Annotated in this window: 37 protein-coding genes, 1 pseudogene and 1 riboswitch (1 of these 39 cut by a window edge); of the genes and pseudogenes, 5 read left to right on the plus strand and 33 right to left on the minus strand. The window is 72.0% G+C overall.

The window, feature by feature from the left end; all coding sequences use genetic code 11:
- The 9 genes from H0H10_RS34165 to rpsB form a co-directional block, all read right to left on the minus strand.
- A protein-coding gene (locus tag H0H10_RS34165; RefSeq protein ID WP_188185072.1) for an ABC transporter ATP-binding protein crosses the window boundary here: on the minus strand, positions 1 to 214 show its 5' portion. Its footprint begins 806 nt before the window's first position; the window shows 214 of its 1020 coding nt (coding positions 1-214); its start codon is at positions 212 to 214; the stop codon falls past the left edge of the window.
- Positions 215 to 216: 2 nt separating this feature from the next.
- Complete coding sequence (locus H0H10_RS34170; RefSeq protein WP_188185073.1) at positions 217 to 1893, minus strand: ABC transporter permease; 1677 nt, start codon at positions 1891 to 1893, stop codon at positions 217 to 219.
- A complete protein-coding gene (locus H0H10_RS34175; RefSeq protein ID WP_188185074.1) occupies positions 1869 to 2951 on the minus strand; it encodes a thiamine ABC transporter substrate-binding protein in 1083 nt (360 codons plus the stop codon). Before H0H10_RS34175 ends, H0H10_RS34170 begins: the two co-directional genes overlap by 25 nt.
- 78 nt (positions 2952 to 3029) lie before the next feature.
- Positions 3030 to 3135: riboswitch (TPP riboswitch) on the minus strand.
- Between the two features lie 42 nt (positions 3136 to 3177).
- Positions 3178 to 4290, minus strand: a complete 1113-nt coding sequence (gene rlmN, locus H0H10_RS34180) for a dual-specificity RNA methyltransferase RlmN (protein WP_309141955.1) — start codon at positions 4288 to 4290, stop codon at positions 3178 to 3180.
- A gap of 171 nt (positions 4291 to 4461) precedes the next feature.
- On the minus strand, positions 4462 to 5601 hold the full coding sequence (locus H0H10_RS34185; protein ID WP_188185076.1) for a phosphatidate cytidylyltransferase: 1140 nt from the start codon (positions 5599 to 5601) through the stop codon (positions 4462 to 4464).
- Positions 5601 to 6158, minus strand: coding sequence for a ribosome recycling factor (frr, locus tag H0H10_RS34190; protein WP_014675285.1), 558 nt, complete (start codon positions 6156 to 6158; stop codon positions 5601 to 5603). The genes H0H10_RS34185 and frr overlap by 1 nt, the downstream gene beginning before the upstream one ends.
- A 201-nt stretch (positions 6159 to 6359) precedes the next feature.
- Positions 6360 to 7118 (minus strand): UMP kinase, encoded by a 759-nt coding sequence (gene pyrH, locus H0H10_RS34195; RefSeq protein ID WP_188185077.1) that lies wholly within the window; start codon positions 7116 to 7118, stop codon positions 6360 to 6362.
- A gap of 205 nt (positions 7119 to 7323) precedes the next feature.
- Entirely contained in the window at positions 7324 to 8160 is an 837-nt protein-coding gene (gene tsf / locus H0H10_RS34200) for a translation elongation factor Ts (protein ID WP_188185078.1), read from the minus strand.
- 176 nt (positions 8161 to 8336) lie between these two features.
- Positions 8337 to 9194, minus strand: a complete 858-nt coding sequence (gene rpsB, locus H0H10_RS34205) for a 30S ribosomal protein S2 (protein ID WP_188185079.1) — start codon at positions 9192 to 9194, stop codon at positions 8337 to 8339.
- Between the two features lie 280 nt (positions 9195 to 9474).
- Here rpsB and H0H10_RS34210 point away from each other — a divergent pair, with 280 nt between their 5' ends.
- Positions 9475 to 10116 carry a murein hydrolase activator EnvC family protein gene (locus tag H0H10_RS34210; RefSeq protein ID WP_188185080.1) on the plus strand — a complete coding sequence of 214 codons (642 nt, stop codon included), beginning with the start codon at positions 9475 to 9477 and terminating at the stop codon, positions 10114 to 10116.
- A gap of 495 nt (positions 10117 to 10611) precedes the next feature.
- On the opposite strand, the gene H0H10_RS34215 is transcribed toward H0H10_RS34210, so the two are convergent.
- From H0H10_RS34215 to H0H10_RS34295, 17 genes and pseudogenes are all read right to left on the minus strand, one after another.
- Complete coding sequence (locus H0H10_RS34215; protein ID WP_188185105.1) at positions 10612 to 11169, minus strand: TetR/AcrR family transcriptional regulator; 558 nt, start codon at positions 11167 to 11169, stop codon at positions 10612 to 10614.
- Positions 11170 to 11254: 85 nt separating this feature from the next.
- Positions 11255 to 12097 carry an RNA polymerase sigma factor WhiG gene (whiG, locus tag H0H10_RS34220; protein WP_188185081.1) on the minus strand — a complete coding sequence of 281 codons (843 nt, stop codon included), beginning with the start codon at positions 12095 to 12097 and terminating at the stop codon, positions 11255 to 11257.
- Between the two features lie 276 nt (positions 12098 to 12373).
- Positions 12374 to 13516: a DNA-processing protein DprA gene (gene dprA / locus H0H10_RS34225; protein WP_309141956.1), complete on the minus strand. Its 1143-nt coding sequence runs from the start codon at positions 13514 to 13516 to the stop codon at positions 12374 to 12376.
- A 383-nt stretch (positions 13517 to 13899) separates the two neighbouring features.
- The gene (locus H0H10_RS34230) at positions 13900 to 15525 is read right to left on the minus strand and encodes a YifB family Mg chelatase-like AAA ATPase (protein WP_188185083.1); all 1626 of its coding nucleotides are present in this window, start codon (positions 15523 to 15525) and stop codon (positions 13900 to 13902) included.
- Positions 15525 to 15887, minus strand: coding sequence for a YraN family protein (locus tag H0H10_RS34235; RefSeq protein WP_188185084.1), 363 nt, complete (start codon positions 15885 to 15887; stop codon positions 15525 to 15527). The genes H0H10_RS34230 and H0H10_RS34235 overlap by 1 nt, the downstream gene beginning before the upstream one ends.
- A 128-nt stretch (positions 15888 to 16015) precedes the next feature.
- Positions 16016 to 16324 (minus strand): DUF2469 domain-containing protein, encoded by a 309-nt coding sequence (locus H0H10_RS34240; RefSeq protein WP_003965949.1) that lies wholly within the window; start codon positions 16322 to 16324, stop codon positions 16016 to 16018.
- Positions 16325 to 16380: 56 nt separating this feature from the next.
- Positions 16381 to 16926 (minus strand): NUDIX hydrolase, encoded by a 546-nt coding sequence (locus tag H0H10_RS34245; RefSeq protein ID WP_188185085.1) that lies wholly within the window; start codon positions 16924 to 16926, stop codon positions 16381 to 16383.
- Entirely contained in the window at positions 16916 to 17692 is a 777-nt protein-coding gene (gene lepB / locus H0H10_RS34250; RefSeq protein WP_188185086.1) for a signal peptidase I, read from the minus strand. The genes H0H10_RS34245 and lepB (H0H10_RS34250) overlap by 11 nt, the downstream gene beginning before the upstream one ends.
- 134 nt (positions 17693 to 17826) lie before the next feature.
- A complete protein-coding gene (gene lepB, locus H0H10_RS34255) occupies positions 17827 to 18807 on the minus strand; it encodes a signal peptidase I (RefSeq protein ID WP_188185087.1) in 981 nt (326 codons plus the stop codon).
- A pseudogene (lepB, locus tag H0H10_RS34260) lies at positions 18689 to 19780 on the minus strand (signal peptidase I); the annotation flags it as partial. The pseudogene lepB (H0H10_RS34260) and the gene lepB (H0H10_RS34255), both read right to left, overlap by 119 nt.
- Complete coding sequence (gene lepB / locus H0H10_RS34265) at positions 19773 to 20513, minus strand: signal peptidase I (protein WP_188185088.1); 741 nt, start codon at positions 20511 to 20513, stop codon at positions 19773 to 19775. The gene lepB (H0H10_RS34265) and the pseudogene lepB (H0H10_RS34260), both read right to left, overlap by 8 nt.
- Before the next feature lie 45 nt (positions 20514 to 20558).
- Positions 20559 to 20909: a 50S ribosomal protein L19 gene (gene rplS, locus H0H10_RS34270; RefSeq protein WP_103781700.1), complete on the minus strand. Its 351-nt coding sequence runs from the start codon at positions 20907 to 20909 to the stop codon at positions 20559 to 20561.
- 134 nt (positions 20910 to 21043) lie between these two features.
- Positions 21044 to 21877, minus strand: a complete 834-nt coding sequence (gene trmD, locus H0H10_RS34275; RefSeq protein WP_188185089.1) for a tRNA (guanosine(37)-N1)-methyltransferase TrmD — start codon at positions 21875 to 21877, stop codon at positions 21044 to 21046.
- Positions 21874 to 22425: a ribosome maturation factor RimM gene (gene rimM / locus H0H10_RS34280; RefSeq protein ID WP_188185090.1), complete on the minus strand. Its 552-nt coding sequence runs from the start codon at positions 22423 to 22425 to the stop codon at positions 21874 to 21876. Before rimM ends, trmD begins: the two co-directional genes overlap by 4 nt.
- Positions 22426 to 22523: 98 nt before the next feature.
- A complete protein-coding gene (locus H0H10_RS34285) occupies positions 22524 to 22763 on the minus strand; it encodes an RNA-binding protein (RefSeq protein ID WP_003973401.1) in 240 nt (79 codons plus the stop codon).
- 2 nt (positions 22764 to 22765) lie between these two features.
- Complete coding sequence (rpsP, locus tag H0H10_RS34290) at positions 22766 to 23185, minus strand: 30S ribosomal protein S16 (protein ID WP_188185091.1); 420 nt, start codon at positions 23183 to 23185, stop codon at positions 22766 to 22768.
- A 326-nt stretch (positions 23186 to 23511) separates the two neighbouring features.
- On the minus strand, positions 23512 to 24108 hold the full coding sequence (locus H0H10_RS34295; RefSeq protein ID WP_188185092.1) for a hypothetical protein: 597 nt from the start codon (positions 24106 to 24108) through the stop codon (positions 23512 to 23514).
- 780 nt (positions 24109 to 24888) lie between these two features.
- Here H0H10_RS34295 and H0H10_RS34300 point away from each other — a divergent pair.
- Positions 24889 to 25737 carry an SAM-dependent methyltransferase gene (locus H0H10_RS34300; RefSeq protein WP_188185093.1) on the plus strand — a complete coding sequence of 283 codons (849 nt, stop codon included), beginning with the start codon at positions 24889 to 24891 and terminating at the stop codon, positions 25735 to 25737.
- Positions 25738 to 25866: 129 nt separating this feature from the next.
- Positions 25867 to 26478, plus strand: a complete 612-nt coding sequence (locus H0H10_RS34305; RefSeq protein ID WP_188185094.1) for a hypothetical protein — start codon at positions 25867 to 25869, stop codon at positions 26476 to 26478.
- Here H0H10_RS34305 and ftsH read toward each other — a convergent pair.
- The 6 genes from ftsH to nsdA all read right to left on the minus strand — a co-directional run bounded on the left by ftsH (position 26475) and on the right by nsdA (position 36189).
- The gene (gene ftsH, locus H0H10_RS34310; protein WP_188185095.1) at positions 26475 to 28421 is read right to left on the minus strand and encodes an ATP-dependent zinc metalloprotease FtsH; all 1947 of its coding nucleotides are present in this window, start codon (positions 28419 to 28421) and stop codon (positions 26475 to 26477) included. The genes H0H10_RS34305 and ftsH overlap by 4 nt on opposite strands.
- 102 nt (positions 28422 to 28523) lie before the next feature.
- Positions 28524 to 30074, minus strand: coding sequence for a signal recognition particle protein (gene ffh / locus H0H10_RS34315; RefSeq protein WP_188185096.1), 1551 nt, complete (start codon positions 30072 to 30074; stop codon positions 28524 to 28526).
- A 157-nt stretch (positions 30075 to 30231) separates the two neighbouring features.
- On the minus strand, positions 30232 to 32679 hold the full coding sequence (locus tag H0H10_RS34320; RefSeq protein ID WP_188185097.1) for a [protein-PII] uridylyltransferase: 2448 nt from the start codon (positions 32677 to 32679) through the stop codon (positions 30232 to 30234).
- 24 nt (positions 32680 to 32703) lie between these two features.
- Complete coding sequence (locus H0H10_RS34325; RefSeq protein WP_019328769.1) at positions 32704 to 33042, minus strand: P-II family nitrogen regulator; 339 nt, start codon at positions 33040 to 33042, stop codon at positions 32704 to 32706.
- Complete coding sequence (locus tag H0H10_RS34330) at positions 33039 to 34379, minus strand: ammonium transporter (RefSeq protein WP_188185098.1); 1341 nt, start codon at positions 34377 to 34379, stop codon at positions 33039 to 33041. Before H0H10_RS34330 ends, H0H10_RS34325 begins: the two co-directional genes overlap by 4 nt.
- A 316-nt stretch (positions 34380 to 34695) precedes the next feature.
- On the minus strand, positions 34696 to 36189 hold the full coding sequence (gene nsdA / locus H0H10_RS34335; protein WP_188185099.1) for a transcriptional repressor NsdA: 1494 nt from the start codon (positions 36187 to 36189) through the stop codon (positions 34696 to 34698).
- A gap of 445 nt (positions 36190 to 36634) precedes the next feature.
- On the opposite strand from nsdA, the gene H0H10_RS34340 reads away from it, so the two are divergent.
- Positions 36635 to 37300, plus strand: a complete 666-nt coding sequence (locus tag H0H10_RS34340) for a bifunctional DNA primase/polymerase (RefSeq protein ID WP_188185100.1) — start codon at positions 36635 to 36637, stop codon at positions 37298 to 37300.
- A 161-nt stretch (positions 37301 to 37461) separates the two neighbouring features.
- On the opposite strand, the gene ftsY is transcribed toward H0H10_RS34340, so the two are convergent.
- Positions 37462 to 38670 carry a signal recognition particle-docking protein FtsY gene (gene ftsY, locus H0H10_RS34345; RefSeq protein ID WP_188185101.1) on the minus strand — a complete coding sequence of 403 codons (1209 nt, stop codon included), beginning with the start codon at positions 38668 to 38670 and terminating at the stop codon, positions 37462 to 37464.
- Positions 38671 to 38844: 174 nt separating this feature from the next.
- On the opposite strand from ftsY, the gene H0H10_RS34350 reads away from it, so the two are divergent.
- A complete protein-coding gene (locus H0H10_RS34350) occupies positions 38845 to 40302 on the plus strand; it encodes a cytosine permease (RefSeq protein ID WP_188185102.1) in 1458 nt (485 codons plus the stop codon).
- The last annotated feature ends 231 nt before the right edge of the window (positions 40303 to 40533 follow it).

Below are 40533 nucleotides of genomic sequence, written 5' to 3' on the forward strand. Positions count from 1 at the left end.
GCGCGGGCACCCCGGCCTGGTCCCGCCCGTCGAGCGTCACCCGTCCGGCGTCCAGGGGCTGGAGCCCGGCGACGGCCCGCAGCAGGGTCGACTTGCCGCTGCCGCTGGGTCCGAGCACGCACACGACCTCGTGCTCGGCGACACCGAGGTCGACGGCGTCGAGCACGGCCCGTCCGCCGAAGCGTACGGTCGCCCCTTCGAGGCTCAGCAGCATCCCTAGAACTCCCCGGTCCGGTCGGTCCGCAGCCGCTCCAGCACCACCAGGGCCACGGCGCACACCACCATCAGAATCGTCGACAGGGCCATCGCCTGGCCGTAGTTCATGTCCCCCGGACGCCCCAGCAGCCGTGCCACGGCGACCGGCAGCGTCGGGTTGTCGGGCCGCGCGATGAACACGGTCGCCCCGAACTCCCCGAGCGACACCGCGAAGGCGAACCCGGCCGCGACCAGCAGCGCCCGCCGCACCATCGGCAGGTCCACCTCCCGCCACACCCGCCACGGCGACGCCCCCAGCACCGCCGCCGCCTCCCGCAGCCGTACGTCCACCGCCCGCAGCACCGGCAGCATCGTCCGTACGACGAAGGGGACGCCGACCAGCGCCTGGGCGAGCGGCACCAGGATCCAGGAGGACCTCAGGTCCAGCGGCGGTTCGTCGAGCGCGATCAGGAACCCGAAGCCGACCGTCACGGCGGACACCCCGAGCGGCAGCATCAGCAGCGCGTCGAAGCCGCGCACGAAGCGGCCCGCGTCCCGGCGGGTGAGCGCGGTGGCGGCCAGTCCGCCGATCACGACGGCGATGGCGGTGGCGGCGACGGCGTACTGGAGCGAGTTGCCGATCGCGTCGACCGGCGGGACGAGGAAGGCGCCGCCGTCCTCGCGGGTCAGCGCCCGGTAGTAGCCGAAGCCGGGCGCGCCGAGCGAACGCTGCACCAGGACGGCCAGCGGCAGCAGGACGAGCCCGGCGACGGTGACCAGGACCCCGCCCAGCAGCGCCCACTGCCCGGCCCCGCGCGGCCGGCGCACGGTGACCGACGCGTCCACCAGGCGCAGGGCCGTCTCCCGCCGCCGTACCGTCCAGGCGTGCACGGCCAGCACCGCGGCCACCGCGGCGAACTGGACCAGCGTCAGCACGGCGGCCGTGGACAGGTCGAAGACCTGGGAGGTCTGCCGGTAGATCTCCACTTCGAGGGTGGAGAAGGTGGGCCCGCCGAGGATCTGGACGACGCCGAAGGAGGTGAAGGTGAACAGGAAGACCATCAGGGCGGCGGCGGCCACGGCCGGCGCGAGCGCGGGCAGCGTGACCTGCCGCCAGGCGGTGAGGCGGGAGGCGCCGAGCATCCGCGCGGCCTCCTCCTGGCGCGGGTCGAGCTGCGACCAGAGGCCGCCGACGGTGCGCACGACGACCGCGTAGTTGAAGAAGACGTGCGCGAGCAGGATCGCCCACACGGTGGTGTCCAGGCGCACGCCCCACAGCTCGTCGAGCAGCCCGCCGCGCCCGACCAGCGCCAGGAACGCCGTACCGACGACGACCGTCGGCAGCACGAACGGCACGGTGACCACGGCCCGCAGGAACTGCTTGCCGGGGAAGTCGAGCCGGGCGAAGACGTACGCGGCCGGCAGCGCGATCAGCAGCGTGAGCGCGGTGGACGCCAGCGCCTGCCAGGTGGTGAACCACAGCACGTGGCGGACGTCGGGCTGTGCCAGCACGTCCCCGATCCGCCCGAACCGCCAGGCCCCGTCGACCTCCAGTCCGCGCGCGACGATCGCGGCGACGGGGTAGGCGAAGAACACCGCGAAGAACGCGACGGGCACGGCCATCAGGCCGAGCCGTGCCGCGTTCCCGCGTCGCCGGCCGGGGGCGGCCTCGGCTACTTCAGTACGAGCGAGGTCCACGACTTGACCCACTGGTCGCGGTTGTCGGCGATCTTCGCCGGGTCCATCGTCCGGGGGGCCTTCACCTCGGGCGCGTACGCGGTGAACTCGGCGGGCAGCTTCGCGTCCCCGGCCACCGGGTGGACGAACATGTTCAGCGGCATGTCCTCCTGGAACTGCCTGCTGATCAGGAAGTCGATCAGTGCCTTGCCGCCCTCGGGGTTCTTGGCGTTGCTCAGCAGCCCGGCGAACTCGATCTGCCGGAAGCAGGTCCCCGTCGCCACCCCGGTGGGCGCGGTGTCCGGCTTCGGGTCGGCGTAGATCACCTCGACGGGCGGGGAGGAGGCGTAGGAGACGACGAGCGGACGGTCGCCCTTGGCCTTCTTGCCGCCCGCGGAGCCGGAGAACTCCTCGTTGTACGCCTGCTCCCAGCCGTCGACGACCTTCACGCCGTTGTCCTTGAGCTTCTTCCAGTAGTCCTGCCAGCCGTCGTCCCCGTACTCGGCGGCGGTGCCGAGCAGGAAGCCGAGGCCGGGCGAGGAGGTGCCGGCGTTCTCGGTGACGAGCAGGTTCTTGTACTCGGGCTTGGTGAGGTCGTCGAAGGAGTCCGGCGGGGTCAGCTTGTGCTCGCTGAAGTACGCCTTGTCGTAGTTGACGCAGATGTCGCCGTAGTCGACGGGCGTGACCCGGTGCTTGTCGCCGTCGACCCGGTACCGCGCGTCGACCCGGTCCAGGCCCTTCGCCTCGTACGGCTGGAACAGCCCGTTGTCCAGCGCCCGGGACAGCAGCGTGTTGTCGACGCCGAAGAAGACGTCGCCCTGCGGGTTGTCCTTGGTGAGGACGGCCTTGTTGACGGCCTGGCCGGCGTCGCCGTCCTCCAGGACCCTGACCTTGTAGCCGGAGCTCTTCTCGAAGGCGGCGACGACGTCCTTGGACGCGGCCCACGAGTCGTGGCTGACGAGGGTCACGGTCTTGGAGTCGCCGGACCCCTTCCCCTCGTCGGACGACGATCCGCACGCGGACAGCGTGACCAGGCCGAGCCCGACGGCCAGGGCGGTGGCCTTCTTGGTGATGCTCACTGAATTCCTCCTGGGTGACCAGGAGAAGACGCGGCCCTGCCCGGAACCCTGTGGAGGGTCCCGGGCAGGGCGCAACAGCTCGAGTGGTGACCGATCTCCCTACCCAGAATGACCTGGGCCAGGTTCGGAGGGTCTGCGGCCGGTGCCGCACTCTCAGCGCTGTGGCGCTCCCCTGTCGGAATATGAAGATGTACTGGCGTATGAAGATGTACTGACGCCGGTCAGATTACCTCTCGCTCGCGGCGAGCTGACCACACGCCCCGTCGATCTCCTGGCCACGGGTGTCCCGGATCGTCACCGGCACACCGTGGGCCGCGATCGCCTCGACGAACGCCTTCTCGTCCTCGGGGCGCGAGGCGGTCCACTTGGAGCCGGGCGTCGGGTTGAGGGGGATCAGGTTGACGTGCACCGGCTTGCCCTTGAGCAGCCGCCCGAGGCGGTCGCCGCGCCACGCCTGGTCGTTGATGTCCCGGATCAGCGCGTACTCGATGGACAGCCGCCGGCCCGACTTCGCCGCGTACTCCAGTCCGGCGTCCAGCACCTCGCGCACCTTCCACCGCGTGTTGACGGGGACGAGGGTGTCGCGCAGCTCGTCGTCGGGCGCGTGCAGCGAGATGGCGAGGCGGCACTTGAAGCCCTCGTCGGCGAACCGGTGGATGGCGGGGACCAGGCCGACCGTGGAGACCGTGATGCCGCGCTGGGACAGCCCGAGGCCGTCGGGCTCGGGGTCGGTGAGCCGGCGGATGGCGCCGACGACCCGGTTGTAGTTGGCGAGGGGCTCGCCCATGCCCATGAAGACGATGTTGCTGAGCCGGGCCGGGCCGCCGGGGACCTCGCCGTCGCGCAGTGCGCGCATGCCGTCGACGATCTGGTGCACGATCTCGGCGGTGGACAGGTTACGGTCCAGACCGGCCTGCCCGGTGGCGCAGAACGGGCAGTTCATGCCGCAGCCCGCCTGGGAGCTGATGCACATGGTGACCCGGTCCGGGTACCGCATCAGCACCGACTCGACGAGCGTGCCGTCGAACAGCTTCCACAGGGTCTTGCGCGTGGTGCCCTGGTCGGTCGACAGATGCCGGACGACCGTCATCAGCTCGGGAAGCAGCGCCTCCTGGAGCGCCTGCCGGGAGCCGGCGGGGATGTCGGTCCACTGCTCGGGGTCGTGCGCGTACCGCGCGAAGTAGTGCTGCGAGAGCTGCTTGGCACGGAACGGCTTCTCGCCGACAGCGGCGACGGCCTCCTTGCGCTCGGCGGGCGTGAGGTCGGCAAGGTGCCGCGGCGGCTTCTTCGCTCCGCGCGGCGCGACGAAGGTGAGCTCACCGGGGACTGGACGGGCCACGGTCGGGCAACTCCTCATGACGACGGGCCTATGGCGTCCCCGCCTCGGCGGGGCGATCGGCAGGACCTTGCCGAAGCCAGGAGACCTCACTGGATCATCCCCGTCTCGGCGGGGATGCACGAAAGGGCCCGCAGCCATCGCCACGGGCCCTTCCAGAGTACCTGACGCCTGTCAACCCGACCCGACGAAGATCACCAGCAGCAGCCACACCACCGGCGCGGTCGGCAGCAGCGAGTCAAGCCGGTCCATGATGCCGCCGTGCCCCGGGAGCAGCGTTCCCATGTCCTTGATGCCCAGGTCCCGCTTGATCATGGACTCGCCGAGGTCGCCCAGCGTGGCGCTGGCCGCGACGGCGAGGCCCAGCAGCAGGCCCTGCCACCAGGAGCCGTCGTCGATCAGGAACTCCATGCACAGCGCGCCCGCGACCATGGCGAACGCCACCGCTCCGAGCAGGCCCTCGCGGGTCTTGCCGGGGCTGATGCGCGGGGCGAGCTTCTTCCGGCCGAAACGCCAGCCGACCGCGTACGCGCCGGTGTCGCTGACGACGGTCAGCACCAGGAACGTCAGGACGCGCCACGGGCCGTCCTGAGCCGTCAGCATCATCGCGACGAACGTCGCGAGGAACGGCACGTAGAACGCGGCGAACACGCCCGCCGTGACGTCCTTGAGATACCCCTCCGGCGGTTCCGTCATCCGCCATACGAGAACCGCCAGCGCGGTGAGCGCCATGGCGACCCACGCCCCCTCGGCCCCCCTGACGTAGCCGGCCACCACCATCGCCGCGCCGCCCAGCGCGAGCGGGACGAGGGGTGCCTTGATGCCCTTGCGCTCGTCGAGCCGCTTGGTCAGTTCCCACAGGCCCACCACGACGGCGACGGCGATCACGCCGACGAACACGGCCTTGACGACGAAGAGCGACGCGACGATGACCACGCCGAGTCCGAGGCCGACGCCTATCGCGGCCCCCAGGTCACGCCCCGCGCTCTTCTTCTGCGGCCGGGGCTCCGGCTGGGGGACGTCGGACATGGGCTCCGGATTCTGCGGCACCGCCGCATACGGCTGGGCCGACGGGTTCTCGTCGCGGAACGGCTCGTCTCGGAACAGGGGGCCGCTCAGCCGAGCGGCCCCACGGTCGTCATCCTGGTCTCCGCCGTGTTCGGGTACGTCGGGCACGATGGGCATGGGGCGAGTGTGCTGCGCGTTGTGCGCATCGTACGCGGGACCCGCCGGGGCGGCGCCCCGGGCAGGTCCCTGGTCGGACGGCCCCCAGTACCCGGCTTGTGGCGGCGCTCCCCAGGAAGAGTCGTTCATCAGACCTCGAGCAGCTCCGCTTCCTTGTGCTTCAGGAGCTCGTCCACCTGGGCGACGTACTTCGCGGTGGTGTCGTCGAGCTCCTTCTCCGCACGGCGGCCCTCGTCCTCGCCGACCTCGCCGTCCTTGATCAGCTTGTCGATGGCGTCCTTGGCCTTGCGGCGCACGGAGCGGATGGAGACCTTGGCGTCCTCACCCTTGCCCTTGGCGACCTTGATGTACTCGCGGCGGCGCTCCTCGGTCAGCTCGGGGAACACCACCCGGATGATGTTGCCGTCGTTGCTGGGGTTCACGCCCAGGTCGGAGTCGCGGATCGCCTGTTCGATGTTGCGCAGGGCGCTCTTGTCGAACGGCGTCACCACGGCCATGCGCGGCTCGGGCACGGAGAACGAGGCCAGCTGGTTGATCGGCGTCGGTGCGCCGTAGTAGTCGGCCACGATCTTGTTGAACATCGCCGGGTGCGCACGGCCGGTGCGGATCGCGGCGAAGTCCTCCTTGGCGACCACGACGGCCTTCTCCATCTTCTCCTCGGCCTCGAGGAGGGTCTCTTCGATCACCACTTGCTCCTGCGTGTCTTGAGTAGGCCCGGCTGCGATTCCCTGTCGGGGCGGCGGCCGGCTGCGTCGCGTCTTCTTCCTGCACGGTTCCCGACCGGTAGAACATTGTCCATCCCCCGGTCCGGCCCCGTCCCGTCCGTCCCTCTTACAGGTGTCGCGGACAGTGGCGTCCCGCGTCCCGCGGACGGGTTGGTGCTCCGGTCAGTCCCGGCTGCCCTGGTCACCCACAAGCGTGCCGATCTTCTCACCCTTGACGGCGCGGGCGATATTGCCCTCCTTCAGCAGTTCGAAGACCACGATCGGGAGGCTGTTGTCGCGGCAGAGCGTGACGGCCGTGGCGTCGGCGACCTTCAGGTCTCGGGTGATGACCTCGCCGTAGCCGAGCGCGTCGAACTTCACGGCGTCCGGGTTGGTCTTCGGGTCGGAGTCGTAGACCCCGTCCACGCCGTTCTTGCCCATCAGCAGCGCCTCGGCGTCGATCTCGAGGGCGCGCTGTGCGGCGGTGGTGTCGGTGGAGAAGTACGGCATGCCCATACCGGCGCCGAAGATGACCACACGGCCCTTCTCCAGGTGGCGCACGGCACGCAGCGGGATGTAGGGCTCGGCGACCTGCCCCATGGTGATGGCGGTCTGCACGCGGCAGTCGACGCCCTCCTTCTCCAGGAAGTCCTGGAGGGCGAGGCAGTTCATCACGGTGCCGAGCATGCCCATGTAGTCCGAGCGGGCGCGGTCCATGCCGCGCACCTGGAGTTCCGCGCCGCGGAAGAAGTTGCCGCCGCCGATGACGATCGCGATCTGCGCGCCGTCCCTCACGACGGCCGCGATCTCGCGGGCGATGGCGTGCACCACGTCGGGGTCGACGCCCAGGCCCCCGCCGCCGGAGAAGGCCTCTCCGGACAGCTTCAGCAGAAACCGGCCGCGTACTTTGCCGTCGTCGCTCTTCTCGGCCTTGGTGGTCATGGAGATCTCGCCTCTTTTACGTGGTCACACACACGAAGAAGGCCATTGCCGGTGGGGGCGTGTTTCGCATCCCATACGCGGCAATGGCCTCCTCGTCAGATCTGCTGTCGTCCTCCGCCACGCGCGCGTGCGGATCGTCGTACGCGAACGGCGCAGACGACTGCTGTCGACCCTACCGGGGTCGTACGTCCGTCGCGGTACGGACTCAGATGCCGACCTTGATGCGCGTGAAGCGCTTCAGGGTGACACCGGCCTCGTCCAGAACCTTCTGGACGGACTTCTTGTTGTCCAGCGCGTAGGGCTGGCCGAGCAGCGTGGCGTCCTTGAAGAAGCCGTTGAGGCGACCCTCGACGATCTTCGGCAGGGCGGCCTCGGGCTTGCCCTCGGCGCGGGTGGTCTCCTCGGCGATGCGGCGCTCGGCCTCGACGATGTCGGCCGGCACGTCGTCCTTGGAGAGGTACTTCGGCGCGAAGGCGGCGATGTGCTGCGCGACGCCCTTGGCGACCTCGGCGTTCGGCTTGTCCAGCTCGACGAGGACACCGATCTGCGGGGGCAGGTCGGGCATCGTGCGGTGCATGTACGCGGTCACGTAACCGTCGGAGAACTGCGCGAAGCGGTCCAGGACGATCTTCTCGCCGAGGTTGGCGTTGGCCTCGTCGACGTACGCCTGGACGGTCTTGCCGGGCTCGATCTCGGAGGCGAGCAGGGCCTCCAGGTCGGCCGGGGAGGCCTTGGCGACGTGCTCGGCGATGGTCTTGGCCACGTTCTGGAACTTCTCGCCCTTGGCGACGAAGTCCGTCTCGCACTTGAGCTCGACGAGGACACCGGAGGAGTTGTCGTCGGCGATGATCGAGACGACGGCGCCGTTCTCGGCGGAGCGGCCCTCGCGCTTGGCGACGCCCTTCTGGCCCTTGATGCGGAGCGCCTCGACGGCCTTCTCGACGTTGCCCTCGGCCTCGTCCAGCGCCTTCTTGCAGTCCATCATGCCGGCGCCGGTGAGCTCGCGGAGCTTCTTGACGTCGGCGGCGGTGTAGTTCGCCATGAGTCTGTGAGTCTTTCTCGAAGTCTGGAAGATCGGAGATCTACGCGGTCTGCGGCCCACAGGAAACCTGTAGGTCCGTGACCCGGCGCTGACCTACGGGTGAACGGCGGGAGCGGAGTTCACCGCGCCTCGGGCGCTGATGGAGTACCGCTCCCGCCGTCGACACCGACGGGAGGTCAGGCCTGCTCGGCCTCGGCGGCCGGGGCCTCGGCGGCGGGGGCCTCGGCCGGCTTCTCGGCGGCGCCCTCGGCGTCCGCCTTCTTCTCACCCTCGAGCAGGTCGCGCTCCCACTCGGCCAGCGGCTCGCCCGCGGCCTTCTCGCCCTTGCCCTCGGTGGCGACACCGGAGCGGGCGATGAGGCCCTCGGCGACGGCGTCGGCGATCACGCGGGTGAGCAGGGTGACGGAGCGGATCGCGTCGTCGTTGCCCGGGATCTTGTAGTCGACCTCGTCGGGGTCGCAGTTGGTGTCGAGGATGGCGACGACCGGGATGTTGAGCTTCCGGGCCTCGCCGACCGCGATGTGCTCCTTCTTGGTGTCCACGATCCAGACGGCGCTGGGCACCTTCTGCATCTCGCGGATACCGCCGAGGGTCTTCTCCAGCTTGGCCTTCTCGCGGGAGAGGACCAGCAGCTCCTTCTTGGTGAGGCCGGAGGCGGCCACGTCCTCGAAGTCGATCTGCTCGAGCTCCTTCAGGCGCTGCAGACGCTTGTAGACGGTCGAGAAGTTGGTGAGCATGCCGCCCAGCCAGCGCTGGTTGACGTAGGGCATGCCGACGCGGGTGGCCTGCTCGGCGATGGCCTCCTGCGCCTGCTTCTTCGTACCGACGAACATCACCGTGCCGCCGTGGGCGACGGTCTCCTTGACGAACTCGTAGGCGCGGTCGATGTACGACAGCGACTGGAGCAGGTCGATGATGTAGATGCCGTTGCGCTCGGTGAAGATGAAGCGCTTCATCTTCGGGTTCCAGCGACGGGTCTGGTGACCGAAGTGGACGCCGCTCTCCAGCAGCTCCCGCATCGTGACGACGGCCATGGCCGTATCTCCTTGAGTTTCTCGGTTGTGCCGCGGAAGCCGGACGGCTCCCGCGCCTGACGCCCGCGGTGCGCCGTGCCACGAGGGACCGAGGGGCGCTGACACCGGAGTCCGGCTGCTGCCGGTCCCGGTATCGGGGCGTGCGAAGTCGACCCGGTGACCCGGATCGCCACCAGAAGTGTACGGGAACCGCGGAGCCCCGGGTGACGCCGCTGTCCACAACCGGGCGGTGGTCCACAGGTCGCGGCCCGGTTCCGCCCGTGTGCGCAACGGTTCTCACATGCGAGTGAGGCGATGTGTGAGCGCGTGTACGTGGGTGGCGTTGCTGCTGACCCTTTCCCTGGCCCTGGCCGTGCCGAGTCCTGCGCCGCCGCCGGTGCCGGCGTCCGCGGTGGCCCCGGCACCGCGGGCTCCGGATCCCGCGGTGCCGGCCGTGGCCCGTGGCTGGCCGGTCGGCACCGGGCCGGCGGTGCTGCGCGGCTGGGAGCCCCCGAGTACGCCGTACGGCCCGGGGCACCGGGGCGTGGACCTCGCGGCACCGCCCGGCGCGCCGGTACGGGCCGTGGCACCCGGACGGGTGTCGTTCGCGGGCCGGGTCGCGGGCAAGGGGGTGGTCTCGGTGGAACTGACGGGCACGGGCGACCCGCCTCTGCGGACGACGTTCGAGCCTGTCCGCGCGTCGGTGAAGAAGGGCCGGAGGGTGGCGGCGGGCGACGTGCTCGGCACAGTGGAGGCCACAGCGGCGGGGACCCACTGCACGGCCCCCTGCCTGCACTGGGGGCTCCTGAGAGGCGACGTCTACCTGAACCCGCTGTCACTGCTCCCGACGTGGCTGCTCAACGGCGGCCCGGCGAGACTGCTGCCGGTCCTGGGAGTACCCCTGCCGGGCGCCACGGGCCACCAGGCCTCCCCCGGTACGTGAACCGTCGGCGAAGCCGCCGGGGCGAACCGCCGGGCGGGCAGCCGCGGCGGATGGGCGCGGGCGGATGGGCTCGGGCGGGTGCCGGGGCCGAGAGTGCGCGGAGCCGCCCGCTGCGGGCGGGCACCGGGCTGCGCCGCACAGGCGCGCGCCGAACTGACGACAGGCGGTGGTCGGCCTACACCGCACAGGCGCACGCCGAACTGCCGAGAGGCGGTAGTCGGGCTGCGCCACACAGGCGCACGCCGAACTGACGACAGGCGGTGGTCGGCCTGCACCGCACAGGCGGGTGCCGAACTGACGAGGGGCGGTGGTCGGCCTACGTCGCACAGGCGGGTGTCGCACGGCGCGGGCAGGCAGACGCCGGGCCCCCGTTTCGGGGACGCGCCAGCGGCGTCGGGGGGACGCGTCCGCGGCGTCGGGGGGGGCGGCGCGCTGCCGGGGCGGCCGCGCCGAGTGTGGGGCCGGTGCCGGACAGCGCGGCCGGCCTCGGCGCCGTCAGCCCCGTACGCCCCGCAGCACCATGTGCACCGCCGCCTCCGTGACGGCGTCCGGCTCCTCCGCCGCACCCAGCTCGATCCGCCGCACGGCCGCGTCCACGACCCCCTGCAGCAGCATCGCCGCCAGCCGCGGCTGCTCGTGCCCCATCTCCCCCAGCGCCTCGACGATCATCGCGACCAGCCCGCCGTGCGCCGCCCGGATCTTCTCCCGGGCACCGGCGTCCAGCTCGCTCGCGGAAATGGCCACGACGGCACGGTGGCGCCGGTCCCCGACCAGCTCCAACTGCTTGCGCACATACGCCTCGACCTTGGCCTCCGGACCGTCGACCGCGGCCATCGCCGTCTCGACCTCCGCCGCCCAGACCGGGAAGTCGACCGCGCACAGCTCCTCGACGACCGCCGCCCGCGACCGGAAGTACTCGTACACCGACGAACGGGCGAGGCCCGTCCGCTCGGCCAGGGCGGGGAAGGTCAGTGCCTCCGTCCCGCCCTCGGACAGCAGGGAGCGTGCCGCGTCCAGCAGGGCGGCACGCTGCATCGACCGGTGCTCGGCCACAGAGGCCGCTCGAATCCTTGGCACGTCACCACTTTACGGACGTGCCACGGCGGACGGGAGTCACTCACCTCACCACGTGGCCGGGTCAGCGGCCGAAACCGGCCAGCTTCGCCCGCAACTGCAGCACGGACTTGGTGTGGATCTGGCTGACCCGGCTCTCCGTCACCCCCAGCACGTTCCCGATCTCGGCCAGCGTCAGCCCCTCGTAGTAGTACAGCGTGACGACGGTCTTCTCCCGGTCGGGCAGCGTGTTGATCGCCCGGGCCAGGAACCGGCGCAGCTCCCGGTCCTCGGCGACCTCCACCGGGTTGTCGGCGGCGGTGTCCTCCAGCGTGTCCATGAGGCTCAGCCGGTCCCCGCCGTCGCCCCCGACATGCAGCAGCTCCTCCAGCGCCACCACGTTGGCCAGCGACAACTGGCTGAAGACCGCGTGGAGTTCCTCCACCGTGATCCCCATCTCGACGGCCACCTCGCTCTCCGAGGGGGTGCGCCGCAGCCGCGCCTCCAGCGTGGCGTACGCCCGCTCCACGTTCCGGGCCTTCTGCCGTACCGACCGCGGAATCCAGTCGAGTGCCCGCAGCTCGTCGATCATGGCGCCCCGGATCCGGGTGATCGCGTACGTCTCGAACTTGATCTCCCGGTCGACGTCGAACTTCTCGATCGCGTCGATCAGCCCGAACACCCCGGAGGAGACGAAGTCCGCCTGCTCGACGTTGGGCGGCAGTCCCACGCTCACCCGGCCCGCCACGTACTTCACGAGGGGCGAGTAGTGCAGGATCAGCTGCTCCCGCAGCCGCTCGTCCCCCGTCGCCTTGTACGACCGCCACAGCTCGTCGAGCGTCGAGGGAGCGGGCGGTCGCGCGCTGCCACCGTCCCGGGCGGCTGGGGGGAGCGCCGCCCGGTCGGACCCGGAGGTGTGCTGGGGCATTCGTCGCCTAGTGCCGTTCTGCCGTGATGTGGGTTGCCTGGGTGAAGGCCGCCGGTCTGCTGTCTGGTTGGTGCCTGTCTGCGTGGGGGTCCTCGTGAGCGTAGCGTGACTGGGCTGTCGCGGTGCGCGAAGAGCGGAGCGGGGGCCGTACGCAGATACGTTCCGCTGGCTGCTCCACAAGGGGGACGGTGACCGCCCGGAGTGATCACCCGAATACCCCAACTGCGGGAATTCCCAAGGGTGTCGGGGTTCCCCCGGACGGCCGAACACTCACCGTCAGCGCGGGCTCCGTCCGCCGCGGACAGAGATCATCGCCTGGCGTGTCAACTTCCAGCCATCGCCATGTCGTTCGACATAACCAAGTGCTCGAAGCTCGTACAGCCTCGCGATCGCGTCGTCCGGCGTGGTCTGGGCACGACGTGCGACCTCGGCCGCCGCCGCATCGCCTCGCGCCGGGAGCGCGGCCAGTACGTGCCGGGTACGGGATTCCAGCAGGTCGGTGGGGAGCACCGGCCCGCGCCGGTCGGGGGCCAGCTCTCCCATGTCTCCGACCAGCTCGACGACCTCGTCGGCGTCGGTGACGAGCACGGCGTCGCCGCGCAGCAGCTGGTGCACGCCCGCCGACAGCCCGCTGGTGGCCGGTCCGGGGACGCCCATCGTGTGCCGGCCCAGGCGCTGCGCCGCCCGCGCCGTGACCAGCGAGCCGCTGCGGTGGGCGGCCTCGACGACCACGGTGCCCCGGGTGAGGGCGGCGATCACCCGGTTGCGCAGGATGAATCTGCTCGGCGTCGGATGGTCGCCCGGCGGCAGCTCGCCGACGACCAGTCCCTGGGCCGCGATCCTGTTGATCAGCTCTGTGTGCCCGCGCGGGTAGGGACGGTCGACGCCGCAGGCGAGGACGGCGGCGGTGGCACCGCCCGCGCCGAGGGCGCCCCGGTGCGCGGCGCCGTCGACGCCGTAGGCTCCGCCGGAGACCACCACCCAGCCGCGTTCGGCGAGACCGGCGGCGAGTGTGGCCGCCATGTGGGCGCCGTACTCCGTGCAGGCGCGGGCGCCGACGACGGCCACCGACCTCAGCGCCCACATCCTCAGGTTGGGCCGGCCGCGTACCCACAGCCCCAGGGGCCGCGCGTCCCCGAGGTCGTCGAGCTGCCCCGGCCATTCGGCCGCGCCGGGGACCACGAACCGCACCCCCGCCGCGTGTGCGGCCGCGAGGTCCCGGTGCGGCTCGGCCCGGGCGGCCCGCGCCCGCAGTCCCGCCCACCGCTGCTCGCTCACGCCCGGCAGGGCGCGCCCGCCCTCCCGCAGCCTGCGCACCACGTCCCGGACGCCGCGCTCGCGCACCCACCGGCCGCCGACCTCGTCACCGGGCTCGATGACACGGCTGAGAAAGACCCGCCCCAGCAACTCGTCCTCCACATCACCATCCCTGGCCACGCCACCCCCGCACTGATCACCGCCCCAGGTCGTGCCGTCCCCACTGTCATGACCGCCACACGTCACGCCACCTCCGCACTCATCACCGCCCCAGGTCACGCCGCCACCTCCGCACTCATCACCGCCCCAGGTCGCGTCGCCCTCCCGGGGCACATCGCCGCTCCCGGGCGCGACAGCAGCCCCGGGTGTGCCATCACTCCCGAGTGCGGCAGCACCCCCCAGCGCGCCACCACCCCTGAGTGCGGCACCAACCCCCGGCGCGCCACCACCCCCAAGTGCGGCACCAACCCCCAGCGCGCCATCACCCGTGCCCGCGGTGGCAGCCCCGGTCATGCCGTCGCCCCCGGCCGGATCATCGCCCCGCATCACGTCAGCGCCCCGATGGCCATGGGGACGCCCCGTGGGACCCCGGTGCGCAGCTGGAGTGCCAGGGCGACGTCCGTCGCGTCGGGCCGGGCGTGGCCGACGAGGTCCGCCACGGTCCAGGCGACGCGCAGGACACGGTCGAGGCCGCGCGCGGTGAGGACGCCCCGTTCGAGGCTGCGCTCGGCCTCGTCCAGCGCTCCGGGCGCCGCGTACCAGCGGCTGCGCAGCTCGCGTCCGGGCACCTCGCTGTTGGAGCGCCAGGGCGTGCCGGCCAGCCGGGTGGCGGCACGCTCCCGGGCCGCCCGCACCCGGTCGGCGACCGTCGCGGTGCTCTCCCCCCGGGCGGCGTCCACGGCCAGCTCGCTACGGGTGACGCGGTCCACCTCGACCCGGAGGTCGACCCGGTCGAGCAGCGGGCCGGACAGCCTGGCCTGGTAGCGGCGGATCGCCGAGGGCGGGCACTCGCACAGGTCGTCCTTCTGCGAGAAGCGCCCGCAGGGGCAGGGGTTGGCGGCGAGCACCATCAGGAACCTGGCCGGGAACCGCACGACGCCCGCGCTGCGCGCGATGACGACGTGCCCGGCCTCCAGCGGCTGGCGCAGGGCGTCCAGGGCGTGGCTGCTGAACTCGGGGGTCTCGTCCAGGAACAGGACACCGCGGTGCGCGAGCGACACGGCTCCGGGCCGGGCGACGCCGGGGCCGCCGCCGACGAGGGCCTGCATCGTGGCGGAGTGGTGCGGCGCGCAGTAGGGGGCCACGTCGATCAGGGGTTTGCCCGGCGGCAGCAGTCCGGCCACCGAGTGGACCGCGGTGACCTCCAGCGACTCCGCCCGGCCGAGCCGGGGCAGGATGGCGGGCAGCCGCTCGGCGAGCATCGTCTTGCCCGCGCCGGGCGGCCCCTCCAGGAACAGATGGTGTCCGCCGGCCGCGGCCACCTCCACGGCCGTGCGTGCCGAGCGCTGGCCCACGACGTCGGCGAGGTCATGGCCGTGGTCGTGCTGGGCCGCGCCCGTGCTGTGCATGCCGGTGGCCGCACCCGTGCCGGGCACGCGCAGGCCGGCCAGCAGCGGGTCGGGGCGGCCCTGCTGGTCGGGTTCCTCCTCGGGCACGGGCTCGTCGGCGAGGACGGCGATGAGCTGGCGCAGGCTGCGGACGCCCAGCACCGACACACCGGGCACCAGGGACGCTTCGGCGGCGGCGCACTCCGGTACCACCACCTGCTCGTAGCCGGCGTCCGCGGCCGCGAGCACCGCCGGCAGGATGCCCCGCACCGGCCGGACGCGCCCGTCCAGCCCCAGCTCCCCGATCATCACGATGTCGGCGAGCACCCGGGGGTCGATCCGCTCGGCGGCCCCGAGCACCGCGGCGGCGACGGCGAGGTCGAAGCCGCTGCCGCTCTTGGGCACCGAGGCCGGGCTGAGCCCGACCGTCAGCTTCTTCTGCGGCCACTCCGCACCCGAGTTCACCACCGCGGCCCGCACCCGGTCCCGGCTCTCCGTCAGGCTCTTGTCCGGCAGTCCCACCAGCGTGAACGCCGCCACGCCCGGTTCGAGGTCGGCCTGCACCTCGACGACCACGCCCTCGACGCCGACCAGCGCCACCGAGCACGTACGCGCGAACCCCATCACGCCACCCCCCGCGCGTGCTCGACGACCGGTCCGCCGCGCCGTGGGAGGAGCACGCCGATCAGGTCGATGCGCACGCCCCCGGGCGGGGCTCCTCCGTGGGTCTCGATCCACCGTTCGGCGAGACGGCGCAGGCGCTGCGCCTTCTCGGGGGTCACGGCGGCCATCGGATGCTCGAAGCGGCCCTCCCTGCGGGTCTTCACCTCACAGACGACCAGCGTGTCCCCGTCCCGGGCGACGATGTCGATCTCGCCGGTCCTGCCGCAGCGCCAGTTGCGCTCCAGGACCGTCATCCCGGCCTCTGTCAGCCGGCGGGCGGCGAGCGTCTCGCCGTACCTGCCCATCGCACCGCGTGCGTTCATGTCGGCACCACCTCCGGCGCCAACGATGAGGGCGGCTCACCGAGCTGTTGGATCTTGGTGGACGCTCATCCGGATGTGGAAATTCTCGTCACCCGTGTGGGGGAACGACCCCTGTGGGTGACCGGCCGTCACCCGCCGGGCAGCTCCAGGTCGCTCTTGTTCAGCTCCTCGATGTTCACGTCCTTGAACGTCAACACCCGAACTTGCTTCACGAAGCGCGCCGGGCGGTACATGTCCCACACCCAGGCGTCGGCCATGGAGACCTCGAAGAACACTTCGCCCTGGACCGAGTGCACCTGCATCTCGTAGTCGTTGGTGAGGTAGAAACGCCGCTCGGTCTCGATCACGTATTTGAACAGACCGACGACATCTCGGTACTCCCGGTAGAGCTTGAGCTCCATCTCGGTCTCGTACTTCTCGAGGTCCTCGGCGCTCATGGCATGTTCCCCTTCAGCCGTGCGGTCCCACCATTGTGCTCCAGTCCCGCGAACCCCTAGACGATTTCCGTGTCCAGGGTCACCGGCCCGGCCGGGGGGCCTTCGACGAGCAGCGTGCGCAGCAGCTCGGCGAGTCTGGTCGGATACACCGTCTCATGTGCCCGGCTCAGTTCCTGGCACGTCCACCAGCGCGCTCCGGCGACACTGCGCCGCTCCAGCTCGGTCAGGCCCACGGCCTCGGTCGCGGTCTGGCTGGTGCGGGCCAGGTAGTACCACTCGTCCTGGTCCCAGCGGCGGCCCGCGAACGGGAAGGAACACCTCCGCCGCCACAGCACGGGACCGAGCTCGACCTCGGTGATGCCGGTCTCCTCCACGAGTTCCCGCAGGGCGGCCTCCTCACGGGTCTCGTCGCCCTCCACGCCGCCGCCCGGCGTGAACCACCAGTCGTCGGACGGATCGTCCGGTTCGTGGCCGTGCAGCAGCAGGATGCGGTCCTCGGGGTCCAGCAGCACGACCCGGGCGACCCGGCGCAGCCCGCCCTGGTAGGTGTCCTGGCCCGCCTCGTGGGTGTCCTGCCCCGCGTTCGTCGCCTCAGCGGGCACCGGCGGGCTCCCTCCCGGTCCGGGCGCGGGAGGCCGCGGCCCGCTTGGCCACCGGTCCGTACGCGGCGCCACCGAGGATCAGCACGGCCCCGGCGATCACCAGCGCGACGACGGTCCGCAGCGGGCCGGGCGAGGAGAGGCCGCCGAGCGTCTCGAACCCGGTGGGACGCTCCAGCATGCCGTTCATGGGCCACACGACGGCGTCGACCCGGGCGTCCACGGCCCCGCGCGACACGGTGCCGCCGGCCGCGTCGGTGAGGTGGGCGGTGGAGTCCACCGAGGTGCCGCGCTCGTCGCCGAGCAGGAACAGGCGGCCTTCGGGCACGGTCACGGTGGGGAAGTTGCCGTTCTCGGCGGGTGTGCCGGCGGGCAGGTACGGCTCGTCGATCACCTTGCCGTTGACCTTCAGCTTGCCGTTCTGGCAGCAGGAGACGGTGTCGCCGCCGACCGCGACCACGCGCTTGACCATCGGCGCGTTGGCCCAGGTGGCGTCCTTGAAGACGACGACGTCGCCGCGCCGGACGTCGGCGCCGTCGATGCGCTCGGCCAGCACCCGGTCACCGGCGTCGATCGTCGGCGTCATCGAACTGGTCGGCACCGTGTACGGCCGGTACACCACCGCCCCCCAGGCGAAACCCCCGAGGAACAGCACCAGGCCCAGCGCCACGGCCAGGCCGGACAGCCGCTGTCCGGTACGGCCGCCCACCGGGCCCCTGCTCACGCCACCGCCGAGCGGGGCCGTACGTGTCGTGCTCTCGCCACCCATGGGTCCGCACCCTACCGGGCGGTACCCGAACGGGTCAGCCCTTGCCGACGCCCGGGATCAGGGGCAACGGACGTACGTCCCGGGGCGGCCCGGCCGTACGCTCCGGGGCGGCTCGGCGGGTCCCCGGGGCCGGCTCAGCGGGTCTCGGCGGGGGCGATCCGCCGGCGGCGCCACAGGACGACCGGGACGGCACCGGCGAGCGCCAGGCCCTGGGGCGCGACCGACAGGGCCGCGGCGGCCGACGACTGGTCGTTCAGCCCCACCTGGTCGAAGGTGTCGGGGACCGGAAGGGTGTCCCAGTGGTTGATCGGCCAGGCGACGAAGACGGCGCGGCCGATGACCTCCTTCACCGGAACCATGCCGTTGTTCCGGTCCGACTGGTTGTAGCGGGAGTCCCGGGAGTTCTGCCGGTGGTCGCCCATGACCCAGACGTGGCCCTCGGGGACCGTCACCTTGAACTGGCCGCCCTGGTCGTCGACGCTGCACGGCGTGTTGCCCGGGTAGACGTACGGCTCGTTGAGCGCCTTGCCGTTGACCTTCAGCGGGCCGGTGCCCTTGCACTCGACGGTGTCGCCGCCGACGCCGATGACGCGCTTGATGAGGTCCTTCTCGTCCGCGGAGGGCATCAGGCCGATCCAGCCGAGGAAGACCTGCAGCGCGTTCGGCTCGGGCGTCGGTTCGCCCGCCAGCCACGCGTCGGGGTCGTGGAAGACGACGACCTCGCCGCGCTCGGGTTCCGAGCCGAACCAGGGCGTGAGCTTGTCGACCAGGACGCGGTCACCCTCGGTGAGGGTGTTCTGCATCGAGGCGGAGGGGATCGAGAACGCCTGCACCAGGAACGTCTTGATCAGCAGCGCGAGCACCAGCGCGATGCCGATCAGGATCGGCAGCTCCTTCCAGAAGGAGCGCTGCTTCTTGGCCGCGGGGGGCGTCCCGCCCGGTCCCCGGCCCTCGGTTCCACCCTGCTCGTTCGTCACTGTGCCGTCCTCGGCCGTACCGGAGCCGCCGCCGGAGTCCGGTGCCGGGCCCTTCGCGGCTGGGGCAGCCGCGTCCACGGGGCGCCCACGGTCCTCCTCGCCGTGTCCGGACCGTGTGCCAACCGCCACATCCCCCACGCCAACTCCTTACTCTGTGCCGCCGCCTGCCCCGTGCCCGGCGCAGGCCCACCACTCCCATAACGAGCGGGAGTTCCGCAGGGGTCGGGAGTCGCACCATTCCGTTCGGATCGTCGGGGGCAACCCTATGCGACAGCGAGGGAACAGCGGTCGACCCTGCGGCCGCGTCGGACACGGACGCGTAGGTTTCCGGCTCGTCCAGGGTCCGCCAGTGGCCGAACGGCCAGGCGATCACCATGGCCCGTCCCACGACCTCGTCCTCGGACACCGTGCCGTACTCGGTGCCCTGGTGGGAGCGGGAGTCGGCGGAGTTGGAGCGGTGGTCGCCCATCACCCACAGCCGCCCCTCGGGGACGGTGACGTCGAACGGCTCCCTGGAGGGGACGTCCCCGGGATACAGGTAGTCCTCGTTCAGGGGAACGCCGTTGACGGTGACCCGCCCCTGGGTGTCGCAGCACTTGACCCGGTCGCCGCCGACGCCGACGACGCGTTTGATGAGGTCCTTCTCGTCGTCGGAGGGCAGCAGACCGATGAAGGCGAGGCCTTCCTTGAGCTGTTTGACGACCACGGGGTCGTCCTTCTTGGTGGTCTGCTCGCCCTTGAGCCAGCCGCCGGGGTCCCGGAACACGACGACGTCCCCGCGCTGCGGCTGGGAGCCGAACCAGGGAGTGAGCTTGTCGACCAGGACCCGGTCGCCGATCCGGATCGTCTGCTCCATGGAGCCCGACGGGATCACGAAGGCCTGCACGAGGAAGGTCTTCAGGACGAGCGCGATCAGGACGGCGACGCCGACGAGAAGGGGGATCTCCTTCACGGCGCTGCGCCTGCGGCGCCGCTTGACCTTGCGCTGGAGTCTGCGCCGCTCGGCACGGGTACGCCCGCCGGGCGGGCCGGCGGCGCGCCGGGAGCCGGTCGGCAGCAGGTTCTCCGCGGGACTGCTCGGGGCCCCGCGTGGTTTGCCGCGGCTACCCATGGGCGGTCTCGGCCCTCTCCGGCTCGCCCGTCTCCGCCGCCGGCACGCGCGCGTAGGCGTCGGGGCGGTCGAGGCGGGTCGCGTGCCCGAAGGGCCAGACGATCCAGTCGGCGCGGCCGATCACCGCGTCCACCGGCACCATGCCGCCGCCCGGGGAGCCCAGGTGGTCCCGGGAGTCACTGGAGTCGCTGCGGTGGTCACCCATGACGAAGAGGGTGCCGTCGGGCACGACGACGTCGAAGCGCACCGTGGACGGGCGGTCACCGGGGTGGAGGAACGCCGACTCGTCGACCGACTGGCCGTTCACCTGGACCCTCCCGTCCCTGTCGCAGCAGACCACGTGGTCCCCGCCCACACCGACAACGCGTTTGATGTAGTCGCCGTGCCCGAAGAACCCGGTGCCGTCGAACACGACGATGTCGCCCCGCTGCGGCCGGTCACCGAAACGGTACGCCACCTTGTTTACGAGAACCCGGTCGCCGATCCTCAATCCGCGCTCCATGGATCCGCTGGGGATTTGGAACGGCTGCAGCACGAACGTGCTGATCAGCAGCAGGAACAGCAGGAGGACCAGACCGGTCAGGGTGATCCGCCCGCCCGGCACCCACTCCGAGATCCGGGCCGCGAACGCGGAACGCGACCGTCCCTCCGGACCCTCCGGATCCGAGCTGTGCTCGGCGTCGGAAGGGCGGGAGGAGCGGTCGCGCTCCGTGGGCTGTGCTTCGGTGTCCATCGGGGCCAGATGCTATCCGGCCCCGCCATGAACCCGTCGGCGCGCTCAGCTCTCGCGCTTCTCCTTGATCTTCGCCGCCTTGCCGCGCAGGTCGCGCAGGTAGTACAGCTTGGCGCGGCGGACGTCACCGCGGGTGACGAGCTCGATCTTCTCCACGATCGGGGTGTGCACCGGGAAGGTGCGCTCGACGCCGACGGAGAAGGAGACCTTGCGGACCGTGAAGGTCTCGCGCACGCCGGAACCCTGGCGGCGGATCACCACGCCCTTGAACTGCTGCACACGGGAGCGGTTGCCCTCGATGACGCGCACGTGGACGTTGACGGTGTCGCCGGGGCGGAAGGCCGGGACGTCGCTGCGCAGCGACGCGGCGTCGACGGAGTCGAGCAGGTGAGACATTTCGTCTGCTTTCTTCGCTGATGCCACAGGTCATCAGCGGGAACTAGATGTTCGGATCAGGGCTGTGCGGGTCGGGGCGGACGTCGTCTCCCCCTGTGGCAGGGGCGTACGCCGGACCGGCACACAACAGCGGCCTATTCTTCCACGCCGCCGGTCCTGCGCCAAAATCGGCCGTACGGCTCCCCGTCCGGGTCGGGCTCCCAGCCGAGGATGGAGAGCATTTCCCAGTCCTTCTTGTCGAAGGCCTCGGGTTCGCACCGCTCGATCAGGTCGGGCCGGTGGGCGGTGGTGCGCCGCAGGGCCTCGTCGCGGCGCCAGCGGGCGATCTTCCCGTGGTGGCCGCTGAGCAGCACCTCGGGGATCTCGCGCCCGCGCCAGTGGGGCGGCTTGGTGTAGACGGGGCCCTCCAGGAGGCTCGCCATGGCTCCGGGGGCGAAGGAGTCGTCCCGGTGGGACTCGGCGTTGCCGAGGACGCCGGGCAGCAGCCGTGCCACGGCCTCGGTGACGACGAGCACGGCCGCCTCGCCGCCGGCGAGGACGTAGTCGCCGATGGACACTTCGTACACGGGCATCCGGGTCGCGTACTCGTCGATGACGCGGCGGTCGATGCCCTCGTAGCGGGCCGGGGTGAAGATCAGCCAGGGGCGCTCGGAGAGGTGGACGGCGAGTTCCTGGGTGAAGGGGCGGCCGCTGGGCGTGGGCACGATGAGGGCGGGCTCGCCGCAGCCGGTCTCGTAGCCGTCGGCCAGGACGGAGTCCAGCGCGTCGCCCCACGGGTCGGTCTTCATGACCATGCCGGGGCCGCCGCCGTACGGCGTGTCGTCGACGGTGTTGTGCCGGTCGTAGGTCCAGGAGCGCAGGTCGTGCACGTGCACGTCGAGCTGTCCGCGCGCGCGTGCCTTGCCGACCAGGGAGACGTTCAGCGGCTCCAGGTACTCGGGGAAGATCGTGACGACGTCGAGCCTCATGCGCCGGCGTCCTCGTCGCGGGAGGAGGCGATCTCGGCGCGGTCGTCGATCAGGCCGGGCGGCGGGTCGATGACCGCGCGCTGCTCCTCCAGGTCGATCTCGGTGACGATCTCCGCCACGAACGGCACGTACACCTCGCGGCCGTCGGGGCGCTCGACCACGAACAGGTCCTGCGTGGGCAGGTGCGAGATCTCGGTGATCCGGCCGACCTCGGTGCCGTCCGCGGTCACCACGTCGAGGTCGATCAGCTGGTGGTCGTAGTACTCGTCCTCCTCCTCGGGCAGCTCGTCCGGGTCGACGTCCGCGATCAGGAGGGTGTTGCGCAGCGCCTCGGCGGCGTTGCGGTCACGCACGCCCTCGAAGCGCAGCAGGAGGCGGCCGCTGTGGACGCGGCCGGTCTCGATGGTGAGCGGTCCCGCGGAGGCGGGATCGGTGGCGAGTACGGCGCCCGGGGCGAGCCTGAGTTCCGGCTCGTCCGTGCGGACCTCCACGGTGACCTCGCCCTTGATGCCGTGGGCGCGGCCGATCCGTGCGACTACCAGTTGCACTGTGCTTGATCTCCTGTCATACGACCGGCCGTACGACGTCGGGCCGGGGACGGCCCTGTGGCCCTCCCCGGCCCGAGCCGGTGCTGCGTTGCGAAGCGTCAGCGGACGTGGTCCACGTCGACGAGGTCGACACGGACGCCGCGGCCGCCGATGGCGCCCACGACGGTACGCAGAGCGCGTGCGGTGCGGCCGTTGCGGCCGATCACCTTGCCGAGGTCGTCCGGGTGGACCCGGACCTCGAGCACGCGCCCGCGGCGCAGGTTGCGCGAGGCCACCTGCACATCGTCAGGGTTGTCGACGATGCCCTTCACGAGGTGCTCGAGAGCCTCCTCGAGCATGCTCAGGCCTCGGTCGACTCGGACTCGGCGGCGGCCTCGTCCTTCTTGTCGGCCTTCTTCTTCTGGGTGATGGCCTCACCCTTGCCCTCGTCGTCGCCGCCGAGCGCCTCGAAGGACGGACGGGCCGGCTTCTCGGCCGGCTGCAGCAGAGGCGCCGGGGCGGGCTCGCCCTTGAACTTCTGCCAGTCGCCGGTCTTCTTCAGGATGGCGAGCACCGGCTCGGTCGGCTGGGCGCCGACGCTCAGCCAGTACGCCACGCGCTCGGCGTCGACCTCCATCACCGACGGGTTGTACGTCGGGTGGTACTTGCCGATCTCCTCGATCGCACGGCCGTCACGACGGGTACGGGAGTCGGCGACGACGATGCGGTAGTGAGGCGAACGGATCTTGCCCAGACGCTTCAGCTTGATCTTGACTGCCACGGGAGTGGGTTCTCCTGGATTTGACGTGGTGGGGCACGGCGGGAACGCCGCGTGGGGTTGCGGTACCCGAGTGCCCGATGGACGCGTCAGCCGGAGGAGAGAGGGGTCCTGTGCGGCTGTCGAGTACAGCTAGCCATTGTGCCATACCGCGCGGATCGCCTCCGGCCCAGGGGTGAGCGCGGGCACGCTCCGCGGACACCCGGCGCCGGCGGGAGGCCCGGGTCCGCGGCGGCACCCTCGGCCGGCGGGGTGCCGCGACCTCCCGCCGCACCCCGTCGGCCGGGCGCACGCGCTCCTGCGGCACCCACGAGATGCCGGGAGGGCCGTCAGCCCGCCACCGCGCCGACCGGCTCCGGGATCCGGAACGGCTTGCCGCAGCCGCCGCACATGATCGGGGCCTGGGCCAGGACCGACGGCACGACCCGGACGTTGCGGCCGCAGTCGCAGACCGCCTTCACGCGCACCCCGCCGCCGGAGGAGCCGTGCCGGGCGGCCGGGCCGCGGAAGGTGCGGGCCGAGTCGGCCGCGGTCGCCGCGGTGTGGGCCTTCAGCGCGCGCTGGAGCCGCTCGATCGTCGGGCGGTAGCGGCGCTTCGCCTCGGGGGTGAGCGTGACCAGGGAGAAGCCGCTGCTGGGATGCGGTTCCTCGGGGTGGTCCAGGCCCAGCTCCTCGGCGATCGAGAGGAATCTGCGGTTGTGGTACCGGCCGGCGCGGGAGGTGTCGCGCACTCCTCGCGCGGCGGCGATGCCGTGGACTGCCTCATGGAGCAGTCGTTCGAAGGAGAGTTCGTGCCCGCAGGCGGACGAGGACTCTCCGATCAGGGACTCGGGCGCGGCAAGATCGGGCAGCTCGGGGTGGTGCCGCTGAATGTCGGCCCACGCCTGCGCCAGCTCTGCGGCGAGAACAGGTGGTGTCGTGCTCACGTAATGACAACGAGCCTGGGTGCCGCTGTGTTCCTATTCCGGGGCATCCCAAATAATTTGCACGTACCCGTCAGTTGCCGCTGATGCGTCCCGACGAGGGCGGGTGCGCTGATCTGCGGAGAAGCCTCACAGCTCGTACCAAGCCGGTGCGTAGTCCGGCGTACGCGCCAGCGCGTACGCCCTGTCCACGCGCCGGGGAGTGGGCGGCGCGCGGGTGCGCAAGGCGCGTTTCGGCCGCCGTCGTGCCGGGAGGACGCCCTTCCGCGAGGCGCACCGGCGGGCGCGACGTTACCGGGTGCGCGTCCGGCGCCCGGCACCGGCCCGGCCACCGCGGCGCCGGCGTCCGGCCCCGGCCCGCTCACCACGGCCGACGAGCCGGCGGACCGGTGCCCAGGGCGGTGCCGGGGCCCCACCGCCACGCCGGGCGCGCCCCGTGGACCTTGGCCGGAACCGCCTCGTGGGCACCATGCGGCATGGCAGACGCGGGCCGGCGCGGCGGCCCGCGACCCGCAGTCATCGCCGGCGACAGGATCCGGCCACCCTCTCACCGGCGCCGAGGACGGCCCGGCAGGGCGATCGGCGGCGGCGCGCCGCAGTGGCCCGGGTTGCCGGAATGTGAAATCTCGCCACTCCTGCGGGGATCGGGCAACCCGGCCCCCGCTACCACTGGACGCCACGGCGCGCCCGGAGTTTCCTGACATACGGGGGGAGTGCGAGCGCGACTCACGGGGGCCAGGGAATCGGCACGGCGGCAACACTCGGCGATTGGGGCGCTTTCCTATGACACCTACGCTCGTGCGTCAGCACCTGCCTCACGCCGGGGCCGCGCCCCGCGTGGACCTGCGGGCACGCGCGCGTGACTGGTCCGAAATACAGGAGCGGATGCTCGTACCGCTCTACGAGGCCGTCTACGAGCGACTGGACGTCGGCGGCGGCACACGGCTGCTGGGGCTGGGCTGCGGTTCCGGGCTGGCCCTGCTGATGGCGGCCTCGCGGGGCGCCGCGGTGACCGGTGTCGACTCCGGGCCCCCGGAGCTTTTGGAGCTCGCCCGGCGGCGGCTGCTGCCCGAGGCGTGGGACACGGGCACCGGCGCGGACGCCCGGATCGCCGACCGCGTACCGCGCGACGCGGCGGACCCGGCGTTCACCGTGGTGACCGCCTTCGAACCCATCGGATGCCTCGCGGGCGACGCCGAGGGACTGGGCGAACTGCTCGCCGAGGCCACACCGCTCGCCGAGCGGGGGGCGGCCGTGGTCCTGGCCGGCTGGGGACCGCCGGAGCGGTGCGCCACGACGTCCGTGCTGCGGGTGGGCACCAAGCTGGCGGACCCGCTGCGCAGCGCCGGCAGCTGGCGCCCCGCCCTGCGCGACGACCTGGAGGAGGTCGCCCAGCGGGCCGGGCTGAGGCCGGACGGGTCCGGGCGGGTGGCGTGCCCCTTCGGATACGCCGATGTCGACAGCGCGGTGCGCGGGCTGCTGTCGACCGGGCTGTTCGACGCGGCGATCGCGGCGACCGACCAGGAGCAGGTGGACAAGGAGCTGACGGAGGCCCTGCATCCGCACCGGCGGCAGGACGGGACGGTGTGGATGCCGAACGTCTTCCGCTATCTGATCGCCCGGACCCCCTGACCGCCGGCCCCGCCTCGAACCGGCTTCGTGCGGCCGCCTCCGTTCCTCCCGAGGGCTCACCGCCCCTTAACCTGATCCACCGTCGGGGGACAGGAACGGGGACAGGAACGTCTGTACACAGGAGCCGCAGTGCCGCACCACAGGACCGTGCCGCGCCTCGTCGCGCCCGTCGCCGTCCTCACGCTCGCCCTCACCGCGTGCGGGAGCGCGGACGACGGCACCGACGCCGAGCGCGCGGCGGCCCCGGCCACGTCCGCCCCGCCCTCCCCTTCGGCCTCCGCGGGCGGCGCGATGGCGCGGGGCGAGAGCGCGACGGGGAAGGTCGACGAGGTCACCTACGCGGTCGTGGCGCAGCGGGTCGACGTCGGCACGCGGGCCCAGGCCGCGAAGGCGGTGGCGGACGCCGCCGACGCGGAGGGCAGGGTGCCGGTCGTCGCGCATGTCGCGTACACGCACAAGGGCGGACCGGACCTCACCGACGGTTCCGGCGTGCGCGACCGCACCGCGGTCTTCGCCGACGGCCGGCGCGGGGCCGTCCTCGCCGGCGCCTCGGAGGCCGCCCCCGGGTGCGAGGACCCGTACGGCGTCGGGAGCTGGGAGCGGGGCGGGCGTCACGTCTTCTGCGTGACGTACCTGGTCCCCGCGGACGCCACGAGCGTGGAGGTCCACTGGTCGCCGGAGGGCGGCGAGCCCTACGTCTGGAGCTTCCCAGGCCCTGACCAACAGCGCGGGCGCGGCTAGGCCTCCGGGCCCTCCTTGGTCAGCCGGGTGATGCCGGCGATCCGGTACGCGTCGGCCTCGTCCAGCGTCTCGTTGAGCAGCAGCGCCTCGGCCAGCGCGTCGAGCTGCCCGCGGTGGTCGCGCAGCTTGCGGCAGGCCTCCTCGTAGCACTCGTCGACAACCCGCCGCATCTCGCCGTCGATGGCGTCCAGGGTCTGCGGGGCGGCGGCCAGCCCGTAGGCCTGCTGGGCGTCGCCCGGCAGGGCGGACAGCCGGCCGACCCGCTCGCTCATGCCCCAGCGCCCGACCATGCCGCGCGCGATCCGGGTGACCTGTTCCAGATCGTTCTCCGAACCCGTCGTGATCACGCCGTACACGACGTGCTCCGCCGCCATGCCGCCGAGCGCGCCGATGATCCGGCCGCGCAGGTACTCCTCCGTGTACGCGTACTTGTCCGAGTCGGGCGTCGACAGCGTCACGCCCAGCGCTCGGCCGCGCGGCACGATGGTGATCTTGCGGACGGGGTCGGCGCCCGGCTGCAGCATGCCCAGCAGGGCGTGCCCGCTCTCGTGGTAGGCGGTGCGCCGGCGTTCGTCCTCGGGCATGACGAGCGAGCGTTCGGCGCCCAGCTGGACCTTCTCCAGCGCCTCGGAGAAGTCCCCCTGCGTCACCCGGTCCTGCTTCCGCTTGACCGCGAGGAGGGCGGCCTCGTTGGCGAGGTTGGCGAGTTCGGCGCCGGTCATCCCCGGAGTCGTGCGCGCGACCTGCGCGAGGTCGACGTCCCGGGCGAGCGGGATCTCCCGGGTGTGGATGTCGAGGATGGCCTCCCGGCCGCCCCGGTCCGGGGGCGAGACGTGGACCACCCGGTCGAAGCGGCCGGGCCGGGTCAGGGCGGGGTCGAGGACGTCGGCGCGGTTGGTGGCGGCGATGACGACCACGCCCTCCGAGCCCGAGAAGCCGTCCATCTCGGTGAGGATCTGGTTGAGCGTCTGCTCCCGCTCGTCGTGGCCGCCCACCCCGGCGCCGCCGCCGCGGGCCCGGCCGATCGTGTCGATCTCGTCGATGAAGATGATCGACGGCGCGACCTTCCGGGCCTCGGCGAACAGCTCCCGTACCCGGGAGGCGCCCACGCCCACGATCATCTCGATGAACTCGGAGGCGGAGGCCGAGAAGAACGGCACGCCCGCCTCCCCGGCGACCGCGCGCGCCAGGAGTGTCTTGCCCGTGCCGGGCGGTCCCGCGAGGAGCACGCCCCGGGGCATCTTGGCGCCCATCCGGCGGTAGGCGTCGGGGTTCTTCAGGAAGTCGACGACGTCGCTGAGCTCGCCCTCCACCTCGTCGATGCCGGCCACGTCCGCGAAGGTCGTGCGCTTGGTTCCGGGCCGCAGCTCGACGGGCCTGGGCGGCGCCTTGCGGCCGAGCATGCCGCCCGCTCCGCCGCCCATCGCCCGGCTCATGCGCCGCGCGATGAAGACCCAGAGCAGGACCAGGAGCAGCATCGGGGCCAGCGAGATCAGCAGGTTGGCCAGGAAACTGCGGTGCTGGACGACCGGTTCCGCCGTGACGGTGACGTCGTGCCGGGTCAGGTCGTCCCAGAGCTGGTCGTCCGCGAAGGTCGGCCGCTCGGTCTGGAACTTGGTGTAGGTCCCCTCGCCCTCGGGGTCGTCCTGGGCCTTCTTCAGCTGGCCCTGGATGGCGTCGCCCTTGGCGTAGATCTTGCTGACGTTGCCCGCGTCGACCTGTCTGCTGAACTCGGTGTACGAGATGGTCGGCTCGTCGCGCCCGTTGAAGAAGGACAGCACGAGGTTGGCGATCAGGTAGACGACCAGCGCGGTGAGGACCAGGCTCCACCAGCCGCCCCGCATCCTCCTCCCGCCGGGCGGCGGCTTGGGAGGCTCCTCGGGGGTGCCCTCGGTGCGCCAGGGCGGCTCGGTGGCCTTGCGCGGCGGAGAGGGATTGGCCATATCCGGACGTTACGCCAGGAAAGCGGCGCGGGCATGCGCTTGTACGTCGCTGGGGGCGCCCCTTGGCGAGGGGCGCCCCCAGCGACGCGGTGACGAGAACCGTCAGCCCATGAACTTCTTGAACTCGTCCGGCAGCTCGAACTCCGTGCCGCCCTGCTGCGGCAGGCCGAGGGCGTTGCCGCCCTGGGCGGCGGCGGCCCGGCGGGCGGCCTCCTCCTGCTCCTGCTGCTTGCGCTTCATCGGGTTGCCGGAGCGCTGCTTGCCCTTGGCCTTCTTCTGCTGCTTCTTCTGCCGGCCGGGTCCGCCGCCCATGCCCGGCATCCCCGGCATGCCCGGCATCCCGCCGCCCTGGGCCATGCGGGACATCATCTTGCGGGCCTCGAAGAACCGCTCGACCAGGTTCTTCACGGCGCTGACCTCGACACCGGAACCCTTGGCGATACGGGCGCGGCGCGAGCCGTTGATGATCGTCGGGTCCTGGCGCTCGCCCGGCGTCATCGACTTGATGATCGCGGCCGTGCGGTCGACGTCCCGCTCGTCGAGGTTGTTGATCTGGTCCTTGATCTGGCCCATGCCCGGGAGCATGCCGAGCAGCTTGGAGATGGAGCCCATCTTCCTGACCTGCTCCATCTGGGCCAGGAAGTCGTCCAGGGTGAAGTCCTGGCCCTTCTTGGACGCCAGCTTGGAGGCCATCTTCTCGGCCTCTTCCTGGCTGAACGTCTTCTCCGCCTGCTCGATCAGGGTGAGCAGGTCACCCATGTCGAGGATGCGGGAGGCCATCCGGTCCGGGTGGAAGGCGTCGAAGTCGTCGAGCTTCTCGCCGTTCGACGCGAACATGATCGGCTTGCCGGTCACCGAGGCGATCGACAGGGCCGCACCACCGCGGGCGTCGCCGTCCAGCTTGGAGAGCACCACGCCGTCGAAGCCGACGCCGTCGCGGAAGGCCTCGGCGGTGTTGACGGCGTCCTGACCGATCATCGCGTCGACGACGAACAGGATCTCGTCCGGGGAGACGGCGTCACGGATGTCCGCGGCCTGCTGCATCATCTCCTGGTCGATGCCGAGGCGGCCGGCGGTGTCCACGATGACCAGGTCGTGGACCTTGGCCTTGGCGAACTCGATGGAGTCCCTGGCGACCTTGACCGGGTCGCCGACGCCGTTGCCCGGCTCGGGGGCGTACACCGCGACGCCGGCGCGCTCGGCGACGACGCTGAGCTGGTTCACGGCGTTGGGGCGCTGGAGGTCACAGGCCACGAGCAGCGGGGAGTGGCCCTGCTCCTTGAGCCACTTGCCGAGCTTGCCCGCGAGGGTGGTCTTACCGGCACCCTGCAGACCCGCGAGCATGATCACGGTGGGCGGCTGCTTGGCGAAGCGCAGGCGGCGGGTCTCGCCGCCGAGGATGGTGACCAGCTCCTCGTTGACGATCTTGAGGACCTGCTGGGCCGGGTTCAGCGCCTTGGAGACCTCGGCACCGAGGGCGCGCTCCTTGACGTTCTTGATGAAGGCGCGGACCACCGGCAGGGCGACGTCGGCCTCGAGGAGCGCGATGCGGATCTCGCGGGCCGTGGCGTCGATGTCCGCTTCGGACAGCCGGCCCTTACCCCGGAGGGACTTAAAGGTGGCTGACAAGCGATCGGAGAGAGTATCGAACACGGCGGCGTAGGTCCTCGCGTCGGCGTTGGTGTGGGTCGCCCTCCAGGGTATCCGGCCCGGCAAGCAATTCGTCCCTGCCCACCGCGGAGAGGGGACGGGGACGCAAACCCCGCACCGCCGGGGAGCACGTCCGTGGACGCGTGCCCCGGCCGCACGGTCACGCTCGCAGCGCCTCCTCCAGCCGTGACGCCACCGCGGCCGCCTCCTCCCCCGGCAGCGGCGCCCCCTCGGCGCCGGTGACGTAGAACGCATCGACGGCGTTCGAGCCCAGGGTCGACACGTGCGCGCTGCGTACCCGCACCCGCGCGCCCTCCAGGGCCCGGCCGATGCGGAACAGCAGGCCGGGCGCGTCCTGGGCGCGGACCTCGATCACCGTGGCGAGGCGGGAGGCGGCCGGTGCGACCGTCACCCGCGGCGGCGGCGCGACCACGCCCCGGCGCCGGGGGTAGGCCGCGTCCCGCTCGGCGAGGCGGGCGGCGACGTCCAGGGAGCCGTCCAGGGCCCGGACGAGGTCGGCGCGCAGCCGGGCGGCCTGGGGCAGGGAGCCGTACTCGGCTGCGACCCGCCACTGCAGCAGCAGGGCGGAGCCGTCGACGCCGTCCGGCAGCAGAAGGGCCCGCAGCTCGGCCGTGCGCACGGTCAGCCGGTGCAGGGCCAGGACGCCGGCGACCGCGGGGAGCACGCCGGGCTGGTCCGGTACGGCGATCAGCAGCTCCACGCCCAGGGGCTCGGGTCCGCCGGCCGGGTCGCGCTCCGCCGGCGGCTCGGTCTGGGCGCGCAGGGCCAGCACGGGCCCGCCCGTGCGGAACGCCTCCAGGGCGAGCCGTTCGTGTTCGGCGGTGGGTGCGGCGGCCTCGGGGTCTTCCAGCGGGTCCCCCGCGAGGACGGCCGAGACCCGTTTCACCAGGTCGGCGACGAGAGAGCCGCGCCAGGACGACCAGGCGGCCGGCCCGGTGGCCAGGGCGTCGGCCTCGGTCAGGGCGTGCAGCAGTTCCAGGGTGCCCTGGGTGCCGACCGCCTCGGCGACCGAACGCACGGTGGCCGGGTCGTCCAGGTCGCGCCGGGTGGCGGTCTCGACGAGCAGCAGGTGGTGGCGTACGAGGGTGGCGAGGACGGTCACGTCGGCGCGGTCGAAGCCGATGCGGGCGGCCACGTCCCGGGCAATGGTCTCGCCCGCCACGGAGTGGTCGCCGGGCCAGCCCTTGCCGATGTCGTGCAGCAGGGCGCCGACGAGGAGGAGGTCGGGGCGGTGCACGCGGCGGGCGAACTCGGCGGCGCGGACGGCCGTCTCGATCAGGTGCCGGTCGACGGTCCAGACGTGCACGGCGTTGCGCTGCGGGCGGCAGCGGACCCGCTCCCAGTCCGGGAGCAGGCGCGTGATGAGCCCCTCCGCCTCCAGTGCTTCCCAGACCTCCACGGTGGGCCGGCCGGAGCCCAGCAGGGTCACCAGTTGCTCGCGTGCCTCGGCGGGCCAGGGCGTGGGCAGGGGGCGTGCGGTGGCCGCCAGGCGGCGTACGGCGTGCAGGGAGAGCGGGAGGCCGGCCTGTGCGGCGGCGGCCGCGGCACGCAAGGGGAGTACGGGGTCGCGTTCGGGGCGTGCGGTGCGGGCGAGCACCACCTCGCCGTCCTGCTCGACGACGCCCTCGGCCAGCGGGGACCGCTCGGCGCCCGGCTTGCCGCCGCCCAGCATGGCGCGCAGCCGCGGCCGCACGGACCGTGACCGCAGCACGCGCCCCACTTCGCGCCAGGTGACGTCACTGGCGTACGAGACGACGCGCGCCGCCTCGTAGACCTGCCGCAGCAGCGTGTCGGCGTCCAGCAGGCCCAGCTCGGCCGCCACCTGGTCCTGTTCCTGCAGGGCCAGCCGGTCGGTCGCCCGGCCGGTGGCCAGGTGGAGGGCGTCCCGGACGTCGAGCAGCCGGCGCCGGGCGTCGGCCAGGCCCTCGCGCGGGGCGTCCGCCAGCCAGGAGGCGGCGACGGCGCGCAGGGCGGTGGCGTCGCGCAGCCCGCCCCGGGCCTCCTTGAGGTCGGGTTCCAGCAGGTACTGGAGTTCGCCCTGGCGCTCGGCGCGTTCGGCGCACAGCTCCTTCAGTTCGGGGAGGCGCCTGGGGGCCTGGTTGCGCCAGTCGGCGAGGACGGCGGTGCGCAGGCCGGCGGTGAGTCCCGGGTCGCCGGCGAGGTGGCGGGCGTCCAGCAGTCCGAGCTGGACCTTGAGGTCGTCCCCCGCCGTCTTCCGGGCCTCGGCCGGGGTGCGGACGGAGTGGTCGAGGGCGAGGCCGAGGTCCCACACGGGGTACCAGAGGCGGTCGGCGAGGGCGGCGACCGCCTTGTCGTCACCGCCGTCGTGCAGCAGGAGCAGGTCCAGGTCGCTGCGCGGGGACAGCTCGCCGCGGCCGTAGCCGCCGACGGCGACGAGCGAGACTCCGCTCAGCCCCGCGGCCGCCGCGCCGAAGAGGCCGGACAGCCAGTCGTCGGTCAGTCCGGCGAGGGCCGTACGGCGCGGCGGCCCGGACCGCGCCCCCTCGGTGAGGAGGCGCAGCCGGGCCGCCGCGTAGCCGCCGGGTCCCGAGTCCTCTGCTTCTTTCGTCACGTCCGTACTCGTCACCCAGCGACTCCTGTTCTGTCGTGGTCAGAGGGCGTCCGGGCCGCGCTCGCCGGTGCGGACCCGGACGGCCGTGTCGACCGGGACCGACCAGACCTTGCCGTCACCGATCTTGCCGGTCCGGGCCGCCTTGACGACGACCTCGATGAGCTGTTCGGCGTCGTCGTCCTCGACCAGCACCTCGATGCGGATCTTGGGCACCAGGTCGACCGTGTACTCGGCGCCCCGGTAGACCTCGGTGTGGCCGCGCTGGCGGCCGTAGCCGCTGGCCTCGGTGACCGTGAGTCCGTGGACTCCGAAGGCCTGCAGGGCCTCCTTGATCTCGTCGAGCCGGTGCGGCTTCACGACGGCGGTGATGAGCTTCATGCGTCCACCTTCTTGCTCTCGGCCTGGGCCACGTGGGCGGGCACGGCGGTCGTCCGGGCGGCACCCCCGCCAGCGCCGCTGAAGTCGTATGCGGTCTCGGCGTGCTCGGCCTGGTCGATGCCGGCCACCTCCTCGTCCTCCGTCACCCGCATGCCGATGGTCTTGTGCAGGATGAGGGCGAGGATGGCAGAGACGACCAGGGAGTAGGCGAGGACGCCGAAGACTCCCGCGCACTGCTTCCAGAACTGGTCGAGGCCGCCGCCGTAGAAGAGGCCCGCGACGTCGGACTGGCCCTTGCCGGTGGCGAAGAAGCCGATGAGCAGGGAGCCGAGGATGCCGCCGACGAGGTGGACGCCGACGACGTCGAGGGAGTCGTCGTAGTTGAACCGGTACTTCAGGCCGACGGCCATCGCGCACAGCACACCGGCGATGACACCGACGGCGATGGCGCCGAGCGGGGAGACCGCGCCGCCCGCCGGGGTGATGGCGACCAGGCCCGAGACCGCGCCGGAGGCGGCGCCCAGCGTGGTGAACGCGCCGTGGCGGATCTTCTCGTAGGCGAGCCAGCCGAGCACGGCCGCGCCGGTGGCGACCTGGGTGTTGACGAACATCAGCGCGCCGACGCCGTCGTCGTTGCCGAGCCACGAGCCGGCGTTGAAGCCGAACCAGCCGAACCACAGCAGGCCGGCGCCGAGCATGACCAGCGGCAGGCTGTGCGGGCGCATCGGGTCCTTCTTGAAGCCGACCCGCTTGCCGATGACGAGGATCACGCCGAGCGCCGCGGCACCGGCGTTGATGTGCACGGCCGTACCACCGGCGAAGTCGATCACGCCCAGCTCGAAGGCCCAGCCGCCGGCGCCCCAGACCCAGTGGGCCACGGGGAAGTAGACGACCGTGGCCCACAGCGCGATGAACAGCGCCCAGGCCGTGAACTTCACGCGGTCCGCGAGGGCTCCGCTGATCAGGGCGGGGGTGAGGACGGCGAACATCAGCTGGAAGACCAGGAACACGAAGACCGGGATCGTGTAGCCGTCCCACAGCTCGGTCAGGCCGATGTCGCTGAGGCCGACCCAGTCGGAGTTCCAGCCGACGATGCTGCCGGTGTCGGTGCCGAACGCCATGGAGAAGCCGTACAGCACCCACAGGACGGTGACGATGCCGAGGCTGATGAAGCTCATCATCAGCATGTTCAGGGTGCTTTTGACCCGGACCATGCCTCCGTAGAAGAAGGCCAGGGCCGGGGTCATGAGCATCACCAGGGCGGAGCAGATGAGCATGAAGCCCGTGTTGGCGGCAGAGAGCTCCGTCTCTGCGGCGAGCGTGATGGCTGGAGCCATCGGCGTCTCCTCGTCGTTGGTACGGCCCCGTGCGGGCGAAGCCTGAGCGGGAATGAGGGGTGGGCCGGTTATGCGCCACGAGATTGGCGCAGCGCGGTTTCGGTGGACGCCCCTCGTTGTTTCGCCGCCGTGACGAAGGCGCCTGGCGTGTTACGCGTCGATGAACTGCCGGATTCCGCGCCGCGCGATCGTTATCGTGGCGCAACGTTCCGCACGGGACACGGAGCCGGCCGCGGCGGCCTCCGAATGACCTGGCATGGGGGAGCCGAGTCGGGCAGTTCGGGAGGGCCGGCCGCGGCCGGGGCTTGTCGGGGCTTCAGACCGCTTCGGCGGTCTCGGGCAGTTCGACGGCGAGCCGCCGGGTCAGGTCGACGACCTCGCCGAGGTCGCCGAAGTCGCGTACGGCCGTGTCGACGGTCTTGCGGATGCGGGTGTTGACGCGTTCGGAGCGGACCTTCTTGGCGATGCCCATGGCCTCGGTGACGAGGACCGTGCTCTCCTCGGGTTCGCGGCGCAGCAGGTGCACGGTGGCCATGCCGATCAGGTTCAGCGCGTACGACCGCTGGTGTTCGCTGTCGGCGGCGAACAGCTCCACGGCCCGCCGCATGAGGGGTTCGGCGAGGGAGGCGTACGCGGGGCTGCGGCCGGCGACGTAGGCGAGGTCGCGGAAGGAGTGGGAGTTCTCGCCGTACAGCTCTGCCTCGGAGAAGAAGCGGATCCAGTCGGGGTCCGGCTCGTCCCACTCGTCGGCCTCGGCGAAGGTGTCCTCGGCCATCCGCACCGCCCGCTTGCACCGGCCGGGCTGGCCCATGTTGGCATAGGCGCGGGCCTCCATCGCATACAGCATCGACTGGGTGCGCGGGCTCGCGCAGTCGCGGCTGCCGTACTGCGCGAGGTGGATCAGTTCCAGGGCGTCGTCGGGCCGGCCGAGGTGGATCATCTGGCGGCTCATGCTGGACAGGATGTACGAGCCGAGCGGCCGGTCGCCCGCCTCCTTGGCGGCGTGCAGGGCGAGCACGAAGTACTTCTGCGCGGTGGGCTGCAGCCCGACGTCGTACGACATCCAGCCGGCCAGCTCGGCGAGCTCGGCGGCGACCTTGAACAGCCTCGCCCGGGTCTCCTCCGTCTGGGGTTCCTGCAGCAGGTCGGTCACCTCGTGGAGCTGGCCGACCACCGCCTTGCGGCGCAGGCCGCCGCCGCACTGGGCGTCCCAGCGGCGGAACATCACCGTGGTGGACTCCAGCAGGTCCAGCTCGGGCTTGGACAGGCGCCCACGCGCGCGCGTGGCGGGCGCGGACGCGTGCTCGGAGCGGGGGGGCGGGGGCGAGGGGACGAGCCAGCGCTGCATGGGCTCGATCAGGGACGGGCCCGCGGAGAGGGCCAGCGAGGTCCCGAGGAAGCCGCGCCGCGCCAGCATCAGGTCGCTGCGCGAGAACTCGCCGAGCAGTGCCACGGTCTGCGGGCCCGTCCAGGGCAGGTCGACGCCGGTCGTGGACGGGGAGGGGCGGGTGGCGCGCAGGCCCAGGTCCTCGACGGAGACAACGACGCCGAAGCGCTCGGAGAACAGCTCGGACAGGATCCGGGGGATCGGCTCGCGCGGGTTCTCGCCGTCGAGCCAGCGGCGCACGCGCGAGGTGTCCGTCGAGATGTGGTTGGCACCGAGCTGCCTGGCCCGGCGGTTGACCTGCCGGGCCAGCTCGCCCTTGGACCAGCCGCTGCGCGCGAACCACGAGGTGAGCAGCTCGTTGGGGCGCTTGTCAGCGTGCGTCGCGTGCACAGCGCTCGTTCCGCTTCCGCCGTTGCCGCTCACTGGAACGCCCCCATCCCTGAGACCATCTGTCGCCGAGTGCGCCAAGCCCTATCAGAATGCCGGTGCGGACGGCCGCCCGTCCGGCGGTTGCCACCCTTCGAACGGAAAGCCGACTTGCCCCCGGCATACCCACTCGGGCATGTGCCACAAGGCTCCGTGCACACAAAGTAATCCTACGATCACGCGTCCAGCCATGGCGATCCCGGAAACGCCACCATTCGCCACCCCTTCGAATGAACTCACGACCCGCGTCACACGATTCACTTGACATAGGACAACCGCAGGCGGGTGCAGCGGTGCGCACCGGGGCGTGCACCGGAATCCGCGCCACCCCGTTTGCCTCCAGGCGCCGTCTGAAACGCGCGGCACTGGGGAGGTGGAAACAGAGAGTCACGTTTCACGTCCGCTGCGTAACCGCCGGTGCGTCGGATCCGTTGGAGGGGGTATGGGCTTCACGATCGGCAGCAGCCGGGGCATGCGTGAGATCCGGACCGGTTCGCGCCGTCGCGCCCGCTCGCCGGAATGCACCGCCGTGGCCGAGTTCACCGGGCTGTGGGGCTGGGACGTGGTGCCGGGCGCGCGGGCCGCCGCGGGGGCCTGCTCCTGCGGCCGCCGCGACTGCCGGGCGCCGGGAGCACATCCCCTCGACTTCGCACCGGAGATCCCCGCCGGATCGACGCTGGACGCGGCGACCGACGCCTGGTCCGAGTTCCCGGGCGCCGCGGTCATGCTGCCGGTCGGCCGGACCTTCGACGTGATCGAGGTGGCCGAGACCGCCGGACGCAGGGCGCTGGCGCGGCTGGAGCGCATGGGCCTGCCCCTGGGCCCGGTCACGGCGACCCCGCCGGGCCGGGTCCACTTCTTCGTCGCCCCGGGCGCCGCCGCCGAGCTGCCCCGGCTGCTGTACCGCATGGGCTGGGACGACCCGTCCGCCCTCGACCTGCGCGGCCTCGGCCCCGGTGCGTACGTCACGGCACCGCCCTCCGACCGGGGTGGCCGGGGCGCGGTGCGCTGGCTGCGCCCGCCGGCCCTCGACTCGGCCACGAAACCCCCGGCGGCCCGCCTGCTGCTGGGGACCCTGGCGTACGTCGCCCATCGCTCGCGCGCGTAGGCCGCCACGGACGGCCACCGGACGGCACCGGACGAACGGCCACCGGACGGCCACTGGAACGACCGGATACGGCGAAGCGCCCGTCCCCTGGCTGTTCCTCAGGGGGCGGGCGCCTCTTCTCGCGCGTGGACTCGCACGCGCAGCGGCCTCGGCCGGCGGTGTCAGTCGCCGATAAGCGCATCCACGAACGCCTCCGGCTCGAACGGCGCCAGGTCGTCGGCGCCCTCGCCCAGTCCGACCAGCTTGACCGGCACGCCCAGCTCGCGCTGCACGGCGACCACGATGCCGCCCTTGGCCGTGCCGTCCAGCTTGGTGAGCACGATGCCGGTGATGTCGACCACCTCGGCGAAGACCCGGGCCTGGATCAGGCCGTTCTGGCCGGTGGTGGCGTCGAGCACGAGCAGCACCTCGTCCAGCGGGGCATGCTTCTCCACCACGCGCTTGACCTTGCCCAGCTCGTCCATCAGGCCGGTCTTGGTGTGCAGGCGGCCGGCGGTGTCGATGAGGACGACGTCGGCGCCGATCTCCTTGCCCTCCTTGACCGCGTCGAAGGCGACGGAGGCGGGGTCGCCGCCCTCCGGGCCGCGCACGGTGTGGGCGCCGACCCGCTCGCCCCAGGTCTGCAGCTGGTCGGCGGCGGCGGCACGGAAGGTGTCGGCGGCGCCCAGGACGACACTGCGGCCGTCGGCGACCAGGACCCGGGCGAGCTTGCCGGTGGTGGTGGTCTTGCCGGTGCCGTTCACACCGACGACCATGACGATGCCGGGCTTGCTGGTGGCGGGCTCGGTCTTGACCTCGCGGTCCATGTCGGCGCCGACCAGCGTGATCAGCTCCTCGCGGAGCAGGCCGCGCAGCTCCTGGGGCGTACGCGTGCCGAGGACCTTCACGCGCTCGCGCAGGCGCTCGACCAGTTCCTGGGTGGGCTGCACGCCGACGTCGGCGGTGAGCAGCGTGTCCTCGACCTCCTCCCACGTGTCCTCGTCGAGGTGCTCACGGGAGAGCAGCGTCAGCAGGCCCTTGCCGAGGGCGTTCTGCGAACGGGAGAGGCGGGCACGGAGCCGGACCAGACGGCCGGCGGTGGGCTCGGGAACCTCGATCTGCGGGATCTCGAGCTCTTCGACGACGGGCGGTTCCTCGATGGTGGCGGTGCCGCCGTCCGGGAGGTCCACCTCCTCTATCGTCCGGCGCGGTTCTTCGCGGGGCGTCTCGGCCTCGTCGCCGACGTGCGGCTCGGCCGGAGGGGCGGTGATGTCGGGTGCCGCGGGGGGCGGGGGCGGCAGCTGCTTCCTGCGGCGGCTGCCGACCACCAGCCCGCCGAGCGCGCCGATCACGACCACGGCGATGACTACAGCAAGGATGACGATGTCCATAACCCGTCCAGTATCAGTCATGGCCCCCGGGGACACCCCGCTTGTGACTTCCTCCAAAGGACAAAGGCCACTGGAAGGAAGGAGTCGGATCAAAGTACGATGGTAGAGGCCGCGTCAACGCGCGTAGAGTCCCGACAGCTCCCTCTCCCCACGATCGAGGCACGGACCCCCCACATGAGCAAGACCGCCGAGACCGAAGGCGCACTGGAAACACGCGGCATCGAGCAGGTGCCCGACGACGAGCGCACCGCCCGGACCCGCGAGCTGTTCCCGACCTGGGTCGGCGCGAACATCAGCGTGCTGCTGCTCACGATGGGCGCGAGCCTGGTCGTGGCGTACCGGCTCAACTTCTGGCAGGCACTCGTCGTCGCGGGCGCCGCGCCCGTGGTGTCGTACGGCCTGGTCGGGCTGATCGGCATCGCCGGCAAGCGCGGTGGCGCGCCCGGGATGGCACTGTCGCGGGCGGTCTTCGGGCAGCGGGGCAATCTGCTGCCCGGTTCGCTGATCTGGGTCGCCCGCTGGGGCTGGGAGACGATCAACGCGGTGACCGGCGCCTACGCCATGCTCACCGTGCTGGACATCGTGTTCGGCATCAAGGCCAACAGCGTGCTGGACATGGTGATGCTGCTCGCCTTCGTCGTCGCGACGTTCGCGATCTCCGGGCTCGGCATCAACGCCGTGCAGAAGTGCAACAAGTACGCGACGTACCTCTTCGGCGTCTTCTCCGTGCTGGTGCTGGGCTACCTGGTGGTCGACACCGACTGGTCCGCGGTCTTCGACCGGTCCGCCGGATCCGTGGCCGCGATGATCGCGGGCGTCGGGCTGATCGCGGCGGGCGGCGTCAGCTGGATCCCGTCCGCCCCCGACTTCACCCGGTACCTGCCGCGCACGGCCTCCTCCAAGGGGATCGTGGGCGTGACGGTCGGCGGCGCCGGCATCGTCGTGCTGCCCATGGTCCTGATGGGCGCGGTCATGGCGGTCTCCACGCCGGACCTGGCCTCGGCCGCCGACCCCGTCTCCTTCCTCGGCGAGATCCTGCCGACCTGGATCGCGGTGCCGTACCTGCTGATCGCGCTGATCGGCATGCTGCTGATCAACTCCATGTCCATGTACTCGGCGGGCTTCACCGCGCAGACCCTGGGCTTCAGGATCCCGCGCCACTGGGCGGTCTCGGTCAACGCCGTGATCTCGCTGGTCTTCGGCGGCGTGCTGATGCTCGTGGCGACCAGCTTCATGGGCTCGTTCATCGCCTTCCTGTCGCTGCTCGCGGTCGCCTTCTCCGCGTGGGTCGGCGTCTTCGGCGCGGACATGCTGCGCCGGAAGGAGTACGACGGCGAGGCCCTGTCCGACACCGGCCGCACCAGCGCCTACTGGTACCGGGGCGGCTTCTCCCCCGCCGCCGTGACCGCCTGGGCGGTGGGCCTGGTCGCGGGGCTGATGTTCACCACCTCCGACTGGTTCACCGGCCCGCTGGCCGCCAACAACGTCATCGGCGAGTACGGCCTCGGCTGGGTCGCCACGGTCGTGATCTCCGGCCTGCTGTACGTCGTCCTGCCGAAGCCGGCGGTGGCCGCGCCTGAGACCGCCCCGGCGGCTGCGCCGGCCGAGCGGCCGGAGCCCGTGTCCGTCTGATTCCGCGACGCCGAGCGACGACGAACGTCCCCCTCACCCGGCCCGGGTGAGGGGGACGTTCGTCGTGGTGGTGCATCACGCCCCGGTGAGCCGGCTGCCACGCCCCGCGGTCACGGTCACGACGTCGGAGCCCCGATGCCCCGGCCCCACACCGCCCTCGTCCAACCACAGCCGTCCGGCCGGAACGGCCTCACCACAGGGGCCGTTCCGCGAGGGCGAGGCCGGCCGAGC

Source organism: Streptomyces griseicoloratus (genome assembly GCF_014534645.1).
Lineage (GTDB): Bacteria > Actinomycetota > Actinomycetes > Streptomycetales > Streptomycetaceae > Streptomyces > Streptomyces griseicoloratus.

Bases quoted from the DNA above. Each gene is read 5' to 3' on its own strand.
- H0H10_RS34185 (WP_188185076.1), bottom strand. From the start codon at position 5,601: ATGAACGACTCTTCCTGGGGAGCGCCGCCACAAGCCGGGTACTGGGGG.
- pyrH (WP_188185077.1), bottom strand. From the start codon at position 7,118: ATGACCACCAAGGCCGAGAAGAGCGACGACGGCAAAGTACGCGGCCGG.
- tsf (WP_188185078.1), bottom strand. From the start codon at position 8,160: ATGGCGAACTACACCGCCGCCGACGTCAAGAAGCTCCGCGAGCTCACC.
- rpsB (WP_188185079.1), bottom strand. From the start codon at position 9,194: ATGGCCGTCGTCACGATGCGGGAGCTGCTGGAGAGCGGCGTCCACTTC.
- H0H10_RS34210 (WP_188185080.1), top strand. From the start codon at position 9,475: ATGCGAGTGAGGCGATGTGTGAGCGCGTGTACGTGGGTGGCGTTGCTG.
- whiG (WP_188185081.1), bottom strand. From the start codon at position 12,097: ATGCCCCAGCACACCTCCGGGTCCGACCGGGCGGCGCTCCCCCCAGCC.
- H0H10_RS34230 (WP_188185083.1), bottom strand. From the start codon at position 15,525: ATGGGGTTCGCGCGTACGTGCTCGGTGGCGCTGGTCGGCGTCGAGGGC.
- H0H10_RS34235 (WP_188185084.1), bottom strand. From the start codon at position 15,887: ATGAACGCACGCGGTGCGATGGGCAGGTACGGCGAGACGCTCGCCGCC.
- H0H10_RS34240 (WP_003965949.1), bottom strand. From the start codon at position 16,324: ATGAGCGCCGAGGACCTCGAGAAGTACGAGACCGAGATGGAGCTCAAG.
- lepB (WP_188185086.1), bottom strand. From the start codon at position 17,692: ATGGGTGGCGAGAGCACGACACGTACGGCCCCGCTCGGCGGTGGCGTG.
- lepB (WP_188185088.1), bottom strand. From the start codon at position 20,513: ATGGACACCGAAGCACAGCCCACGGAGCGCGACCGCTCCTCCCGCCCT.
- rplS (WP_103781700.1), bottom strand. From the start codon at position 20,909: ATGTCTCACCTGCTCGACTCCGTCGACGCCGCGTCGCTGCGCAGCGAC.
- trmD (WP_188185089.1), bottom strand. From the start codon at position 21,877: ATGAGGCTCGACGTCGTCACGATCTTCCCCGAGTACCTGGAGCCGCTG.
- H0H10_RS34285 (WP_003973401.1), bottom strand. From the start codon at position 22,763: ATGCTCGAGGAGGCTCTCGAGCACCTCGTGAAGGGCATCGTCGACAAC.
- H0H10_RS34300 (WP_188185093.1), top strand. From the start codon at position 24,889: ATGACACCTACGCTCGTGCGTCAGCACCTGCCTCACGCCGGGGCCGCG.
- ftsH (WP_188185095.1), bottom strand. From the start codon at position 28,421: ATGGCCAATCCCTCTCCGCCGCGCAAGGCCACCGAGCCGCCCTGGCGC.
- H0H10_RS34325 (WP_019328769.1), bottom strand. From the start codon at position 33,042: ATGAAGCTCATCACCGCCGTCGTGAAGCCGCACCGGCTCGACGAGATC.
- H0H10_RS34330 (WP_188185098.1), bottom strand. From the start codon at position 34,379: ATGGCTCCAGCCATCACGCTCGCCGCAGAGACGGAGCTCTCTGCCGCC.
- H0H10_RS34340 (WP_188185100.1), top strand. From the start codon at position 36,635: ATGGGCTTCACGATCGGCAGCAGCCGGGGCATGCGTGAGATCCGGACC.
- ftsY (WP_188185101.1), bottom strand. From the start codon at position 38,670: ATGGACATCGTCATCCTTGCTGTAGTCATCGCCGTGGTCGTGATCGGC.
- H0H10_RS34350 (WP_188185102.1), top strand. From the start codon at position 38,845: ATGAGCAAGACCGCCGAGACCGAAGGCGCACTGGAAACACGCGGCATC.